We start from the raw sequence: 49,003 nt of genomic DNA on the forward strand, positions 1-49,003 counted from the left end.
CCGCCGCCATGGTAATAGACCAGCGCCGGCAGGACTGTATCGGGCGCCGAAGACTGGGGTCGATACCAGCGAATGCCAATGTCGGCATCTGGCGCCGGCACGGACAAATTCTCGGTATGGGCGACCGGTTCCGGATCGGGCTGCGTGAAAAAGCGCCGTTCTTTATAAAAGGCGCGTGCCTCGGCCGGCGCGAGCGTGTGATAGGAAGGAATGTTGCGGCTGGCGATGACGTCGAGCAGCGCCTTCGCGTCTTTATCAAGCATGGAGTCTCCTCTGCGGAATGGCGAAATCGGTTTTTTGTCGATTACTGTAAACCGATCTCGCATTTTCTGCCGGAGGCGCTGATCGCTTGCCGTCAGCCGGCGGGCGGCGTGTGCGGCGTTGCCAGGAATTTTTCCTGAAAGCCGTCGTGCGGCATGGGTTTGCCGAACAGGTAGCCCTGGCCGGCATGGCAGCCGTTCACCGTCAGGAAGGCAACCTGCTCCCTGGTTTCGACACCTTCCGCCACCACCGTCAGATTCAGAATATGCGCCAGCGAGATCACCGCTTTCACGATCGCGGCATCATCCTGGTCGATAGCGATGTCGTTGACGAAGGAACGGTCGATCTTCAGGGTATCGACAGGAAAACGCTTCAGGTAATTCAGGCTGGAGTAGCCGGTACCGAAGTCGTCGATCGAAATCGACACGCCGAGCTGCTTCAGTTCGATAAGGGTTTTGAGCGACTTGTCGACATCGCGCATGACCATGGTCTCGGTAATTTCCAGTTCGAGATAACACGGCGCGAGGCCGGTGTCGGCGAGCACATTCGCGACGACGCCGACGATATTGCCTTTTGCAAGCTGGCGCGCGGAAAGATTGACCGATATCGGGATCGGCGGCAATCCGGCCCGCTGCCATTCGACGTTCTGCGCACAGGCGGAACGCAGCACCCATTCACCGATGGCAATGATGAGGCCGCTGTCCTCCGCGATCGGGATGAACTCCGCCGGGGAGACCATGCCGCGCACCGGATGACGCCAGCGTATCAACGCTTCGGCGCCGACCAGTCTGCCGTTCGCAAGATTGATTTTCGGTTGATAGTGCAAAAGGAATTCGTTATTGGCGATGGCGGAGCGCAGGCTGTTGAGCAATTCAAAACGCAACGTTGCATGCGAATTCATCTCCGCCGAAAAATACTCGACGGTGTCGCGCCCGAGGTCCTTGGCCTTGTACATCGCCGCATCGGCGTTGCGCAGCAGTGCCTGCGCGTCCGCACCGTCCTGTGGATACAGGCTGACACCGACACTGCACGTCACCTGCATTTCGAATCCGCTGAGAGTCAGCGGTTCGGCAATCGCGGTAACGATGCGCTGAAGGGTTTCGGCCAGTGCATCGTCCTGGTGGAAACCGCTCAGCACGAGTACAAATTCATCGCCGCCGTGACGGGCGACGGTATCGGTGGTGCGTATGCAGGAGGCGAGGCGGCGCCCGATGATTTTCAGCAGTTCATCGCCGGCCTGGTGCCCGAGGCTGTCGTTGACGAACTTGAACTGGTCGAGGTCGATCAGAACAACCGCCGCCTGTTCCCGTTGGCGCATCGCGAGAAGAATCGCCTGCTCCAGGCGATCGACCAGCAGATTGCGATTGGGCAGGCCGGTCAACGCATCGTGTGTCGCCTGGTGGTGAACCCGGTCTTCGTTGATCTTGCGCTCGGTGATGTCGATTACCGTGCCCTCGAAAAACAGGATGCTCTGATCGCTGTTGCGCACGGTCCGGGCATTTTCGGAAATCCAGATTATCTTGCCGCTGCGATGATAAACCTGGGATTCGAAATTCGTCACGCCTTCCTGCTCGTCCATGAGCCGCAGAAATTCCGCCCGGCGCAGTGGATCGACGTAGAGTTGAAGTTCGATATCGCGCAGATGGGCGATCATGTCGGCAGGCCCGTCGTAACCGTACATGTGCGCCAGTGCGGGATTGACGGCGAGATAGCCCTTTTCCGGCGTGGACTGGAAAATGCCTTCGACCGTGTTTTCGAAGATATTGCGAAAGCGCCGCTCGGCTTCATGCAGCGCCTGTTCGGCTTCCTTGCGCTGGGTGATGTCCTGGATGATGCCTTCGATCGCCACAGGTATGCCCATGGCATTGCGGATGCCGATACCGCGTTCCCATACCCATCGGATACCGCCGTCCTGACGGAGGATCCGGTACTCGAGACTGAAGCGGCCGCCGGCACCGAGCGATTCCTGGATGACTGCATGCACATGCGCGCGGTCTTCCGGAAAAGTGATGCTGTCGTACGACACGCGACGGTTATGCAGCAGGTCTTCAACCGCATAGCCTGTGAGTGCCTGGCAACCTTCGCTGAGAAACTCCATGGTCCATGAGTCATCGATCCGGCACCGATAAACGACACCGTCCAGGTTTGCGAGAAGATTCACCAGCATGCCAGTCTCATCTGCTGCTTTGGTCAGCGGCGAAGAAGCGGCATGAACTACCGTTTCCATGTATTGCTCCGATCCAACCGTCATCGCCTGGCGGTGTACCCGACAGTCTGAATGGAACGGCGCTTGGAAGATTTCTATAAAGCAATAACAGTACCACGGTGCAAGCCACGGTATGTGACGAAGACAGGGAAAAGGTTGGAAATTAACGCCAAAGTGGCGTCTGAGACACTCGGCTGCGCCGGGATGAGGCGTTAAGTGGATACAGGCAAGGCTTCGGATTATGGAAAATCCGGCGTCCCGTCATCGGAGTTGAAGTGTTGCCGGTCATATGCCGGCAACAGGTTTTTCGTCAGATGCCTTGAGAGGATTCAATAGCCGCGACGGCCGCGAACCATACGGGAAGCATAGCGAGCCTGGAACTTGCGCCAGACGAATCCTGCAACGGCTAGAAAAATCATTTTCCTCATGATGCGCTCCAGATAGAAGAATGCTTTGAAAGAAGACCGCACCTGCGGTGCAGCGCGGCTGTGAGCCCATCGGACTGCATGGGATGATACTTTTCTGACTAGATGCCTCCCCTTTGGTTCCGGATACCGGGGCTGCCGCCAGTTGCTTCCACGGCAGCCCCGAACCGCTTACTGCTGATTTCCGGATTCCTGATCCCTCGTATAGGGCGAATGGAGATGCACAGGCGTGGGAGAACGCTTGCGCAGCCTGATGTTGAGCATTTCCACCACAACCGAGAATGCCATCGCGCTGTAGACATATCCTTTCGGCACATGGTGACCGAAACCTTCGGCGATCAATACCACGGCGACCACGACCAGGAAGGACAACGCCAGCATTTTGATGGTCGGATGCGCCGACACGAAACGGCCGATCGGACCGGCAAAGAACATCATCATGCCCACCGAGGCGATCACGGCGGCGATCATGACGGCGAGTTCGTCGACCATGCCGACCGCGGTAATGATGGAATCAAGGGAGAAAACCAGGTCGATCAACATGATCTGGATAACCACACCGGTAAAAGTTGCCTTCACCGCACTGGAAGTTTTTCCTTCCGCTCCCTCGAACGACTCGTGAATCTCGCCGACGCTCTTCCACAACAGGAACAGGCCGCCCGCGATCAGCACAAGGTCCCGGCCGGAGAAATCAGACCCGAACGCCGAAATCAGCGGCTCTGTCATGCCGACGATCAGCGACAGAATAAACAGCAACCCGATCCGCATGAACATTGCCATGAATAAGCCTAGCCTGCGCGTGAATTCACGGCGTTCCGGCGGCAATTTGTCGACCAGAATGGAGATGAAAATAATGTTGTCGATGCCGAGCACCAGTTCAAGTGCCGTCAACGTGGCGAACGCCATCCATATCTGCGGGTCAGAAAGCAATTCCATCATGGGATTTTCCTTGTTGTTTGAATGGTCTCGGAACGATGCGCAAGCAAATGTTATTCCGGCCAAAGAAACGGGCGTCACGTTATTAGCCGTGACGCCCGCATTTTGAATATCGGCATATGGCCGATGAAAAAAACCTGCTTGCCGGTGGCAAGCAGGCTGGTCGTCGCTTAGTCGTTGCTGGCAAAACCCAGCAGGTGCAACAAGCTGGTGAACAGGTTGAAGATCGACACGAACAGCGCCAGTGTCGCCATCACGTAGTTGGTCTCACCGCCATGGATGATGTTGCTGGTCTCGTACAGGATCATGCCGGACATCAGCAGCACGAACACCGCCGAAACGGTCAGCGACAGGGCCGGGATGCTGAAGAAAATTGCACCGAGTCCGGCCAGGAACGCCACCAAGATGCCGACCATCAGGAAACCGCCCATGAAGGAAAAATCACGTTTGGTTACCAGTACGTATGCCGACAATCCGAGGAAGATCGCAGCCGTGCCGCCGAATGCGGTCATCACGATCTGTCCGCCGTTAGGCATGTTCAGGTAGTGACTGATGATCGGGCCGAGGGTGTACCCCATGAAACCCGTCAGTGCGAATACCAGTGCAACGCCCAGACCGCGGTCGCGGAATTTGTTGACCAGGAACAGCAGGCCGAAATAACCGACGAGCGTGATAAGAATGCCGGGGTGCGGCAATCTCATCGCGGCCGATATGCCGGCCGTCAGGGCGCTGAATGCCAGCGTCAGCGATAGCAGCATGTAGGTATTGCGCAGCACCCGGTGGGCGGCGCCGTCGATGACGGTGGATGCAGTGCCCGACCGGAGTGCGCCGGTACGAATCTGGGTATAACGATCGTTCATAGCTTTATCCTTTGTGTGAAACAACACCGGCGCCATGCCGGCAAGGTCGTTGCGAATCAGTGTAGAAAGGGGAAAAGTACACCGGTATCTCCAGAAATAAATGCAACTGACATGATAGATATGCCACGTCCATTTAAAAAGCGAAGATAATAGAAATATTCCTTCGCAAAAAACAGATATGAAAACACACAACCTCAATTATCGGCATCTGTATTACTTCTGGATGGTGGCAAAGGAGGGAAGCATCACCCGCGCCGCCGAAAGGCTTGATGTTGCCATCCAGACCATCAGCGCTCAGCTTGCATTGCTGGAACAATCGGTTGGCAAGGCCCTGCTGGCGCCGCAGGGCCGCCGGCTGGTGCTGACCGAAGCCGGCAGGGTAGCGCTGGCATATGCCGATCAAATTTTTCTGCTAGGCGAGCAGATGCAGGAAGTGCTGTCGGACAATGACATCGGGCGCACGATGCGGCTGACGGTCGGGCTGTCCGATTCCTTGCCCAAGGTCATCGCGTCACGCCTTTTGGAAGCGGCCCTTCATCTGCCGCAACGCGTGAAACTGGTCTGCTACGAAGATGACTTCGAATCACTGCTGGGCGATTTATCGGTTCACAAGCTCGATGTAATTCTGACGGACCGCCCCGTTCCGTCCGGCACGACATTGCGTGTATTCAGCCACCTTCTGGGTGAAAGCGAAATCGCATTGTTCGGCGTTCCCAAGCTGGCGGAAAAATACCGCCAGAACTTTCCCGCCAGCCTTCAGGGAGCGCCGGTCCTGCTGCCTACGCGCAATCATGCAATCCGTGGACGCCTCGATCACTGGTTCGAAATCAATGACGTACGGCCGGAAGTCGTCGGCGAATTCGACGATAACGCATTGCTGAATATATTCGGGCGCATCGGCACTGGCCTTTTTCCAGGACCGTCGGCGCTGGCAAAGGAAGTAAAGGAGCAATTCGGCGCGGTGGCGGTTGGTGCGATGAAAGTCAATGAACAGTTCTATGCAATCTCCAATGAACGCAAGATCAAGCATCCCGCCGTGGATGCGATTCTTTCGGAAGTGCACGAGAAAGTGTTCGTGAGATAACCGGAACCCGGCACGGGCCGGCTTGTCAAATTGCAAGCGGTGCAATCCGCCTCACTTTGGAGGATGCCTTGACCCGAAGTGCGTTACTGCTTATCAATCGCAAGAGCCGCAATGGTGCCACGGATGTGGAGGCCGGGCTGGCGTGTATCCAGCAAGCCGGCATTGATATTATCGATGCCGGCCTCGAGAGGCCGGACCAGATCCCGGAAGCCATACGCCGGCATGCCGATCATGTGGACTGCGTCATTGTCGGTGGCGGCGACGGGTCGCTGAACGCGGCGGCGCCCGCCTTGGTGGAAACCGGTTTGCCGCTCGGCATTCTTCCCCTTGGCACGGCCAACGATCTCGCACGCACGCTTGCCATTCCCACCGATATCGAAGCGGCGGCACAGATCATCGTGTCCGGCATCTGGCACCATATCGATGTCGGCAGCGTCAACGGCCATTATTTTTTCAACGTGGCCAATATCGGATTAGGCGTACAGGTAACGCATCAGCTATCGCCTGATCTCAAGCAGCGCTGGGGCGTCATCTGCTATGCGCGAAGTCTTGTAAGCGCGTTCAGGTCATTCAATCCTTTCCATGCCGATATCGTTTGCGATGGCCGCCGCCATCGGGTGCGGTCGATCCAGATCGCCGTCGGCAATGGCCGTTACTATGGCGGCGGCATGGCCGTCGATGACGAGGCCAGTATCGACGACCATCGCTTTTTCCTGTACAGCATCGAACCGCTTGATTTCTGGAACATGCTGCGGCTGGCGCCGGCGGTACGGACCGGGACGTTCAAGGAACATCATCCGGTGCACCTTGAGCAGGGCCGCACCATCGAGATTGTTACCCGCAAACCGATGATCGTCACTGCCGATGGCGAGATCGTCACCCGCACGCCGGCACGCTTCACGATGCATGGCGGTGCCGTGCAGGTATTTGTTCCGCCCGGCTATTTGCATAAATACGAGGAGACCCGTCATGTTGCTGAGAAGCGAACAGCAGCTCGCGCTTAACGACCTTGAAAGCCTATGCATGGAAGCCGCGGACCAGTACACCGCAGTGGCCGGCAAGACCGCGGATGTCTCTTTGTCGGCGTTGTTCGAAGAACTCGGACACCATTACGAACAGTTGGCGAAGGAATTGGCGGTGCATATCCGCGCACTCGGCGACTTGCCGCAGTCCCCTGATCCGGACCGGGAAGCGGTCGATTCGCTCGTCTCCAGCATCAAGGCCTTTTTTTCCAATGACGAGCGCATACCGCTGATCGAAGAACGGCAGGCGGCCGAGCAGGCGATTGCTCAGGCGGCGCATGCGGCATTGCAGCTTGAATTGCCGGCCGCTGCCATCGCCACGGTGCAACGCATCCTGGCGCATGCGGAAAACGCCGGGTCACGACTCGATGCCGTGCGCTGAAGGCCGCGATATCCATCCTCGGCGCAACGCGTGCTAAAGGGAAGCGACGCGGACATTCGCAGTCGCGGCCTTCACCGCGGTGAGATAAAACCACAGGGAAATCACGGACATCGCCAGCAGCACGCCGAGCAGCGAGTTCGGGGACGGATCGAACTGGATCAATGCGGCAACCGCCAGGGGACCGGCAGCTTTCGAGATCAGTGAAGGTCCAGCCATCGCGCCGGCGATCGCACCGTAGTTTTCGCGTCCGAACAAAGCCTGCGGCACGGTGCCGCGCACGATGGTCAAGATACCGTTGCTGAGGCCGTACAGCATGCAGAACAATGCGACCGCCCATGCGTGCTGACCCGACAGCAGCAAGGCAAGCAGCGCTGCGGGCAATGCGGCGAAGGTGAATTTGCCGACGGTTTGCGGCAGCGTGCGTTGGGCAAAGACCATTTCGCCTATCCGGCCGATCACCTGTAGCGGGCCGATCAGCGCCGCCAGGACCACGGCTGTCACGGCCGAATGGCCGAATTGCTGCAGCATTGGAATGAGATGCACCGAGAGGGCGGAAAACACGAAGCTGTTGGCGGAGAACGCAAAGGCGAGTTTCCAGAACACCGGGCTGCGAACCGCCTGGTTGAGCGTGTGGCTATCGGCGGACGGGGCCGGCCGGGACATTGCCGGCTTATGCTTGGGCGGCGTCATCAGCGCATGCAGCGGCGCACAGAGCAGCAACTGGATGGCGCCATAGACCAGCCAGGTATCGCGCCATCCAAGGATGCTGTTGAGCTTGAGCGTCAACGGCCAGAAGACGGTGCTGGCGAGACCGCCCACCAGCGTGACGGCCGAGATTCCCTTGCGCGTCTGCTGCAGCACTTCGCGGTTGATGGTGGCGAATGCCGCTTCGTACAGCACCATTCCCATGCCTGCACCGAGCATCGTCCAGACGATGAAGTAATGCGCCACGCTTTGCGCATGGCTTAGAGCGACGAAGCCGGCCCCACAGAGCAGGGAACCGGATCCCATCACGGCACGTCCGCCGAAGCGGTCGATCAGGATGCCGATCGGCGTCGACAGCAGGCCGCTGACCAGCAAGCTCCAGGAAAACGCGCCGAAGATGATTTCGGCACGCCAGCCGAATTCATGCTGCATATCGGGCGCCAGGATGGCGAATGCGTAGTACAGCATGCCCCAGGACATGATTTGCGTCACAGCGAGAATGCCAAGAATTTTCTTTGATGAACCGGATCTGAACATGCGTGCTTTCGTTCGGCTAGGGCATTCGTAGTGGAAATTATAAGCGTGTTGCTTTATGGAGCCCTGGCGTCTCGACTATGCTCGCATCAACTTCGGCGGCGCACTTCAGTGCATCCGCTAGAGATTCCGGCTTCTCGGGCAGTGATGATTCGGTTGTGCCGCTGCCAGCAAGATTGCCCAGCAGCTTGGCATTTTGTCATTCTCGCTGCCTTTCAATCGGATAACTGTTGCAGCAGCGGTTCGTGTTTTGCGCCAGTGCAAGAATAGTGGCTTGCCGCACGGTAAAATCACTTCAAATCAGGCTAATTTTTTCTTTCAAGCCTGTCTCCTCGAATCGTATTGAGCCCCGGAAGTAAATCTTGCTGCGACGGATCGGCCTATCGATGATAAAACCTGTAGCGTCGCTGCGCCATGGCCTGCATTCGCTTTGGAAACTGCAGCACCGCGAACGCAGACGGCTATGGGTCGAAATGCAGGAAATGCAGGATTTGATGCCGCTGTTGATGAAGCAGCGAGACGGCTATCGCTGGAGCGATGCCGACCGGCGTGAGATCCGCCGGCATCTGCGCAAGCTTGCATCGCTCAGCCCCTATCTCGTCTTATTCGTCTCTCCCGGCGGCTTTCTTGCATTGCCCGTGCTGGCATGGTGGCTGGACCAGCGCCGCCAGAAGCGGCTCGGCAAAAACTCCGATCCGGCGACCACGATAGAATCGTAGATCCGCGGGTCGTGCCGGAATCTATCGGCAAAACCCGCCTCCAAACGATTCATCGCATTTCGCCAAGGAGAATTGATCCATGAAAACCAAAGCAGCGATCGCCTGGAAGGCAGGCGCGCCCCTGACCGTCGAAGAAGTCGATCTGCAGGGCCCGAAGGCCGGCGAAGTCCTGATCGAAGTGAGGGCGACCGGCATCTGCCATACCGATTACTACACGCTGTCGGGCGCGGATCCGGAAGGCATCTTTCCTTCGATTCTCGGCCATGAAGGCGCGGGCGTGGTGGTCGATGTCGGGCCGGACGTCAAATCGCTGCAGAAGGGCGACCATGTCATTCCGCTCTATACGCCGGAATGCCGGCAATGCAAGTTCTGCCTGTCGCAGAAGACCAACCTGTGCCAGGCGATCCGCTCGACCCAGGGCCGCGGCCTGATGCCGGATGCCACCAGCCGTTTCTCGATCGACGGCAAGCCGATTTTCCACTACATGGGCACATCGACCTTCGCGAACCATATCGTGGTGCCGGAAATCGCGGTGGCGAAGATCCGTTCCGATGCCCCTTTCGACAAGGTCTGCTACATCGGCTGCGGCGTGACCACCGGCGTCGGCGCGGTGCTGTTCACGGCGAAGGTGGAGGCGGGAGCCAACGTGGTGGTGTTCGGCCTCGGCGGCATCGGCCTGAACGTGATCCAGGCGGCGAAGATGGTCGGTGCCGACAAGATCATCGGCATCGATATCAATCCGGCGCGTGAAGCGATGGCGCGCAAGTTCGGCATGACGCATTTCATCAATCCGAAGGATGTCGACAACGTCGTCGATGCGATCGTTCAGCTTACCGACGGCGGCGCCGACTACAGCTTCGAATGCATCGGCAATACCACCACCATGCGCCAGGCGCTGGAGTGCTGCCATAAGGGCTGGGGCCAGTCGGTGATCATCGGCGTGGCGGCGGCCGGGCAGGAGATCAGCACGCGGCCGTTCCAGCTGGTGACAGGACGGGTATGGAAAGGCTCCGCCTTCGGCGGCGCGCGCGGCCGCACCGATGTGCCGAAGATCGTCGACTGGTACATGGAAGGCAAGCTCAACATCGACGACCTGATCACCCATACGCTGCCGCTCGACCGCATCAACGAGGGCTTCGACCTGATGAAGAGCGGCGAGTCGATCCGCTCCGTCGTACTGTACTGATCATGCTCGAGATCCTCAGCGAACACGGCTGCTTCGGCGGCGTCCAGGCGTTCTACCGGCATGATTCGGACGAGATCGGTCTCCCGATGCGCTTCTCGGTCTATCATCCGCCGCGCGAACGGCAGCAACTGGTGCCGGTGCTCTTCTACCTTGCCGGACTCACCTGCACCGAAGAGACTTTCATGATCAAGGCCGGCGCGCAACGCTTCGCCGCGCAGCACGGCATGATGCTGGTGGCCCCCGATACCAGTCCGCGCGATACCGGCATTGCCGGCGTGGATGCGGAATGGGATTTCGGCAACGGCGCCGGCTTCTATCTGGATGCAACGCAGCCGCCCTGGGACAAGCGTTTCCGGATGGAGTCCTATATCGTGCGGGAACTGGTGCCTCTGGTCCTCAACGAGTTCAATGCCGACCCGGAAAAAATCGGCATCTTCGGTCATTCGATGGGCGGTCATGGCGCACTGGTGCTGGCATTGCGGCATCCGGACCTGTTCCGTTCCGTATCTGCCTTCGCACCGATCGCCGCACCCAGCCAGTGTCCATGGGGACAGAAGGCGTTGTCGCGCTATCTCGGCGACGACCGGGATCTGTGGTCGTCGCACGATGCCAGTGAGTTGATGAAGCGGCTGCATGCGCCGTTTCCGCAGGGGATTCTTGTCGACCAGGGGATGAGCGACAAGTTTCTGCAGGAGCAATTGCTGCCGCAGGAATTCGAATCGGCCTGCGCCCATGCCAGCCAGCCGCTTACGCTGCGCCGGCATGAGGGATACGACCACGGCTACTATTTCATCGCCTCATTCATCGAAGACCACATTGCCCATCATCGCCGGAACCTCGGCGACTGATGCCTGCACACAAGAAGACTATAAGCGGGACGCGCTGCCGGACGCGCGGCCCGCAAGCAGGGAAATGGTGATGGACCCGACATGGCTGCCCTGGAAGCGGGCGATCTCCAGTTCGTTCTGCGACGGCATGCGCTTGCCGTCGGGCCCGGCGATGGTGCCGGCGCCGTAAGGCGAGCCGCCGGAGATTTCATCCATGCTCGACAGCGCCTGGCAGGAATACGGCACGCCGACGACGATCATGCCGTGATGCAGCAGCGTCGTATGGATCGAGGTGATGGTGGTTTCCTGTCCGCCATGCTGGGTCGCGGTCGAGGTGAAGACGCTGCAAACCTTACCGATCAATGCACCTTTTGCCCACAGGCCGCCGGTGCGGTCGATGAAGTTGCGCATCTGCGCCGCCATGCTGCCGTAGCGGGTCGGCGAGCCGAAGATGATCGCGTCATATTCGGGCAGTTCCTCGACCGTCGCGATCGGCGCCTGCTGGTCGAGCTTCATGCCCGACTGCCTTGCGACATCCTCGGGAACGGTTTCGGGTACGCGTTTGATCACGACGTCCGTGCCTGCGACCGAGCGTGCACCGTCGGCAATCGCATTCGCCATGATCTCCACATGACCGTACGATGAGTAATACAGAACCAGAATCTTTGCCATATTGTCTCCAATAAGAAATGCCTGACGCCGCCGGGTGCGGCATCGCTCCGCCGCATCGAAGCAAACCGCATGCCGCGCTATGTGGGGTACGCAGCATGTTCGTTATGCATATACGGCATAAGTTACTTCCCTGCATTTGATACGATGGCTGCCGCTCCGTTTCTTCAAAACCACTTTGGAATCACCATGGAATTCGTGTTGTCGCCGGAAATACTTGCCGTCCTGTTCGTCGCCGCCACGCTGGCGGGCTTCGTCGATGCCATCGCAGGCGGCGGCGGCCTGATCACCATCCCAGTGCTGTTGCTGGCGCAGGTGCCGCCGCTGCATACGCTGGCGACCAACAAACTTCAGGGCAGTTTCGGCTCGCTGACCGCCACGCTGATGATGTTGCGCAAGGGCCTCATACAGTTCGCCAATGTCCGCTTGCTGTTCGTGTGTTCGCTGATCGGCGCGGCGCTCGGCGCGTTCGCCGTGCAGTTCGTCAGCACGAAAACCCTCGACGTCGTGATTCCGGGGGTGCTGATCGCCATCGCGCTGTATTTCCTGCTGGCGCCCAATGCCGGTGCGCTCGACAGCAAACCCCGGATGACAGACGGCACGTATCGCGGCACGGTGGTGCCGGCCATCGGCTTTTATGACGGCATGTTCGGCCCGGGCACCGGTTCCTTTTTCTCGATGGCCGGTGTGGCATTGCGCGGCCAGAACCTGGTGACCGCCACCGCCAATGCGAAGGCGCTGAACTTCGCCAGCAATCTCGGTTCCCTGCTGGTATTCATTTTCGGCGGCAAGGTGGTGTGGATTGCCGGGGCGGTGATGATTGCCGGCCAGATCGTCGGCGCCTGGGGCGGCTCGCATGCGATGGTGCGCGGCGGCACCAAGCTGATCCGGCCGATGATCGTCACCGTCTGCGTCGTGATGCTGGGGCGCTATCTCTGGCAGAAGGGTTTGCTGCCGTTCTGAGCGGCCGGAGGAATTTCGGGATTCGGGCTATGCTTCGGTAAGCCCCGGCACCTGCTGGCATTGCCCTTGCACGCCGGATGGATGCTTCGAACGCAACCGATCCCATCATGACTTCACGCAAAACCATTCCACTGTCGGTGCTCGACCTGTCACCGATCCAGACCGGCGGCACGCCGGCGGATGCACTGCATCGCACCCTCGATCTCGCCCGCCACGCCGAGCGCTGGCATTACCACCGTTACTGGCTTGCCGAACACCATGGCATGCCCGGCATCGCCAGTGCCGCCACTGCGGTGGCGATCGGTTATGTCGCCGCCGGCACCGAACGCATCCGCGTCGGTTCCGGCGGCATCATGCTGTCCAACCATGCGCCGCTGATCATCGCCGAGCAGTTCGGCACGCTCGAATCGCTGTATCCGGGCCGCATCGATCTCGGGCTGGGCCGCGCGCCCGGCTCGAACCAGGCGGTGATGCGCGCCATGCGCCGGCGGCTGGAAAGCGACGGCGAGGAATTTCCCGAACAATTGGCCGAGCTGCGGGCTTATCTTGCGCCGCGCCAGGAAGGGCGGATGGTGCGGGCGATTCCCGGCGAAGGCCTGGACATTCCCATCTGGCTGCTCGGCTCGAGCGATTTCAGCGCCCGCCTCGCCGCCCGGCTCGGTCTGCCGTTCGCCTTTGCCGGCCAGTTCTCGCCGGCGTACATGCAGACGGCGCTGAGCTTGTATCGGGGAGGCTTCCAGCCGTCGCCGGTACTGGCAAAGCCGTATGCGATGGTGGGCGTCAATGTATTCGCCGCCGATACCGAGGACGAGGCGCATTACCTGTCGACGTCGCAGCAGCAGATGCATCTGAATCTGCAGCGCGGCGTGCCGGGACAGATGCCGCCGCCGGTGCGCAGCATGGAAGGCTTGTGGCTGCCGCACGAGAAGGCGGGCGTGGAGTCGACCCTGCGTGCCTCGGTCATCGGCGATCCATCCATGGTGAAGGAACAGCTGGAAGCCTTTGCTGCATCGACGCAGGCCGATGAACTCATCATCAACAGCATGATCTACGATCATGCCGCCCGCCTGCGTTCCTATGAAATCGTTGCGCAGGCATGGCACGGCTGACGCAGGGAGAGAGGAGGCGGCATGTTCATGGTGTACTGGACTGAAGGCGGTCTTAGCGAGGGCGACGCGCCGGCTTTCAGCCGGTGCTTTCCGTCGGACGATATGTCCGGCGCGCTGCGCTTCATGGAAGAGCTGCGCACCCGTCAGCGCGGCGGTGAGGCGATCAGCTTCATAACCATGTCCTCCGAGAATCCGCAATCGGTCGGCCACCCGGGCGTGGCCGATCCGTCCGCCGACTACGACTGGAAAAAACGCCGGCGATGATGCGGGCCGCGCTCGCGGCGGATGGGATGGACCGGTTCGTTTCCGGAATTGGCTGGTACTATTGGCGGCAACGTTGCCAAGCCCGTCCAATCCAGCAAGGAGCCCTCATGACTCTGCTCATTCTCGGCATTGCGCTTTTCATCGGCATTCACCTGTTACCGACTTTCGTCCCGGCTCGCCACAAGTTGATCGGCCGGATGGGCGAAGGCGGCTACAAGGGCCTGTTTTCCATCGCCTCGGCGGCGGGCCTGGCTCTTATCATCTTCGGAAAGGCCTACGCCGGCTTCGTCCCGGTGTGGACGCCGCCGGCATGGACACGCCATCTTGCGCTCACCCTGATGCCGTTTGCGTTCATCCTTCTGGTCGCGGCCTACCTGCCGTCGAACATCAAGCGCCTGACCGCCCATCCGATGCTGTGGGGCGTGACATTGTGGGCGGCGGCGCATCTTTCCGCCAACGGCGATCTGGCGTCGCTGCTCCTGTTCGGGTCGCTGGGCGCTTATGCCCTGTTCGACATGTGGTCCGCCAACCGGCGCGGCGCGAGTCCGGCATCGAATCGCTATCCAGCCGGCCGCACGATCGCCGTGCTGGCCATCGGGCTGGCAGCCTATGCCGCATTCCTGTTCCTGCATCCCTACCTGTTCGGCGTGCCGGTCATCGTGCCGCGCGGTTAGCAAATTACTCATCGGGGATGGCGACAACGCATTCCCCGTAAAGCATCGATAATTCTGGTTTCGAATTGAAACCAGGACATGGCAATGAGTGATTTTCGCAGTGATACCGTAACGCAACCCACCGCGGCGATGAAGCGGGCAATGATGGACGCGCCGCTCGGCGATGACGTGTTCAATGATGATCCGACCGTGCACCGCCTGCAGGAAATGGCGGCGGGCATGCTCGGTTATGAAGCCGCGTTGTTCGCCCCCAGCGGTACCCAGACCAACCTGATCGCATTGATGACGCATTGCCAGCGCGGCGATGAGGCGATCGTCGGCCAGCAATGGCATACTTACCGGTGGGAAGCCGGCGGCATGGCGGTGCTGGGTTCGATCCAGCCGCAACCGCTCGAACACCAACCCGACGGGACGATCGCGCTGGCCGATATCGAAAACGCCATCAAGCCCGACGACCCGCACTTTGCCCGCACGCGGCTGGTCGTGATTGAAAACACCACGGGCGGCAAGCCGCTGCCGCTGAAGTATATGCGCGATGTCCAGCAGCTTGCGCAGCGCCGCGGCTTGCGTTGTCATATCGACGGCGCCCGCCTGTTCAACGCGGCCGTGGCACTGGCGCATGAGGATGGCGGCGATCCCCTAGCGACGGCGAAGAACATGTGTCATGGCTACGATTCGGTGTCGCTGTGCCTTTCGAAGGGCCTGGGCGCGCCGATCGGCTCGCTGCTGCTCGGCTCGGCATCCTTTATCGGGCAAGCACGCCGGTTGCGCAAGATGCTGGGCGGCGGCATGCGGCAGTCCGGCATGCTGGCGGCGGCGGGCATTCATGCATTGGAGCACCATGTGCACAGGCTGGCCGACGATCATGCGCATGCACGTTTGCTGAGCGAGGGACTGGCGGAAATCATTCCGAATCACCCGGTACTGTCGGGCCGGCTGGCGGTGCATGCGGACAGGACCAACATTGTCTTTACCGATGTCGACGCGGATCTGGGACAGCCATTGCTCGCGCACCTGGCGGCCAACGATGTGAAGGTCACGGCCGGCGACCTGCGGGTGCAGGAGCGCCTGGTCAAGCGGATACGCTGGGTAATGCATCTCGATGTGAGCGGAAAGGACGTGGAAAAGGCGCTGCAGGTGGTGAACGCGTTCCGCTGACCTTCACTGTCCGCAGGCAAGCATTTCCCTTGGGAATCAATGCCGGGCGCGCTGTCGAGCGGCAGCGCGGCACAACGCACAGGCATTGGAAGCTCGCCCATGACAATAGCGTTTCCCTATAAATTCACTTGAATTAATTAATTTGTTCTATCAAATGAGAACAATTATTATTCACTGCATGGATCGACAGCACCGGTCCGGCAATGATAACAAGGAGAAATCAATGGTTACCGCAGCGAAAACAACAAGCCAGATCATCGTGCACATGGGCGTGGCATTTGCCGTCATGTATGCGTTCACCGGTTCGGTTGCATTCGGGGGAATGGCGGCGCTGCTGGAGCCGATCTGCAATGTAGCCATCATGCCGCTGCATGAGAAATTGTGGGAAAGGATTCGTGCCCGCGTCGAGGCGAAGCAGGCATCGCGGACATCGACCCAGCCGCGTATCGGCGGAACCGACGCCGCGCAGCCGGCCTGAAGTCCAGGCCAGCCATTGTCACGGCAAATTACCTGATTACTTCTCCAGCAGCGAACGCAGCATCCATGCCGTTTTTTCATGGACCTGCATCCGTTGTGTCAGCAGGTCGGCGGTCGGCTCGTCGCCGGCCTGGTCCACCACCTTGAAAATCGACCGCGCGGTGCGCACCACCGCTTCCTGATCCTGTACCAGCTGCCGGATCATTTCCTGCGCCGGCGGCACGCCGTCCGGCTCCTTGACGCTGGTCAGGCTGGCGAACTGCGAGTAGGTACCCGGCGCCGGGCTGCCCAGCGCGCGAATCCGCTCGGCGATCAGGTCGACCGCCATGGCCAGTTCGGTGTACTGGGTTTCGAACATCAAGTGCAGGGTCTGGAACATGGGTCCCGTGACGTTCCAGTGAAAGTTATGCGTCTTCAGGTACAGCGTGTAGGTATCCGCCAGCAAGCGCGACAAGCCGTCAACGATGCCGAGCCGGTCCTGCTCGGAAATGCCGATATCTATTTCCATAGTCATTGCCTCCAAAAAATCAAAACGGGTTGAACTGCGAACGTGGATTGAACTGCCCGGATGATGCCGCGAATCGCTCATGCGTCTGGCGCTGCGGACTCATCCCAAAACGCCGCCTCGATCTTGTGCCCTTCCGGGTCGCGAACGAAACAGCCGTAATAAGGAGCGCCGTAATGCGGCCTCGGTCCGGGCGCGCCGTTGTCCTGCGCACCGGCCGCCAAGGCGGCGTCGTAGAAGGCGTGCACCGCTTCCTTTGAACCGGCGATGAAGCCGACATGCGTGCCGTTGCCGACGGATGCCGGGTAGCCATCGATGGGCGTACCTATCCAGAATTCCGGAAAAGCCTTGCCGTAGGCCACCGCGCCGGGATGCTCCATCACGCGCGTGCAACCGAGCGTCGCCATGACCTTGTCGTAAAACGCGACCGCGCGATTGAAATCGTTGACCCCGATGGATACGTGGGAAATGATACTCGGATTTTCATCTGCCATTTTTATGCTCCCGGAGGGAAGATGACGATTCCGCGCGGCAATCAGTCCACGCCAGCAAGGCGCCGCGCGCCGCCAGGAGTTCACGCAGCACTGACCGGTGACACCGGGATTCATCCTTGCAATAGCATCCGATCGCCAGATCGGTCTGATGCGACAGCGCCGCCAGCAGATCAAGCAGTTTTGCTGCATCCGGCTGCCGCATTTCCGCGCGAAACTTCCTGGTAAAGGCCTTCCACTGGCGCTCGTCCTGCATCACCTTCCACTCTTGCAGCAATGCCTGACTCGGCGCCAAGGCGGGCAGCCAGACATCATAATAATTTCTTCTCGCGTATTCGGTCCTGGGCACGCCGCGCGGCGGACGCCGGACCGTGCCCAGGCGCAGTCCCTCGCCGTCAAGACGTTCGGTTCCGAGCCGGATGATTGCAATTGCCATTGCGTCAGCCGCGGGGACGAAAGAGATCACCACACGTTGATATCGGCCTGGCTCGGCATTCTTCCGGACGATGATGCACTGTCCTCCGGCCCGCCGGAGTTGCCGCCGCCGCCATTGCTACCGCCGCTGCTGATGCCGGCCGAGACGTCCGGCACGGGCTCCCGGTTCAGGTTGCCCGTCATGCGGCCGGACTCGTCCACGGTGATCAGCGGCGGCAACACGCCGGCCTGCCGTTCAGGCTGCACGCTTCCCTGCACCACGCCATCCGGTCCGATCACTACCGTTTCACCGTTGCGGTTGATCACCCCGTAACCGGAGGGCACCTGTTCACCCTGCGTGATCTCGTTCAGCCACTCTTCCGCCGGCGTATGCACCATCAACGGCTGCGGCCGGTTCGGGCTTGGGAATTTTGCCTTGGCATCGATCAGCTTCGACTTCATCATGCCGCGGAAAAAATCGCCGACCAGCAGGATCGCATTGTGCCCGCCCTGCCCCCAATAATCGCTGCGCATCGTCACCCGCGAATCGTTGAAGCCGACCCAGGCGCCGGCCACCAGGTCGGGATGCATCAGGATGAACCAGCCGTCGGTATTGTTCTGGGTCGTGCCGGTCTTGCCTGCGAGATCGCCGACGACGCCGAAGTTCGTCTTCACCGCTTGTCCCGTACCCTGCCTGACCACGCCGCGCATCATGTCGATCAACTCGGTGGCGGTTTCCTCCGACATGGCAGGCTTTCCTTCCGGCACGAACTCCGCCAGCACGCGGCCGGACCGGTCAGTGATGCGCCGGATGAACAGCGGCTCATGGTATTGACCCACCTGTGCGATGGTCGAATACGCGGACACCATTTCGAGCAGGGTCACCGGACTGGTGCCGAGCGCCAGGGACGGAACCTTATGGAGATTGCTGCGGTTGACGCCGGAAGCGCGGGCGAGCGCCGCGATGTTGTCCAGCCCGACATCCTGCATCAGCTGCGCGGTGATGGTGTTCTTCGACAGTATCAGGCCTTCGCGGATCGTCATCATGCGTTCGCTCGGACCGGACATGTCGGTCGGACGCCACACGCTGCCATCCGTGGAGCGGATCTCCACCTTGCCGTCGAAGTACATGCGTTCCGGGACCATGCCTGCTTCAAGCGCGGCACCGTACACAAATGGTTTGAAGGTGGACCCCGGCTGACGTGCCGCCTGCGCCACGTGGTCGAATTGGTCGGTCTCGAAATTGCGGCTGCCAACCCATGCCTTGACTTCGCCGCTGCCCGGGTCCATGGCGACGAAGCCGGCTTCCAGCCTGGTCTTGACGGCACGCAGCCTATCCATGAAATCCTTGTTTTCCTTCAGCTTCGCGAGTGCCTCCTTATCTTTCTGGCCGCCCGCGACTGCTTTGCGGTATTCGGCGCTTTCGCGGATGAACGCGTCGAGCAGGTCGGGGCGCTCGACCCAGAAATGGCTGAACGGCTCGACTTTCTGGCGCAATGCGGCATAGGCCTTTGCCGAATGGGACGCAACCCTCGGCGAACTCCGGCCCCACTCCACATCGGCAATCTGTTGCAGCACCTGGGCCTGCCGCTCGACCGCTTCGGTGGCCGCCTGCTGCAGCTGGTCGTCGAGCGTACTGTGAACCATCAGGCCGTCGGCGTAGATGTTGTAGTCATTCTTGTCGGCCCATTCGATCAGCCACTTGCGCACATGAGCGGCAAAGTGCGGCGCCGATCCGAGCGGGTCGGGCTGGCGGTGCAACTGTACGTGCAGCGGCTCATTGCGCAGCGTCTCGAACTCCTCCTGTTCCAGCAAACCCCGTTTCACCATCTGTGCCAGCACGACGTTGCGCCGCTTCTGCGCGCGTTCCGGATTGAGGATCGGGTTGTAGTAGCTGGTGCCCTTGAGCATGCCGATCAGCGTTGCGCTTTCCAGCACATCGAGTTCGGCGGCGGATTTATCGTAATAGGTGCGCGCCGCCATTTCGATGCCAAGCACGCTGTACAGGAACGGGACGGTGTTGAGATAGGTTTCGAGGATTTCATCCTTGGTGTAGGCGCGCTCGATCTTGAGCGCGGTGATGATTTCCTTGAGCTTGCGCTCAATGGTGCGCGAACGGCCGATCTCTTCCGGGAACATATTGCGCACCAATTGCTGGGTGATGGTGGAACCGCCTTGCGCGTCGCCGCCAAGCGTATGAATGACCGCGGAGACGATCCGTTGCGGGTCGATGCCCTGGTGTTCGTAGAAGCGATGGTCTTCCGTTGCGACCAATGCGTCCACGACATGCGGCGACACCTGCGACAGCGCTACCCTTTCCTGATAGCCCTGGCTGAATACCGCCAATTGCGTGCCGTTGGCGGAGTACAGCACGCTGGGCTCCGCGATACGGGCATCGAGCAGGTCTTCGACACTGGGGGTTTTCGGTACGACGGAGGCAATATAAAAACCGATCGCGGTGAGGGCGGCGATCGTCAGCAACAGCATGCCGGTAAAGGTAATTAGGAAATAGCGCTTGAAACGGCGCGGGCGTGCTGCTGGCCGGGGAGGCCGCCCGGTGGGGTTGTGCTTGTCCACAATCGGATCTCTTCTGGTTTTGAGTGGAAATTGGACCCCTGTCCCCGACTTTGGTTTTATTCGCAATACCAGATTGGCTATTGTCTTGTACACGACATGCACGAGACATGACGCAGATTAAGATTCCTTGCGGAAAATGTGTCTTACAGGATTGCCGACTGGACAGTAAAGGAGCCGCTCAGTAAGATGCCCTGTTCGATTACATTTGTTCAGGGGAAATCTATGTATCGGGACCTCATTCCCGACACGATAAGGCGCTTTATCCTGACCAGCATCAACAGCGTGCCATACCTCGAAGCCATGCTGCTGCTGCGTAGCGCGCCTGCCCAATGGTGGGATGGCAAGAAGGTCGCACAGCGTCTATACATGCCCGAGAAGGCAGCCGAGGCAGTGCTCGAAGAGCTGAATGCCGCTGGCGTTCTTGCTGTCGTCGACGACGAGTTCCGGTCCTATCGGTATCAGCCGGCTACCGAAGAGTTGCGGCAGATCATTGACGAACTCGCCGATACCTATGCCAGGCACCTCGTTGAAGTCACCCATCTTATCCATTCGAAAACCAGCAAGAAGGCGCAGCAATTCGCCGATGCATTCAAATTGCGAAAGGATTCCTGACATGGCATCTATCATCTACGGATTGTGCGCATTGACCGCAATGACCTGCACTTGGCTGCTGCTGAGCACCTACAAGAAAACCGGTTACCGGCTGCTGTTCTGGAGCGGCTTGTGTTTCGCCGGCTTGTCCATCAACAACATTCTCCTGATTTTCGACAGGATCGTATTTCCTACCACCGTGGATTTGTCCACCTGGCGGCTGGTGGCCGCGCTGGTGGCGCTGCTGCCGCTGCTGTATGGATTGATTTGGGAAGAGGAATGAGCGTATGAACGATATTCTCCTTGGCGCGATCGCGATGGCCTCCATGGTGGCCGCGCTGTTCTTCCTGCGATTCTGGCGAAGCACGCACGACCGCTTCTTTCTTTTCTTTGCGCTCTCCTTCCTGATCGAAGCCCTGAACCGCGTATTTTTGGTTCCGAATTCGATGTCTTCCGAGGATGTACCGGAATATTATCTGGTACGTCTGCTGTCCTATGCGCTGATCCTGTTTGCGATCTGGGACAAGAACAGGCCCAGCAGGAAATAATTCGTAGCGACCAACACCAGCCGCAGGAGAGCGGCACTGTCATGAGAATGAGGCGCAATGCTGAGTTTTTGGGAACAGGATGCCATGCTTGCCGCCGACCTGATCGTGATCGGCGGCGGCCTGATCGGCTTGCAGACCGCGCTCGAATACCAGGCCCGCCGCCCGAACGACACCATCAAGGTGCTGGAGCGGGGCCTCCTGCCTTCCGGCGCATCGAGCCGCAATGCCGGTTTCGCCTGTTTCGGCAGCATCACCGAAATCATTCACGATATCGATGCCATTGGCCTGGACGCAACGCTGTCCCTTGTGCAACGCCGGCGTGACGGCCTCGTGCGGATGCGGCGGCGGCTCGGCGACGACACGATCGGGTTCGAGCATGCCGGTGGTTTCGAACTCCTGATGGACTCCGGTCTTGCCGCGCTTGAGCGGCTCGATGAAGTTAACCATGCCTTGCATCCCCTGTTCGATGCCGATGTTTTTACGGTAGACGAGGGCGGATTGAAAGCCGGCGGTTTCGGCCCGCGGGCAAAGGCATTGATCCGGAATCCGTTCGAGGGCCAGCTGCACGCCGGCAAGATGATGCGCACCTTGGCGAAACTCGCCGGCGAGCAAGGCATCGAGATCCATACCGGCATCAACGTCGACAATCTGGAGCCGGACCGCGACCTGGTGCGCATTCGTACCCGTTCCGGCATGGTGTTTGAAGCGGGGCGGGTGGCGGTATGCACCAATGCGCTGGCCGCCGATCTGCTGCCGGACAGCGGCATCGTGCCCGGCCGCGGCCAGGTGTTGCTGACGGAAGCAGTGCCCGGACTGCCATGGCGCGGCGCGCATCATGTTGAACAGGGCTTCTATTACTTCCGCAACGTCGGTGACCGGGTATTGCTCGGAGGCGGCCGCCATCTCGACTTCGCCGGCGAGACGACCAGCGAACTCATGCCCACCACGGCAATCCAGTCCGCGCTCGAACAGTTGTTGCACGAAGTCATACTGCCGGGCCGCAATGCTTGCATTACCCATCGTTGGGCAGGCATCATGGGTTTCAGCACAAGCAAGCAACCGATCGTGCGCCGCATTGCGGAGCGGATCGTTCTTGGTTTCGGCTGCAACGGCATGGGCGTGGCGCTGGGCGCGGATATTGCCGCCGAGACCGCCGGGCTGCTGCTGGAATAGCCTGTCCCGAACTGGAAAGCACCATCCTTACCGGCATACCCGAACGATGACTTTCGCCCTATCCTGTTATTACCTTGACGAACCGCTGAACGGCGCCGAGTTGCAGTTTGTCACCCAGACCCTGATCGGGCCGTTCGCCCGCTTCAAGACCGGGGCTGCTTCGCTGATCCAACGCCGGGTACCGGCGGTGCTGCCGGCGCCGGATGTCAATGGCCTGTATGCGGAAGACCGGGAACAGCGGGCGGAGCGAATTCGCAAAAACCTGCGCCATGCCGGTATCAGGAATGATGTCGGCAGACAGGTGGCGTGGGTGATGCCGCATGACAGCGACTGGGACGCGATTTTCCAGTTCGCGATCCGGGAGGAAACCCTGTTCGCGCCGTTCGTGGTGCAGCGCTGGTTCATCGAAAAAGGCAAGCCGGTACGCGGCCCGGCCAGGGTGGTAGATACGCAGTTATTGCTGCAGGGTTTGTGACCGGCGATCCACTTTACTGCTGCCGCTTTTTTTCTTCCTTCTTCACTTTCTTTGCGGCTTTCTTTTCCTTGGCCGTTTTTACCGGTTCCTTCTTGACTGTTTTCTTTGCGTCCTGGCTTTTGCTCATGATGTTGACTCCTTTTAAGTCTGTGACTCCGGCTGCGGTGCGGCGCGGACCCCGTCTGCCGCTACCGATTCCGGCTCCGGTTGTTCGGTCCTTGCGGCCTTCTGCAGTTGCTTTTCCTGCTTTTTCTGCTTCTTGGCGATTTCTTTCTGACGCTTCTCGAACGCGTAATTCGGTTTTGCCATGAGGGCTCCTGGTTAAGTTCGATAAAGGCGGACCGGCAACTGCTCCGGCGCGTGATGTGCGTTGGATGCAACATGTCGCTCACTACTCTGCTTGGAGTGGTGAAATGCTGGACTGTTTCCACATCATGCCACATTGACGCAGCAGGCGAGCCGATATGGCGTGATGCGGCTAATCGGCCGGGGCAAAGAAACGATGTTCCATCTCTTCCAGACCCAGCGTATGCAACACCTCGCGCAGGCGTTCGCTCGGACGATTACGGGGCAGGTTCTTGTAGCTGGCGATGATCAATTCGTTTTTCATCGAATGTTCCCAGCCCACCAGCTCGGTGACGCTGACCTGATAGCCGTGCGCTTCCAGTTGCAGGCAGCGCAACACATTGGTGACCTGGCTGCCGAATTCACGGGTATGCAGCGGATGGCGCCAGATCTCGGTCAAGGCATCACGGCCGATCGCCTTTCCCTTGTTTTTCTTCAGCACAGTCGCCACTTCCGCCTGGCAACAAGGTACCAGCACGATGTATTTCGCTGCCTTGGCGAGGGCGAAGCGGATCGCATCGTCCGTCGCGGTATTGCAGGCGTGCAGGGCAGTCACGATATCGACCTTCGGCGGCAGCAGGTTGGACTCGATCGATTCCGCCACCGACAGGTTGAGGAAGGACATGCCGGGAAACTTCAGCTGCTTCGCCAGTTCCTGCGATTTGCGCACCAGTTCATCACGGGTTTCGATGCCGTAGATATGCGATTGATCGTTCAGCGTCTTGAAGAACAGGTCATACAGGATGAATCCCAGATAGGATTTGCCGGCGCCATGGTCGACCAGACGTATGTCCTTGCCGGCAGCCTGGATATCCTGTAGCAGCGGCTCGATGAACTGATAGAGGTGATACACCTGCTTGAGCTTGCGACGGCTGTCCTGGTTCATCTTGCCGTCGCGCGTCAGGATGTGCAGCGCCTTGAGCAGCTCGATCGACTGGCCTGGTTTGATTTCGGGGTATTCGTTCATGAAAATCGTTTCTTGGTGGCATCGCGCGAGATGGGCCGTGCGGCGATGCGATACGGCGGCCTGTGTGGATTGATTCTATCCCAAGCGCCATGGAAAAAAGCCCCGCATGGCCTGAGCCGGTGCGGGGCGTAAATCCATCCTGTTGCAGGACGGAGGAGACAAGGGGTGACGGGATCTTTAATGGAAAGGGTCCCGCAAGCGGTGATTTGCACGCAATCCGTTCTTCGCCGTCGCGCGTGCGGATGCATCGGCAATATCGTCGAACCACAAGCCGACCGGTTGGCGTACCTGCGGTTTCCGGGTCCGCGCCGGAGCGGTGATGCGCGCCGCGAAGCGGCTTGTCGCCGGACCGATCAGGTAGGCGACCGGAAAAGCGATCGGCCATGCCGTCAGCCAGGTAGTCATCCAGACGCTGAAGAAATCCGCTGTCAGTCCTTCCCATACCAGTTGCATGACGGCGGTCATGATGAGGGTGAGGGCGCCGGTAAACAACAGCGACGGCAGCATCGACGCCAGGCTGCGCGAGCGCCGCAGTCTCTCTATTGCCCGGCTCGCCGTGCTGCGGGAAGCATTGGTGACGGAGGCGTTGGTGGTGATTGAGTGGTTCATGACAATGATGCGTTATCGATTATGCTGTCGCCTCAGCCTTGTGCGGCCAGCTGGCGCAATTCGGCGGCAAGACCGGGCTGGCTCGATTCGACATCCTGCGCGAGGCGATTCACCAGCAGCATGCTGCGCAGCGTACGGCGGGAACGGCGCTCTTCCAGCGACAGGCGAGGATTGACCACCAGCAGCGCGGCGCGCAACAAGCCGAGCATCAGCGGCTTGAAAACCATGAACAGGGCGATCAGCGCGCCGAGACCGATCAGCAGGCGGGCCAGGGGCGCGATTGCGCCGGCGATGAGTTGTACGTTAGGGAGCACGGCTTGTACCGGGAAAGCAATAGTCAGTATAGACATAACAATTTCTCTTGAATGACATTCTCTTTGTGTGTATTGCAGTGTAGAACTACCCCAGTTATTAATCCAATTTCGATTTTCGATATCTACTATAATCTGCATGAATAACTGGCGTGGAAATGCCGGGCGAATTACTGCACATACTGAATGGAAGAGACATGAGTTTTTTGACGCTGGATTTGAACCTGCTTCGCGTGTTCGATGCGGTAATGACGGAACAGAACCTGACGCGCGCCGCCAGCCGGCTCGCGATGACGCAACCGGCGGTATCGAATGCACTGCGCCGGCTGCGGGATGCATTGGGCGACGAATTGCTGATCCGTACCGCCCATGGCGTGAAGCCGACGCCGCGCGCGGAAACCTTATGGCCGGCGGTACGCCGCGCATTGGGTGAACTGGAAGAAGCCATCGCCCCCGACCAGAGCTTCGATCCGTCTCGCGCCCAAAACACCTTCCGCATGGCAATGGCCGATGCGACAGCGGCGCTCTGGCTGCCGTCGCTGGTACGCAAGATCGAAACCGAGGCGCCCGGCATCCTGGTGCGGATGGTGCCGCTGACCACGCGCGAGCCGCGGCCGATGCTGCTGCGCGGGGACATCGATCTGGCTATCGGATTTTTCCCCGGCGTGGTGTCGCAGATCGCCAGCGGCGGCGCATCGGTGTCGCCGATCCGCCATCAGCAGCTGTATTCCGGCCGGTATGTATGCGTGATGCGCAAGAATCATCCTCTGGCGAACGGCGAGCTGACGCTCGACGCCTACTGCGCCGCCAACCATCTGCTGGTGAGCTTTTCGGGCCGCGCGCACGGGCTGGTCGACGAAGCGCTGGCGCAGTTGAACCGCGAGCGCCGCATCCTGCTGACGGTCAACCAGTTCTTCACCGGCGGCAGAGTGGTGGCGAGTTCCGACCTGATCACGACATTGCCGCGCCACCTTATCGCATCGACCGGTATCACCGGCGAACTCATTGCCAAAGAATTGCCTTTCAACCTGCCCAATGTGCACGTCGACATGCTGTGGCACGAACGCGATACGCGCAATCCGGCGCATACCTGGCTGCGCGGACACATGAGCGGCGCGACGCGGGAAGCGTTCGGCAGGGCCGGGCAGCTCCTGTCATCCAAGTCGGGGGCGTAATCGTCGGCCGGTGCGACGCCGGCTGCCACGGAAGGCAGTCGTTGTTTGGTCTGCCGTCATGGGAGCTTGTCACGATACGGTCATGAACCTGTCACGTTGGTGTAACGGTGGATGTCTAGAATCGCCCCCGTTCCATTCCCTCCCAACGTCATAGGAAATCCACCGATGAACAAGCCTACCGATCTGTCCCGCGTCGTGCTCGACGACGATGACATTGGTTCCAACAATTCGCATAACGACCATTTCAGCGCCGTGCTCGATGCGCGCCTGAGCCGCCGCAGCTTGCTGCGCGGCGGCGTAGCTTCCGCGGCAGGCGCGTTGCTCGGCTCGCTGGGCCTGTCGGCATGCGGCGGTAGCGACGATACGGCCACGGCGGCACCGGCGCCGACAACGCCGACTGAAAAACTGCTGGCTTTCCAGGCCGTGCCGAAAAGCCTGGCTGACGTAGTCGCCGTACCCGCCGGCTACACCGCAACGGTCCTGTATGCGCTGGGCGATCCGCTGAACGCCGCCACACCGGCATACAAGAATGACGGCACCGATACCGATTTCGATAACCGCGCCGGCGACCACCATGACGGCATCGAATATTTCGGCTTGTCCGCCACCGGCACGCCCGACCCGAGCAGCTCGGCCCGCGGCCTGCTGGCAATGAATCACGAAGCGCTGACACAGCACTTCCTGCATCCCAACGGCGCCAGCGCCAACCCGCGTCCGGCAGTGCAGAGCGACAAGGAAATCGCGGCGCATGGCGTGTCAGTCGTGGAAGTACGCAAGGGCAGCAACGGCGCCTTTTCGTACGTCAGGGATTCGTCGTTCAACCGCCGCGTGACACCGATGACGCCGATCCAGATGGCCGGCGTCGCACGCGGCAACGGCCTGCTGGTAACCAGGTACTCGACCGCCGGCACCGACACGCGCGGCACGATCAATAACTGCGGCACGGGCACCACGCCCTGGGGCACGCTGGCCACCGGCGAAGAAAACTGGGCCGGCTACTTCAGGCGCGCCGCCGGCGACAATGCGGCACGCAACGACAAGAGCGTCGCTGCGCTCAACCGCTACGGCCGCGCCGAAAATTCGAGCAGCCGCCACGGCTGGGAAACCACCGGCACCGACGACAAATACGCACGCTGGAATATCAGCAAGACCGGCACGTCCGCCGACGGCAGCGACGACTACCGCAACGAGATCAACACCTACGGCTACATCGTGGAGATCGATCCGTACGACAAGAACGCGCCGATCAAGAAGCGCACCAGCCTCGGCCGCTTCTCGCATGAGAGCGCGGCTTTCGGCAAGCTCACGGCAGGTAAGCCGCTGGCGGTCTACATGGGCGACGATTCGCAGGGCGAGTACATGTACAAGTTCGTATCCAATGCGACATGGAACGCCGCCGATGCCAGCGCGCCGAACCGCATCGCCACCGGCGACAAGTACCTCGACCAGGGCAAGCTGTATGTCGCCCGGTTCAATGCCGACGGCAGCGGCCAGTGGATCGAACTGAACATCGCCAATCCGGCGATCGCCGGCTACGCGAACTATCGCTTCGCCGACCAGGCCGATGTCATCATCAACACCCGCCTGGCGGCCGATGCCGTGGGCGCGACCCGCATGGACCGCCCTGAATGGTGCTCCGTGCATCCGACCACCGGCGAGATCTATTACACGCTGACGAACAACAGCAACCGTCGCGTGGAACCGACCGGCAGCCAGTTCGGCCTCGACGCCGCCAACCCGCGCGCCTATACCGACCAGCGGGGTACGTCCACCAGCAGCGGCAATGTCAACGGCCACATCATCCGTATCGCCGAGACCGGCGGCGAAAGCGCCGCGACGACCTTCCGTTGGGATGTCTACCTGTTCGGCGCGGAAGCCGGTGCCGATCCCGCAAAGGTCAACCTGTCGTCGCTCACGAACGACCAGGACTTCTCCAGCCCGGACGGCCTCTGGTTCAGCCCATACACCGGGCTGTGCTGGATCCAGACCGACGACGGCGCCTATACCGATGTCACCAACTGCATGATGCTGGCGGCGATTCCCGGCAAGGTCGGCGACGGCGCGGCAAAGAGCCTGAGCTACACCAGGGCCGACGGCAGCGCGGTAACGGTGAACACCCAGGTCGGCAAGCCGGCAACCGCCGACACGCTCAAGCGCTTCCTCGTCGGCCCGGCCGATTGCGAAATCACCGGCATCACCGAGACGCCGGACGGCAAGGCGATGTTCGTCAACATCCAGCATCCGGGCGAGACCATCACCGCCGCCAACGTCGCCGACCCGACCAAGTATCTGAGCCACTGGCCTGCGAACGCCGGCTATGGCGCAGGCGGCGCGACGACGGCGCGTCCGCGTTCGGCGACCATCGTCATCACCAAGAATGACGGCGGCCGCATCGGCAGCTAAGCAGTAACACCCAGGGGTGGGTCCGAGGCGGGCCGGTGGACGGAAGTCCATCGGCCCGTTTTTCATGGATGGCGGGCCGGTTTCAGGGTGTCCGCCCTACATCGGTTACCTGCATGCCCGGCTTCTGCCCGCTCGGCAGCTTGCGCGTGGCGCTTTCCGTTTCGTCTGGCCTTCGCCGAAGTCCTTGTACATGATCCTGCCGCTGCGCTCGATAACGTAAGCAGCACGGGCGATACTCTACCTGCACGTTCACCAGCGGTGCCGTAATCCCGTTCGCGGCATCATGCGATGAGCCGCCGGGTAAAGAAGGACAGGATCTCGTCGCGGGCGGCGATCGTCGGCTGGCCGGCTTCATCGATCAGGTGCGCGGTGACGACGCTGTGCGGGCTGGCCACCACGTGTTCGAAAAACGGCGCAAGGGTATCGCGGTTGGCGGCGCTGTCGGGAAGCACGCGGCCGATGAAGCGATCGCCGAGCGCCTCGCGGTAGGTGGCGAAGCGCTGTGCCCGGCAAAAGCGGTCGCCCTCGAAGCGGTATGCCATCACGGTCAAATCGTCGCGTTCCAGGCGTTCCCGCACCGCGGCAAGTTCTTCGGGTGCCATCTCGATTCCCGCCGGATCGTCGAGCGGCAACGTGGGTTGCGACAGCACCGGGGCAATCACCGATGCTTCGAGCATCATCGTGAGCGCGAAATTGCCGGTGAAGCACATGCCGATCGCGCCGACGCCCGGGCCGCCGCACTCGCCGTGCGCCAGCCTCGCCAGCGACCGCAGCCACCTGGTGACCGGGCTCGACCCTTTGCCGGCGAAGGCACGGAATTCGGCGCTGATGCAGGCGCGCTGGAAGACGGCCTTGCCTTCGTCCGCACCGGGCACCGCGCCGTCGCGTCCGAACAGCGAGGGCATGTACACGGTGAAGCCGGCGTCGCGCACCCAGCGGGCAAAGCGGGCGACATGCGGACTGATGCCGGGCATCTCGGTCATGACGATCACCGCCGGCCCGGTGCCGCTCACATGCACGATCTTCATCACGCCATCGAGAGTGATCTCCCTGGGATTGAAATCGTCGAGAGGATCGTCCTCATCCATACTCCGCTTCAGCATCGCCACATCTCCTTTCATTGGATCGGCTGCCGCGATGGTGTCGGGCAACCCGTTTGCAATGCCTCCAGTGTGCATTTGGAAGAGCTGGTCTGCCATTGTTGAAAATGACTTGTTTCATGCCAGAATAGACAAATGAAAACCATCCTGATCCTCGCCCTGGACGGCGTCATGGCGTCCAGCCTTGCCATTACCATCGATACCCTGAATGCGGCGCTGGGCTTTCTCGCCGCGGCCGGCAAGCCGCACAGGATCAGGGTCTTGACCGCCGGATACAAGCGACGCATCAGCACCGGCGGCGGGTTTGCATTGCAGGCGGATGTCCTGTTCCGGGACATTCCGGCGTCCGGCATCCAACCGGATTGGGTCGTCATTCCCGGCTGCGGTCTCGTGGACGATGCGGCCATCACGGCCCGCTTCGCACGTAAGGATGTGACCGAGGCGCTGCGGCTATTGCAGGCGGTCGGCGATGGCGGCGCCAGGATCGCCGCCTCCTGTTCATCGGTGTTTCTGCTCGGCGAGGCCGGCATGCTGGATGGCCGTCGCGCAACGACGACCTGGTGGCTCGCGTCCGCGTTCCGTTCGCGCTTTCCGGACGTCGCGCTGGAAGAAACGAAAATGATCGTCAGCGACGGTCCGTACACGACCGCCGGCGCCGCATTTTCACAGTTGGACCTGACGCTGGCGATCGTCGCCGACATCATGGGCGCGGGCATTGCCCGTCTCTGTTCGCGCTACATGCTGATCGACCACCGGGCCTCGCAGGCACGTTACATGATCTCGACTCACATCCGGCACATGGACCCGACGGTGGTTGCGGCCGAGCGATGGATCGACGACCATCTGGCTGCGCCGATCAGCGTCACGGCCCTGTCGTCCGCGCTGGCCGTATCGCCGAAGACGCTGTCCCGGCGCATCGCCGCCGCAACGGGACTGCCGCCGATCAAGTTCATCCAGCGGCGGCGGTTGCTGCATGCATCCCACCTGATCGAAACCACCTCGATGTCGATCGAAGCCGTCGCCGCCAGCGTGGGCTACCAGGACGGCACGGCATTGCGCAAGCTCATCAAGCGGGAATTCGGCGCGACACCCAGCGCACTGCGCTGACTCCGATCATCATTTGGCAAGGACGCACATGCGATTCACCGGAACGGTAAAGACCTGGAACGACGAGCGCGGCTTCGGATTCATCGAACCGGACCAGGGAGGAGAGGACGTGTTCGTCCATATCAAAGCCTGTCGCGCCGGGCTGCGCCCGCAGGCCGGCCAACGCCTTAGTTATGGAATCGGCACCAGCGACGACGGCCGGGAAAGGGCGGTGCGCGTCGCGTCCGCCGGAACGGCGGGCCGGGCGGCGCAGCGCAAGCCTGTGGAGCACTCGCGCTCCGGCACCGGAAGCTATGCGGTGGCTGCGCTCTTTCTGCCGGCGTACATTGCCGCCTCCATCGCCTGGCACATTCCGGCCTGGGTGGACGGCCTGTATGCCGTGGCGAGCGCGGTGACATTCTTCGCCTATGCGGCGGACAAATCCGCCGCCACGTCGGGCGCCTGGCGCACCTCCGAAAGCACGCTGTTGCTGCTGGGGCTTGCGGGCGGATGGCCCGGCGCGATCGTCGCCCAACAGGTGCTGCACCACAAATCAAGCAAGCGATCATTCCGCACCGCGTTCTGGGGTACCGTCGTCATGAACGTGTGCGGCTTGGTGTTTCTGGTGTCGCCCTATGGACCGATGATGACCGGCTTTCTGTGCACCCGAAGCAGGGTGCCGGTGTTGGGGCCTTGCAGCTCATGCGCCGTACTGCCTGCCTCTTTCTCACTTGAACAGGTTGTTGAAGAAGTCGAACTCATCCTCTGTCGTGGCCGGCTCGACAAGGAACGCGAGCTCTTCATCCCTGATGTCCGGCTCAACCATGCCGGACCCGTGCGGCTGCACCAAGTTGGCGGACTGCTCGGACTGAGCGGGCTCCACGCGCGGCCGCACGTTACGAGAGGCGTCCTGTGACCCTGGCACAGGACGCCATACGCCGTACCGGCTGCTTCCTGCTTCAGCGGATGCCGTACTCGGCAAGGCGGTCGCTTCGGCCACGAAGGCGGGTCCACCCAGGCTTGGGGTGTGCGGCGGCGCAAGGTTGGCGGGCTGCTGGGCCCGAGCGGAAACCGGTTGCCGAAGCGTCGGCTGCGCTCTCGCACGGACCTTGCGCGGGAGCGGGGGCATTCTCTTCAATTGCCGCAACTTATTGATGGCGGTACGGGCATGATGGCATCCGCTTGGTTTAGTGGTGTCTGGGGGGGCCTTGAAGCCGTCCACCACGTCTTTCACTAGTTGTGGGTCGTGATGGCCCAACACCTTTTCCAAGCTATCCAGCCCGTGTGGAATCTGCACCCCGGCCAGCTTTTGCTGCTCAAGCCATATGCAGAAGTGCTTTAAGGCCGCAATGTAGACAGAAGCCGTTGTATCTTTCATGCCTCCTCCTACTAAAGCGCGATGAATGGAATGCAGCAGCTGCTCGTCCTGGCGTGAAATGGCGGCAGACGGCAGCGTGATATGCGGTTCCCGGCGCGATAGATTCAAAGCTTCAATGATGGGAATAAGATCAACATACACTGGGCGGCCAGCTGGGCCTGGCTTTCCCATCAGCACCGGCGCCTTACCGCTATTGATGAAATTTTCTTCCAGATAGGAAACTATTTTGCCAAAACCAGGATGGTTGTCGACATAGTCTAGTAGATCCGTTAGGGAATGCACTCCGGAATAAATGGTGTGCTGCGGCAGCCATCTGGCCAGTTCTTCCAGCACATCACAACAATAGGCCTTGGTCAGGGGCGTATTGTCCAGGTTGACATTGGCCTTTTGGCGCAATTCGGCAAGCAGACGCTGATCCACCACATCGATGTGACTCAACCCTGCACCGGATACGGTGGAGGAGCCGGCCGCAGCTGGATGCGGTACACGCTGCTGTAGCGGCTGGTTGGACGGCCCTGCCTCCAGTTGGCGCATGAGCCGGGCCTGCATGCTTGGCATTTCCACCGACCTTTGCTGCACAGCCGACGCCAGGACAACAGACGTTGACCTGTTAGGTTGCAGTGAATCGACGGTGACCGAATCGACGCGGCTTTGCGCTTCCTGCACCGATGGATCGGAATTGAGGATGTAACCGCTTGGTATCAATGAAAAGTTGTTCATGGAAAGGTTTTCTGCCAAAGGATTCGGACAACAGGGGGCACGCTTGCAAGCCTCGTATGTGGCATAAGACCCGTCCATGGTTCCTCAGGCACCGGCTGTTGTTGTGCGCGCAAGCGATACGTCTGCCGGTTCCACGCGCTGCAATACCCTGCACTTAAGGCGGCGCCGCTATCGAACATCCAACGGCAATCTCACCTGCCCAAAACGAAAAGGGCGGTCGCCCGCCCTTTTCGTGGTCATGCATCAAACCTCAAGGCAATACCGGATTCGCCGCCGCCTGCTGGATGATGCGCTCCGCATCCCTCTGCAGCAGGAAGCGCTGCGCCACCAGGCTGTTGGCCGCTTCCGTCACCCTGGTCACGTATCCCGCCTGATTGCCGTACAGGGACTCCAGCGAAGGACGAGTATCGCCCGCCGCGGTGCGTTCCGCTTCCGTGCGGTGGAACGGAATGTACGAGCCGCCCAGATTGGACAGATCGATGATGCCCGGCGTGGCGACATAGTTGAACTCGATGCTCGTGCCGAGCGGCGCCTGCACCTCCACGCCCCGGATGCCGGCACGGGTCAGGCCGGTCGACGGATCGACCTGCGGCACCAGGATGGCGTAGTCCTTGCCGGTATAGAACGGCGGCAGTTGGGTGGCTATGCCGGATTCATCCTGCGGCCGGTATTGCGGGCCGAAGTCGAGCAGCGGATAGCCGTTGTAGCGGGCGAGGTAATTGAATTCCGGGACCGGCGTCTGCGTGCCGTTCACCGCCCAGGTCAGTCCCTTCATGACCGGGAACCGGACGTCTTCCGGGCGCACCAATGTGCCGTCCGCGATCCTCGGCACCTGGCTGGCCGGCGGCTGGGTGTTCTTCGTGACCCAGTCTTCCAGGTTTAGGAACAGCGCCCGGAAGGTGTCGTTGAAGTGGGCCACGGTGCCGCGCGGATAGACATCGCGGGTGGGCGCGTAGCTGATGCTGGCCGTGCCGCCCGGACCGCCGTGCTGGGTGCTGGAGTAGTAGTAGATGCGCGCGTTCTCCGGTTGCGCCAGGTCGCGGAAGCCATAGGCATCGGTGAGCACCGGCGAGCCTTGCAATTGCCAGAACTCGGTGCCGGACAGGCCGAGGAAGAATTTCGGACAGGTATCGGTCGCCGCGCAGCGCGTCATCACGCCGCCTTTCTGGCCGGTGAGGTTGTCGATGTAATCCTTGTCGAGCGCCCTCGGGGCGGTCTGGCCAAACGCGGTATGGTCGGTGCGCAATCCGCCGCCGCCGCCCGGCACAGCGAAGCGGGTGTTGACGTTGGTCTGGCGCGCGGCGACGTGCGCATACATGCCGTCGAAAACCTTGCTGCCGTCCAGCGCCTGGTTGAAGCCCAGATGCAGGAAGGTTTTCATGGCATTGCCGGACTGCGACGTGCCCTGGCCGATGGTGTGCGTGATGCGGCCTGCGACCGGGTTGGCACGGCCGGTGTTGTCGGCGGCCTTGCTCTTGAAGAAAGTGACGGTATCGCGCAGTGCCGCCAGCCCCACGCCCATGACGAGCGGGTCCTTGGCGACGTAGACCACTTCATACAGGTATTTCGGATCGAATCCGCCCCTGAGGCAGATGCGGGTCGGGTCCGGCGTGCCGGGGAAGGCATTGGCTGCGGTGTCGCAGTTGGCGAACTTCCAGTCGGATGGCGGGATGGGTGTGCGCGGATCGGTTTCGTTGGCGCGGCGCGTGAGCGAGAAGCCCGGTTGCGCCGTGTCGAGCGATACGGGCGCGTACGGAATCATGGTGCCGTTGAAGACGCCGCCCGGCAGGCTCATCACCGGCACAGGGGCGCTCGGCACGAGTTCGGCGCGATAGGGACCGGTGATCGATGATCCGTCAGGATTCTTCGCCACGGGCACGGTGGCGGTCAGCCGCGCCGGGCTGCTTTTCGGCACATCGCCCTGCCAGGCCGAGTACAGCACCACATAGCCGCGCTCGAGGTAGACCGCGTCGCTCGGCGATGCAGTCGGGTTGATCATGGTGAGGATGTTGCCGCGGTTCGGCGCGTCGTAGCGCAGTACGCCGTTGGACTTGCTCATGTCCTTCGGCTTGAGCATGGTGAAATCGGCGCTGTATTCGACCATGCCGCGGGCGTTGACCGGCGCCAGCGAGAGGTCCTGGATGATGGCGTTCTTCGGATCCTTCGGGTCGACTTCACCCGTGATCGTGCCGGTCACCTGTTCGTAGGGACCGACCGCGCCGAAGCTGGCGCCGGAGGCGAAGTCCTGGGTCGAGGAAATCGTCAGTGTCTGGATGGGCGCGCCCGTGGCGGGCGAGGTATTCGGATTGGCATTGGCGGTGTCGCCGCCGCCGGAGCCGCAGCCGGCGAGGGCGCTGGCAAACGCTGCTGCCGTCAGGTAGGTAAGACGTGAGTTCACTGTTGTCTCCTGCACGATGTGAATGGATGGTTGGACTGCCGGGTTGGTATTTCTGCGATGAAGCTCTTGCACGTGAACGGCAGAGGACGCACGATCCCCGCCCTCTGCCGTGACCGGCAAAGGGGAATCGACACCGCCTTTCCGCCTGGCCGGCTGGCTTATTCTTTTTCTATGCCGGCTTTCTGGATGATCTCTCCCCACTTCTTCGATTCGGCGCTCTGGAACTTTGCCAGTTCCTCGGGCGAGGTGACGAACACCTCGGTGCCGCTGTTCGCGTAGAAAGCGCTGTTCGCGGTCGGGCTCTTGGCCGCTTTGGTAAGCAGCTCATTGAGGCGGGCGACGATGGCCGGCGGCGTTTTTGCCGGTGCATAGGCGGCGAACCAGTAACCGATGTCATACCCTTTCACGCCGGCCTCTTCGATGGTCGGAATGTCCGCTGCGAGCGGGGAACGGGTCTTGGCGGAATAACCGAGCGCGCGCAGCTTGCCGCTCTTGATGTGCGGCATGCCTGTTGCCGAATCGGTGATCATCATTTGGATCTGTCCACCGAGCAGGTCGGTGATCGCGAAGGTGTTGCTCTTGTAGGGAACGTGGAGCAGTTCCACGCCCGCTAGCTGCTGGAACAGTTCACCCGCGATACGGCTCGACGAGCTGCCGCTGCCGAAGGTGAGCTTGCCCGGATCTTTCTTCGCCAGGGCGATGAACTCCTTCACCGACGTGGCGGGAAATTGCGTATTGACCACCATGAATTGCCCGCCCTTGCCGAGCCCGGTGATCGGCGCGAAATCTTTTACCGGGTCGTAGGGCAGCTTCTTGTACAGGTGCTCCGCCGCCGCATGGGTGGTGTTGGTGGTGATGAACACCGTGTAGCCGTCCGGTGCGCCGCGCGCCGCTTCGCTGGCGCCGATAAAGCCGTTTCCGCCCGGCTTGTTGTCGACGATGACCTGCTGCTTGGTCTCCTGCGTCACGGCCTGGCCAAGCGCGCGGGCAAGCTGGTCGGTGGCGGTACCGGAGGCGAATGGCACGACGAAGCGGATGGGTTTTTCCGGGAATTGGGATTGTGCCGACGCGCCGGCGGCAGCGGTCAGGAATACGGCCGACAGGATCAGGCGGGGCAATTTTTTAATATTCATTGGATGTCTCCTAAGGGTAGGGCGGTAAGAATGGGCAGGCAATATGTGCGATGGTGTGACGGTCAGCGCTGGATGCCAGCGGCCTCAGTGTCCGGAATCTCGATGCTCAGCATCGCTGAACTCAATGTCTTGCCATGCGCATCGAGCGCCAGCGATCGGGTGACGCCGCCGGTCAATGCGTTATGCAGCACGAAGTTCAGCGCGCCGATCTTCGGTAGCGTGTAGCGCCGCACGTCGCCTTGGACGATGTGGGCGAAATGCGCTTTCACGCGCTCGGCGGTCAGGTACTTTTCCAGCAGCGGATAGTCTTTCGGGTCAAAGGCGATGACCGAGATATTGGAAATATTGCCTTTGTCGCCGGCCCGTGAATGGGCGATCTCGCGCAACAGCATGTCAGCTCTCCTCGATATGCACCGATGTATTCACCTTGTCGCGCGGCAGCAGGGTCGACCGCACCGCGACGATGTCCTTCGCCGATTTCGTCGCGCCGCCGCCGCCGGCGGGGCCGCAGGTGTACAGGCTCTCCACCTCGTTGGCGATGCGCTCGGCTTCGCGCAGGTTATTCGTGCGTCCGGCAACACGGATGCGTACCTCATACGGTTCGGCATGCGTGCCGGACAGGCTGTCGCCATGCATGGCGTTCACGCCGAGCAGGTCGTAGCGGAGTTCGCTCGCTTCCACCCCGGTGATCTTCAACCGCTCGGCAACGATGTCGACCGCGAGACGCGCCCGTGCGAGTGCGCCGGGGCCGGCATACGACATCTGCCCCTCGCCGATGAAACTGTCGATATAGCCGATGGATACCTTCAGCGTGTCGGGCCGTGCACGGCCGCTCGCGCCGCTGACGCGCACGCGGTTCATGCCGACTTCCTCGATCTCGACATTGGAAAAGTCGGCGGTCACGTCGGGTGTGAAATAGGCGGCGGGGTCCTGGATCTCGTACAGCATCTGTTCCTTGCAGGTTGCCGCCGTGACCTTGCCGCCGCTTCCTTCCACCTTGGTGATGACGACCGTGCCGTCCTCCGAGACTTCGCCGATCGGAAAACCGAGGCGGGCGAGGCCGGACACATCCTTGACGCCGGGGTCGGCGAAGTAGCCGCCGGTAATCTGCCCCGCGCATTCCAGCAGGTGGCCGATCAGCGTGCCCTGGCCGAGGCGATGCCAGTCGTCCATGGCCCAGCCGAACTCATGGATGAGCGGCGCCAGCACGAGGGAAGGATCGGCGGCGCGGCCGGTGATGACGACATCGGCGCCCTGGGCCAGCGCATCGACCAGCGGCTGGGCGCCGAGGTAGGCGTTGGCGGACAGCAGCCGTTCGCCCAGGCTGGCGACCGGCGCGCCGGTATCGTCGATGTAGTCGCCGCTACGCAGGACATCCAGCACATCGTCGCCGAGAACGGCGGCGATCCTGAGCGGGCGCAGACGCATCTCTTTCGCGATGTCGCGCACCTTCGCGGCGGCGGCGAGGGGATTGGCGGCGCCCATGTTGGTGATGATGCGGATGCCTTTTTCGCTGCACAACCCGAGGACGGCACGCATGCGTTCGGGCAACAGCGGATCGTATCCGGCATCCGGGTTTTTCATCCTCGCGCGCTGGGCAATGGCGATCGTGCGCTCGGCGAGGCATTCGAAGATCAGGTAATCGATGTCGCCTTTTTCGGCCAGCTCGACGGCCGGTTCGATGCGGTCGCCGGAGTAACCCGCGCCCGATCCGATTCTGACTTGTTTCATGCACGCCTCTGAAAACGCGCCGTGTTGATGCGACGCATGTTTGTCTGCCTCTTGCTCTTGCCTGCCGCTTGTATGGCCGTATCCGACTCATCATGCTGCTGCCTATTTATTAAGCAGGCGAATGCATTGTGGCGTGCCCGGATAGTTAAGTAAAATGGATATTTTCGATGGATTGATCTGTTTATCAGATCAATCGACCGAGTGCCGAATCAGCAAGGGAGAACTTGATGAGCGCCAACATTTCCACGCGACTACTGTATGCCTTCATCGCGCTCGACGAACTCAAGCATTTCACCCGCGCGGCCGAACGCTGCCATACCTCGCAATCGGCCTTCAGCGTCATGATCCAGAAACTGGAGTCGGCGGTCGGAACGAAACTGTTCGAGCGCGACACACGCAATGTCACGCTGACGCCGGAAGGCGAGCTGTTCGCCGAAGTGGCCCGCTCGCTTGTGTCGGAAATCGAATCCGCCTTCGACGATATGTCGGATTATGTGGCGCGGCGTCGCGGCCGGGTGGCGGTGGCGGCCCTGCCGTCGCTTGCGGCCAATGGCCTGCCCGCCGTCATCGCTGAATACAAGAAGCTGTATCCCGGCGTCAGCGTAAGCCTGTACGACGCGCTGTCCGATCAGTGCCTGTCCCTGCTGCGGCAGGGCAAGGTCGACCTCGTGCTCACCGCACCCGGCTCCAACTTTAATGAATTCGAATCGAAGACCTTATGCAGCGATCCTTTCTATGTCGTCTGCCGCCGCGATCATCCGCTGGCGAAAAAACGCATCGTGCAGGTCGACAGGCTGGCGGGCTGCGAAATCATCCACCTCGCCAAATCCTCCAGCGTGCGCCAGCATGTGGACAACCTGCTGCGCGATGTGCAGGCGATCCATTCCGGCTTCGAGGTCGAGCACCTGGCGACGGTGGCGGGGCTGGTCAAGCAGGGGCTGGGCATCACGCTGGTGCCGGAACTGACCTTGTTCCAGTTCCGTCAACTGGACCTGGTGGCCATCCCGCTGGAATCGCACGGCCTGATGCGTCCCATCCTCATTGCGAAGCGGAAGGATCAGGGATTGTCGATCGCCGCGCAGGCAATGCTGGAGCTCATCGAGAAGCGCATCGGGCCGAGTGGTGCGCGGCGCAAGTATCAGGTGGTGTGATGGTCTGGTGCTGCGGCGCTGCAAGCCATTGCAGAGCCGCTCCTTCCCTTGCCTTGGGCAAGGGAAGGACGGTACGGCTGCGCAGGGTATTGGTATTCCGCGCAGGCGTACCGGGATCGAGCCCTTATCTTGCCGCCTTCAGATAGGCTTGCGATTGCTGGCGCACGAGGTCGATCAGGTTGCCCTGTGCGATATCCACATCCACCAGGTGCAGGCCCCAGTCGGTCAGCGTCCGGTTGTTTACCGTGAGGTCGCCCGGAATGTCGATGTTCTTTGCCGCATACGCCGGCTGCACGGTAACCGACAGATAGGACGCATTGTCACGTTCGACGCATTCGGCGGTGACGATGTCGGACGTGGCGATGAATTGCGTGTTCATGTTCTGCGTCACCGCGCCCCAGCGGCTGCTTGCCAGCGGCTGTCCCAGCAGATTGCTTTTCGCCGGCAGGTAGGAGCGCAGCGCGGCGCGTCCGCCGGCGAGCGCTGCCGGGTTGGTGCATGCCGCCACGTTGCCGTCGGTCAGGCGGCCGAAGCGGCTGTTGGCCGGCGGCGGCGAGGTATCGCGGAAGGTGACATAGGAGACCACGCAACCTGTTTGCGCGGCCGACCGGCACAAGGGAATCTGGCGGAACTGCCCGCCGGTGTCCTTGCCCTTCGGGACCGGCACGTTGTAGCCGATGAGCAGGGCCGAAATCAATTGCTTCTGCGCCGGCTTGCCTTCGATTTCATTCTTGACCAGGTCGCCGAGCATGCGCGCGCCTTGCGAATGGCCGACCAGCACGACGCCGCGGCCCTTGTTGTCGTTCTTCAGATAGTGATTCCATGCGTCGACCACGTCGCCGTAAGCCATCTTCGGATCGATGCCGCTCGGTTGCCCGCTCATGGCGTTGCGCAGCCCGGCCAGCGTGACCTGGCGGTACATCGGTGCATAGAGACGGCACTCGGAGCCGAAGCGGGCGAACTGCTGCTGCACGGTGCGCTTCTCTTCCGGACCGGCGGTCATGTCGCTGTTGGGTGTCGGGTCGTTGGAGATGGTGGGATACACGTAAAAGCAGTCGATCGCCGCATCCGGATTGGCTTTCCATGCCTCCGCGCCCGACTCCGCGCCGGCCTTCAGCATGGTCGCCGTCAGGTCGGTGACGCACGCATCCGTGCGGCCGGGGCGACAGAGCCAGTTGTCGTCCCTGGCGTAGTCGTTGCGGGCGGCGGCAGATGCGGCGGGCACCGGCGCCGCGGCGGACGAGGCGGGTGACGAAGTCCGGGTTGTCGTGCAGGCGGCGGACAATGATGCCGCCGCTGCGATCAGGCAGAACGTTTGCAGCGGGCGAATACGATATTGATACATGCAGTCTCCTTGAATTATTTGTGAATGCGGTCGTCATCTTACCTTCTTGCATCAACAATTGTTCGACCCCGCGGCAGAGGATGATGGTTCGGTCATAGGCACACGTCCTTCGATGCCATTCAATCGTTTCCGCCGCCGACATTCAACAGATGCGGACAGCACGGAATGCCGGACCTCAATGGCTTAGAATCGAGGTGCACAAACGTTTGCCGTCCGTTAGAGGGCGGCACGGACATAATAATGAGGGGACGAGAAATGACAGGAAACGCCGCAGACCTTGCCGACGCCAACATCCTTCAAAGCATACGGGAACATGCACGCTGGCAGCAGCCGTGCGAACTGGCCGATGGCGGGGGCATCATCCTGATGGCTGGCCAGACCGATTTTCCCGGCGCATACAAAAACTGCGTCGCACGCACGGACCCCAGGGTGCCGGCTGCGGAGGTCATCCAGCGTGCAAAGGATTTCTTCGGCAGGCGCGGGCGCGGCTTCACGGTATTTTCGCGTGGCAGCCGGGACAGCGACCTGGAAGAAGCGCTGAAAGCCGAAGGCTACACGCAGCGTTCCGATTCCCCCTGCATGCTGGTGACGAGCCCGGTGGCGATGCCCGACGTGCCGGCGGGAATCCGCATCGAGCCCTTCGGCGAATTGCGGCATGTGCAGGATGCGGCGGGCATCAATGCGCAAGCGTATGAAGCGCTCGGACTGCCCGCTGCGGAAACACGGAAGTATTTTTTCGCCCCCGCGCAGCTTCTTTCACCCGCTGTCTTCGGATGCGTCGCCTATCGCGACGAACAGCCGCTTGCCACCGCGCTAGCCATCAAAAGCACCGATGCCGCCGGAATCTACTGGGTGGGAACGGCCAACGCCGCGCAACGCATGGGACTGGCGACCTTATGCACGGCGTTCGTGACGAACCGCTCGTTGTCCGACGGCGCATCGATCGTCACCTTGCAGGCCAGTCCTTTCGGCGCGCCGGTGTACGAGCGGCTGGGTTATCACGAGTATGACCGGCTCAAGTTCTATCGCCATCTCGGCAAGCCGGGGAACTGATCTCTCTTGGATTAGCCCGCCCTTTGAATCATCCAGTTCACTTCCGAAGGACGGCCCTCGATGGCAAGTGATGCCGTCGCCGCCGGCGTGCGGGCGATCACCCGCCCGCCCCGCAGCACCAGCAGCCGGGTAGCACGAAGGCGAATGGCCTCGACCGGATCGCGCGCCTGCAGCACGACGAGGTCCGCCTTGCAGCCCACGTCGAGGCCGTAACCATCGAGCCCGAGGATGCGCGCCGGTGTGACGGTGACCGCATCGAAGCAGGCGCGGATACCGTCCTGCCCGGTCATCTGCGCCACATGCATGCCCATGTGGGCGACTTCAAGCATGTCGGCGCTGCCCATCGGATACCAGGGATCGAGCACGCAGTCGTGACCGAATGCGACGGCCACGCCGGCTTCCAGCAGTTCCGGCACACGCGTCATGCCGCGCCGTTTCGGATAGGTGTCATGCCTGCCTTGCAGGGTGATGTTGATGAGCGGGTTGGCGATTGCAGCCACGCCTGCTTCGCGGATGAGCGGCAGCAGCTTGGACACATAGTAGTTGTCCATCGAGTGCATCGACGTCAGGTGCGAGCCGGCCACACGCCCCGCCATGCCGAGGCGCTGCGTGTGATACGCAAGAGTTTCGATGTGGCGCGACAGCGGATCGTCCGATTCGTCGCAATGCATGTCGATCCGCAGTCCGCGTTCCGCCGCGAGTTCGCACAAGATGCGCACCGACTCGGCGCCATCGGCCATCGTGCGTTCGAAGTGCGGAATGCCGCCAACCACATCGACACCCTTGTCGAGCGCGCGCTTGAGGTTGTCCAGCGCACCGGGCGAACGCAGCACGCCGTCCTGAGGGAAGGCCACCAGCTGCAGGTCGAGATACGGCTTGACCCTTTCACGCACGTGCAGAAGCGCGTCCACGGCAAGCAGGCGCGGGTCGCACACATCGACATGCGAGCGGATCGCCAGCAACCCCTTGGCGACGGCCCAGTCGCAATAGGCCAATGCACGCTCGACCAGCGCCTCCTGCATCAGCAAGGGCTTGAGTTCGCCCCATAGCGTGATGCCTTCCAGCAGCGTGCCGGACTTGTTGACGCGGGGGAGGCCATAGGACAGGGTGGAGTCCATGTGGAAGTGCGCATCGACGAAGGGCGGGGACACCAGCATGCCGGCGGCATCGATGGTGTCGGCGGCGGAGGCTTGCAGCGCGGGCTGCAATGCGGCGATGCGGCCGTTGTGGATGCCGATGTCGATGGCGGTCCGGCCGTCGGGAAGGGTGCAGTTGCGGAGGAGGAGGTCTAGCATGGGGTGGATGGGGATAATTGCCTTGGGGTGATTGGATGTTGGATAGGGTCGAATTTTAATAAAAATGATAAATTCGGAGGCTTACGTAATTTCGTCGCCGAACGGTTCCCTCCTCCTTGCAGGGGGAGGGTTAGGGTGGGGTAGTGAGGTCGAGCTATCGCATGCAGTCACCCAACCTTCACACCCCTACGCGGGCCGCCCCATCCCAACCAAGAGGATTGCCCTTACGGGCAATCCGCTGCGCAGGCGGACAGCATGCTGTGCGAATTCCCTGCTACGCCCACCTAGAAGGGGGAAGGAGTATGCCAAGGTAACGCTCAAAGGTCGTTATAAAGTTGAAGGAGCAGCCCACGCTCTTCCATAACACCCCCTACTTCGTCCCAAACATCCTATCCCCCGCATCCCCCAGCCCCGGCACGATATACCCGTGATCATTCAAATACTCATCCACCGCCGCTGTCGTCACCGGCACATCCGGATGCGCATCCTGCAATGCCGCCAAACCCTCCGGCGCCGCCAGCAAACACACATACTTCATCGACACCGCGCCGTTTTCCTTCAGCCGGTTCAGCGCCGCGATTGCCGAATTGCCGGTGGCGAGCATCGGGTCGACCACGATCACCAGCCGCTCGCCGATGTCGTCCGGCACCTTGAAATAGTATTCGACCGGCTCCAGCGTTTCCGGATCGCGGTACAGGCCGATATAGCCCACGCGTGCCGATGGCAGCACGTCGAGCATGCCGTCCAGCATGCCGTTCCCGGCACGCATGATGGACACCATGCATAGCTTCTTGCCACTGATGGCGGGCGACTGGATGGTCGCCAGCGGCGTCTTGATGGTGATCAGCTCGGTCGGCAGGTCGCGCGTGACTTCATACGCCAGCATCTGGCTGATCTCGCGCAGCAGGCGGCGGAAGTTGTCGGTCGCCGTGTCCTCGCTGCGCATGAGCGTCAGCTTGTGCTGGATCAGCGGGTGGTTGATGAGATGCAGATTGGTTGTCATGGCCTCTCCCGAAAAATTCAAAATACCGTGCCGTCACTGAGGATGTTCACTGGCGGCGTGCCGCCCGGCCGTCGTTCGGCGGCGATCCGGCGGCCCGCGGCCCAGGTGCCGCCTTCCAGCACGCGCGCCAGCGGAAATGCTTCGGCGCTGACACCCAGGCGTTCACGCACGGCGTCGGCGATCCGGTCGAGTCCGATGACGGTGAGCGCGCGCCATTCCACCACGTCGGGCCGGTCCACCGTCAGACGATCATTGAAGAAGGCCGGATCGCGCGGCTGTATGAGGCCCAGGTCGAGCAGCAGGCCGCCGTTGCGGTATTCCGGCAGTCCGGTCAACTCGTCGAGCCCGACGACCTCATAGCCGGCTTCTTCCAGCGGCTCCAGCATCGAGTAGGTGAGCCATTGCGTCAGTTTGTGAAACGGCAGCAGTCCGCCGCCCACGTCCGGGTGGCCCCAGCAGTCGCCGAGCGATACGCCGTCGAGCACGATGCGACCGGGCCAGACCGGGCCGAGCGCGATCAGCAGGGTTTCGAGAATGAATGCGGCATTGATGGTCTTGCCGTGCGCATGATCGGCCAGATAGTCGAACAGGTTTCCAAGTCGCCGTGCCTTACCGAAGACAGCCGGCGTGGCCTCGACCACCTCGCCGAGGCGGCGCAGCATCTGCACGCGCCCGGGCAGCCCCACCAGCGGATTGCCGTCGTCAACCTGAAAAGCGGCCGCAACGGACTCTTCGGTGAGCGCGGCCAACGCCGATGCATCGGTCCGCAGGGACTGGGTGCGGTCCGCCGACAGGACGCCGGCAGCGAACAACGCAAGGCTGGCGATGCCGAGACCTTCGGAACGTGCCAGCCGCATGTTGTTGGCATGGTCGAGATACCACCAGTCCGGGCCGGCACCGGCATCCAGCAGCACGCTGGGAATGACGAGATCGATTCGGGTACGCGCGCGTTCACTGCCGCGCAGGCCCGCATGGGCAGCGAGTTGCCGCCAGCGATCCACGCCGCCGGTTTCGAAATGCCGCCAGCGGCTGTGATAGGGCACCGCCAGGTCCGGATAGCGCGATTGAATCGTGTCGGCCACATACTCGGCAACCTGCATCAGCCGTTCCGGATGCCAGGTGAAATGCGCTGCGCCGCCTTGCTCGGCTTTCGCCATGATCTGCGCGCATTGCCGGCGCACCGCCTGTGCATTGAGGAGCGCCGCCGCCGGATGGTTCCTTGGCACCGGCGTATGCCAGCCTGCACCGGCATGGCTTGGCGTCGTCATTCGGTCAGGCTCCTGCCTTTGGCGACCAGCAGCTCCTCGCTCGGCACCGCGCCCTCGGTGGAGAAGTAACCGGCGGCCACCTTGGCATCCATCTCTACCCGCGCATCGGCAGGAATGAGTTCATCCGGAATCGGCACCCGCTCGACCACTTCAATGCCCTGCGCGGTCAGGGCGCCGTGCTTGAGGTTGCTCATCGACGCCCAGCGGTCGATGCGCTTGATGCCGAGCCAGTGGAACACATCCGGCATCAGTTCCTGGAAGCGCATGTCCTGCACGCCGGCGACGCATTCGGTGCGCTCGAAATACGTCGCCGCGCGGTCGCCGCCGACCTGTCGCTTGCGGGCGTTGTAGACGAGGAACTTGGTGACTTCGCCCAATGCGCGTCCTTCCTTGCGGTTGTAGATGACCAGGCCGACGCCGCCCTGCTGCGCCATCTCGATGCACACCTCGATGCCGTGCGCCAGATAGGGACGGCAGGTGCAGATGTCGGAGCCGAATACGTCGGAACCATTGCATTCGTCGTGCACCCGGCAGGCAACCCGCGTGGTGTCCTTGCCGAGCAGGCGCATGTCGCCGAAGCAGTACAGCGTCATGCCGCCGATGGGCGGCAGGAATACTTTGAGGTCAGAGCGCGTGACCAGTTCCGGAAACATGCCGCCGGTCTGTTCGAACAGGCTGCGCCGCAATGCGCTTTCCTTGATGCCGAAACGTTTTGCCAGGCCCGGCAGGTACCACACCGGATCGATCGCCGCCTTGGTCACGCGCACGTCGCCGTTGGCGAACAGGACGCGGTCATCAGGTTTCAGGCGGCCGGCGGCAATCGCATCCTTGAGTTCGGGCATGTTGATGTGGGCCTTGGTGATGGCAATCGTCGGACGGATATCCATGCCGGCGGCGATCTGTTCGGCAAAGGCGCTGCCGATCATGTGGCCGTACGGATCTAGCGACACGATTCTGTCGGGATCGGCCCATTGCGAATGCGGGCCGATGTCTTCGGCGGGCGCGGTGTTGGTGAGGTCGGGGCGGTGTTCGCGGTGCAGCGATCCGGCGGCCACTGCCAGTGCGCGGTACACCGCGTAGGCACCGGAATGCGTGCCGATGACATTGCGCTGCTGCGGGTTGGTAAGGCTGGCAATGATCGGACCGCGCTCTTCGGGACTGGGTGCGCCCCACCGGATGTCGGTGGCGGCGTTCTTTTTGCGTCCCTGGGAATGCGACGTCAACATGATGTGATCAGCCATGATTGCTCCCGATGCGAATGATCCTGACCTGCTGGCCAGTGTATTGATTATTTGCACTTTCGATGGCATTCGTAAAGCTGGATTTGCAGCAAACATGGAAAACTGTCAAACCGTCATGGACAACTGTTGCACTTCTCCGGATAGAGATTTGCACAATGATAAAGATGCCCGATCGCGATATCGCCATGCAGAAATTCGTTTCACTTCATACCCTTACTCCTTTTGATAATTATCAGACTTCGCTTCGAATCATGATCTAGTTTGATAAGGTCGTGTCGCGCTCCCCGCGAGGCACTGCGCACAATTAAATGCAAGGAGACAGGAATGACGCATGCGTTGAACGCTTTCGCTGTCGACCATGCATGGACACATGTCCTGACAAGACGGTCCGGACGTCATCTCCCTTCACTCCTTCACGTCAATCCATTTGCTTTTCCGACAGGCTGCATCCACGCCGCGCTGACGTGCCGCTTCACCTGCCTTGCCACCCGCCTTCGCAAGCCGGCGCCGGTTGCCTATCGCCAAGCAAATCCACCTTCATAACCTGGGTCAACAACGAAGTCACTCCTTAAGGAGACATCATGAAAACGATTCTTGCATGGCTAGCGGCAGTACTCGCAATGGTGGTCGGTTTGCAACCGGCCTGGGCAGACAACGACGGAGGAAACCAGAATCCCGGTGCGCACGGTGCGACCGAATTCAAGGTCGATCACAAATGGCCGAAGCCATTGCCGAACAGATGGGAATTCGGGCAGGTGGCAGGTGTGGCCGTCGATCGTCATGACAATATCTGGATCGTCCAGCGTCCGGGCTCGCTGACTGTCGACGAGGCCGGCGCCGCGCAGACGCCGCCGCGCTCGGAATGCTGTTTCCCCGCGCCATCGGTGATGAAATTCGACCGCGAAGGCAACCTGTTGCTTGCCTGGGGCGGCACCGCCGATCCGGGTTTTCTGACCGATCGCTGCACGCCGGCGAAAGGCTGCGAATGGCCGACCAACGAGCACGGCATTTTCGTGGATCACAATGACAATGTCTGGATCGCGGGGAATGGTGCGGTCAACCATCAGGTGCTCAAGTTCAGCAGCGACGGCACCTTCCTGCTCCAGGTCGGCAAGGCCGGCCAGACCGGCGGCAGCAATGCCACCACGGGCGGATTGGGCGGCACACCGCTGCTCGGCCAGCCGGCCGATGTCGAAGTGGACCCGACGAACAACGAGGCCTACATCGCCGACGGCTACCAGAACAAGCGCGTGGTGGTGGTCGATGGCAATACCGGTAAATATATCCGTCACTGGGGCGCCTACGGCAGCACGCCCGACGATGCCAATCCGGGTCCGTACGTCGCCGGACAGGCACCGGCACGCCAGTTCCGCAACCCTGTCCATTGCGTCAGGATCACCAACGACAATCTGGTCTATGTATGCGACCGGGTGAACAACCGCATCCAGGTATTCCAGAAGAACGGTACCTTCGTGAAGGAGTTCTTCGTCGCCCGGGATACGCTCGGCAATGGTTCCACCTGGGATGTGGACGTGTCGCCCGACCGCCAGCAAAGCAAGCTGTACAACCCCGATGGCGAAAATAACAAGGTATGGATACTCGACCGGTTCGCCGGCACGGTTGTCAGCACCTTCGGACGGCACGGACGTTATGCGGGCCAGTTCCATTGGGTGCATAACCTGGCGGTCGATTCGCGGGGGAATATCTATACCGCTGAGGTCGATACCGGCAAGCGGACGCAGAAGTTTGTGCCGGTAACTGGTAATCGTCGGCCGTAGTGATTGTGATGATGAACAGGAGGGGAAAGCGGGATGTTTTCGCTTTCCCCTTGATGTCTGGCTTCTTATCCTTGTCATTCCCAAGTAGGGTTTTACAAGGGAGAATCCAGAGCGACGGAGATTCTCTGGTAATACATCAGCCTGTCATTCCCGCGCAGGCGGGAATCCAGGGTTACGGAGTGTCTTCGGTAATGCGATGCCGTCGGTTCTTCGAAGAGACTTGCCGGGACTGGCCCCGGCGGGCCACCAACTTTTTTGCTTCGCCAAGAAAGTTGGTG

The 49,003-nt window shown here is 61.2% G+C and carries 48 protein-coding genes and 1 pseudogene; 25 read left to right on the forward strand and 24 right to left on the reverse strand.

Going from position 1 to position 49,003, the window contains the following annotated elements; translation table 11 throughout:
* The 4 genes and pseudogenes from VGU61_RS09120 to VGU61_RS09135 all read right to left on the reverse strand — a co-directional run.
* A pseudogene (locus VGU61_RS09120) lies at positions 1 to 263 on the reverse strand (alpha/beta hydrolase); the annotation flags it as partial.
* Positions 264 to 355: 92 nt separating this feature from the next.
* On the reverse strand, positions 356 to 2,488 hold the full coding sequence (locus tag VGU61_RS09125; RefSeq protein WP_326858802.1) for a putative bifunctional diguanylate cyclase/phosphodiesterase: 2,133 nt from the start codon (positions 2,486 to 2,488) through the stop codon (positions 356 to 358).
* A 575-nt stretch (positions 2,489 to 3,063) separates the two neighbouring features.
* A complete protein-coding gene (locus tag VGU61_RS09130; protein WP_326858803.1) occupies positions 3,064 to 3,831 on the reverse strand; it encodes a TerC family protein in 768 nt (255 codons plus the stop codon).
* A 167-nt stretch (positions 3,832 to 3,998) separates the two neighbouring features.
* Complete coding sequence (locus VGU61_RS09135; protein WP_326858804.1) at positions 3,999 to 4,688, reverse strand: Bax inhibitor-1/YccA family protein; 690 nt, start codon at positions 4,686 to 4,688, stop codon at positions 3,999 to 4,001.
* Between the two features lie 178 nt (positions 4,689 to 4,866).
* On the opposite strand from VGU61_RS09135, the gene nhaR reads away from it, so the two are divergent.
* The 3 genes from nhaR (at position 4,867) to VGU61_RS09150 (ending at position 7,176) form a co-directional block, all read left to right on the forward strand.
* A complete protein-coding gene (nhaR, locus tag VGU61_RS09140) occupies positions 4,867 to 5,772 on the forward strand; it encodes a transcriptional activator NhaR (protein WP_326858805.1) in 906 nt (301 codons plus the stop codon).
* A 68-nt stretch (positions 5,773 to 5,840) separates the two neighbouring features.
* Entirely contained in the window at positions 5,841 to 6,776 is a 936-nt protein-coding gene (locus VGU61_RS09145; RefSeq protein WP_326858806.1) for a lipid kinase, read from the forward strand.
* Positions 6,742 to 7,176, forward strand: coding sequence for a DUF2383 domain-containing protein (locus VGU61_RS09150; protein ID WP_326858807.1), 435 nt, complete (start codon positions 6,742 to 6,744; stop codon positions 7,174 to 7,176). Before VGU61_RS09145 ends, VGU61_RS09150 begins: the two co-directional genes overlap by 35 nt.
* Before the next feature lie 33 nt (positions 7,177 to 7,209).
* Here the strand turns inward: VGU61_RS09150 and VGU61_RS09155 are convergent, their stop codons facing one another.
* Positions 7,210 to 8,418 (reverse strand): MFS transporter, encoded by a 1,209-nt coding sequence (locus VGU61_RS09155; protein WP_326858808.1) that lies wholly within the window; start codon positions 8,416 to 8,418, stop codon positions 7,210 to 7,212.
* Between the two features lie 383 nt (positions 8,419 to 8,801).
* Between VGU61_RS09155 and VGU61_RS09160 the strand changes: the two genes are divergently transcribed.
* The 3 genes from VGU61_RS09160 to fghA all read left to right on the forward strand — a co-directional run bounded on the left by VGU61_RS09160 (position 8,802) and on the right by fghA (position 11,168).
* The gene (locus VGU61_RS09160; protein WP_326858809.1) at positions 8,802 to 9,134 is read left to right on the forward strand and encodes a hypothetical protein; all 333 of its coding nucleotides are present in this window, start codon (positions 8,802 to 8,804) and stop codon (positions 9,132 to 9,134) included.
* A 79-nt stretch (positions 9,135 to 9,213) separates the two neighbouring features.
* Positions 9,214 to 10,320: an S-(hydroxymethyl)glutathione dehydrogenase/class III alcohol dehydrogenase gene (locus tag VGU61_RS09165; RefSeq protein ID WP_326858810.1), complete on the forward strand. Its 1,107-nt coding sequence runs from the start codon at positions 9,214 to 9,216 to the stop codon at positions 10,318 to 10,320.
* A 2-nt stretch (positions 10,321 to 10,322) separates the two neighbouring features.
* On the forward strand, positions 10,323 to 11,168 hold the full coding sequence (gene fghA, locus VGU61_RS09170; RefSeq protein WP_326858811.1) for an S-formylglutathione hydrolase: 846 nt from the start codon (positions 10,323 to 10,325) through the stop codon (positions 11,166 to 11,168).
* Between the two features lie 18 nt (positions 11,169 to 11,186).
* On the opposite strand, the gene wrbA is transcribed toward fghA, so the two are convergent.
* Positions 11,187 to 11,819, reverse strand: coding sequence for an NAD(P)H:quinone oxidoreductase (gene wrbA / locus VGU61_RS09175; protein ID WP_326858812.1), 633 nt, complete (start codon positions 11,817 to 11,819; stop codon positions 11,187 to 11,189).
* A gap of 186 nt (positions 11,820 to 12,005) precedes the next feature.
* On the opposite strand from wrbA, the gene VGU61_RS09180 reads away from it, so the two are divergent.
* The 6 genes from VGU61_RS09180 (at position 12,006) to VGU61_RS09205 (ending at position 16,462) form a co-directional block, all read left to right on the forward strand.
* A complete protein-coding gene (locus VGU61_RS09180) occupies positions 12,006 to 12,779 on the forward strand; it encodes a TSUP family transporter (RefSeq protein ID WP_326858813.1) in 774 nt (257 codons plus the stop codon).
* 107 nt (positions 12,780 to 12,886) lie between these two features.
* Positions 12,887 to 13,888 (forward strand): LLM class flavin-dependent oxidoreductase, encoded by a 1,002-nt coding sequence (locus VGU61_RS09185; RefSeq protein ID WP_326858814.1) that lies wholly within the window; start codon positions 12,887 to 12,889, stop codon positions 13,886 to 13,888.
* A 21-nt stretch (positions 13,889 to 13,909) separates the two neighbouring features.
* Positions 13,910 to 14,152: a hypothetical protein gene (locus tag VGU61_RS09190; protein WP_326858815.1), complete on the forward strand. Its 243-nt coding sequence runs from the start codon at positions 13,910 to 13,912 to the stop codon at positions 14,150 to 14,152.
* A 107-nt stretch (positions 14,153 to 14,259) separates the two neighbouring features.
* On the forward strand, positions 14,260 to 14,826 hold the full coding sequence (locus tag VGU61_RS09195) for an NnrU family protein (protein WP_326858816.1): 567 nt from the start codon (positions 14,260 to 14,262) through the stop codon (positions 14,824 to 14,826).
* A gap of 84 nt (positions 14,827 to 14,910) precedes the next feature.
* Positions 14,911 to 15,984 (forward strand): low-specificity L-threonine aldolase, encoded by a 1,074-nt coding sequence (gene ltaE, locus VGU61_RS09200; protein ID WP_326858817.1) that lies wholly within the window; start codon positions 14,911 to 14,913, stop codon positions 15,982 to 15,984.
* A 223-nt stretch (positions 15,985 to 16,207) separates the two neighbouring features.
* Positions 16,208 to 16,462, forward strand: a complete 255-nt coding sequence (locus VGU61_RS09205) for a DUF2061 domain-containing protein (protein WP_326858818.1) — start codon at positions 16,208 to 16,210, stop codon at positions 16,460 to 16,462.
* Positions 16,463 to 16,498: 36 nt separating this feature from the next.
* Here the strand turns inward: VGU61_RS09205 and VGU61_RS09210 are convergent, their stop codons facing one another.
* The 4 genes from VGU61_RS09210 to VGU61_RS09225 form a co-directional block, all read right to left on the reverse strand.
* Complete coding sequence (locus VGU61_RS09210) at positions 16,499 to 16,969, reverse strand: Dps family protein (RefSeq protein WP_326858849.1); 471 nt, start codon at positions 16,967 to 16,969, stop codon at positions 16,499 to 16,501.
* Positions 16,970 to 17,046: 77 nt separating this feature from the next.
* Entirely contained in the window at positions 17,047 to 17,460 is a 414-nt protein-coding gene (locus VGU61_RS09215; protein WP_326858819.1) for a VOC family protein, read from the reverse strand.
* Positions 17,450 to 17,893, reverse strand: a complete 444-nt coding sequence (locus VGU61_RS09220) for a DUF488 domain-containing protein (protein WP_326858820.1) — start codon at positions 17,891 to 17,893, stop codon at positions 17,450 to 17,452. The genes VGU61_RS09215 and VGU61_RS09220 overlap by 11 nt, the downstream gene beginning before the upstream one ends.
* 26 nt (positions 17,894 to 17,919) lie before the next feature.
* The gene (locus VGU61_RS09225; RefSeq protein WP_326858821.1) at positions 17,920 to 20,448 is read right to left on the reverse strand and encodes a PBP1A family penicillin-binding protein; all 2,529 of its coding nucleotides are present in this window, start codon (positions 20,446 to 20,448) and stop codon (positions 17,920 to 17,922) included.
* Between the two features lie 222 nt (positions 20,449 to 20,670).
* Here VGU61_RS09225 and VGU61_RS09230 point away from each other — a divergent pair, with 222 nt between their 5' ends.
* Genes VGU61_RS09230 through VGU61_RS09250 form a run of 5 tightly spaced genes read left to right on the forward strand, consistent with a single transcriptional unit; the run spans position 20,671 to position 23,235 of the window.
* Positions 20,671 to 21,060 (forward strand): hypothetical protein, encoded by a 390-nt coding sequence (locus tag VGU61_RS09230; RefSeq protein ID WP_326858822.1) that lies wholly within the window; start codon positions 20,671 to 20,673, stop codon positions 21,058 to 21,060.
* 1 nt (position 21,061) lies between these two features.
* A complete protein-coding gene (locus VGU61_RS09235; RefSeq protein WP_326858823.1) occupies positions 21,062 to 21,322 on the forward strand; it encodes a DUF5985 family protein in 261 nt (86 codons plus the stop codon).
* Between the two features lie 4 nt (positions 21,323 to 21,326).
* A complete protein-coding gene (locus VGU61_RS09240; RefSeq protein WP_326858824.1) occupies positions 21,327 to 21,587 on the forward strand; it encodes a DUF5985 family protein in 261 nt (86 codons plus the stop codon).
* Positions 21,588 to 21,644: 57 nt separating this feature from the next.
* Positions 21,645 to 22,760 (forward strand): FAD-dependent oxidoreductase, encoded by a 1,116-nt coding sequence (locus tag VGU61_RS09245; RefSeq protein ID WP_326858825.1) that lies wholly within the window; start codon positions 21,645 to 21,647, stop codon positions 22,758 to 22,760.
* 46 nt (positions 22,761 to 22,806) lie between these two features.
* Positions 22,807 to 23,235, forward strand: coding sequence for a hypothetical protein (locus VGU61_RS09250; protein WP_326858826.1), 429 nt, complete (start codon positions 22,807 to 22,809; stop codon positions 23,233 to 23,235).
* 141 nt (positions 23,236 to 23,376) lie between these two features.
* Here the strand turns inward: VGU61_RS09250 and VGU61_RS09255 are convergent, their stop codons facing one another.
* The 4 genes from VGU61_RS09255 to VGU61_RS09270 all read right to left on the reverse strand — a co-directional run bounded on the left by VGU61_RS09255 (position 23,377) and on the right by VGU61_RS09270 (position 25,506).
* Positions 23,377 to 23,544: a hypothetical protein gene (locus VGU61_RS09255; RefSeq protein ID WP_326858827.1), complete on the reverse strand. Its 168-nt coding sequence runs from the start codon at positions 23,542 to 23,544 to the stop codon at positions 23,377 to 23,379.
* A 169-nt stretch (positions 23,545 to 23,713) separates the two neighbouring features.
* On the reverse strand, positions 23,714 to 24,547 hold the full coding sequence (locus VGU61_RS09260; protein ID WP_326858828.1) for an SAM-dependent methyltransferase: 834 nt from the start codon (positions 24,545 to 24,547) through the stop codon (positions 23,714 to 23,716).
* A 177-nt stretch (positions 24,548 to 24,724) separates the two neighbouring features.
* Entirely contained in the window at positions 24,725 to 25,156 is a 432-nt protein-coding gene (locus tag VGU61_RS09265) for a DUF2798 domain-containing protein (protein WP_326858829.1), read from the reverse strand.
* Between the two features lie 32 nt (positions 25,157 to 25,188).
* Positions 25,189 to 25,506: a hypothetical protein gene (locus VGU61_RS09270; protein ID WP_326858830.1), complete on the reverse strand. Its 318-nt coding sequence runs from the start codon at positions 25,504 to 25,506 to the stop codon at positions 25,189 to 25,191.
* A gap of 158 nt (positions 25,507 to 25,664) precedes the next feature.
* Here VGU61_RS09270 and VGU61_RS09275 point away from each other — a divergent pair, with 158 nt between their 5' ends.
* Complete coding sequence (locus tag VGU61_RS09275) at positions 25,665 to 26,642, forward strand: LysR family transcriptional regulator (protein WP_326858831.1); 978 nt, start codon at positions 25,665 to 25,667, stop codon at positions 26,640 to 26,642.
* Positions 26,643 to 26,807: 165 nt separating this feature from the next.
* Positions 26,808 to 29,045 (forward strand): PhoX family phosphatase, encoded by a 2,238-nt coding sequence (locus VGU61_RS09280; protein ID WP_326858832.1) that lies wholly within the window; start codon positions 26,808 to 26,810, stop codon positions 29,043 to 29,045.
* Positions 29,046 to 29,326: 281 nt separating this feature from the next.
* Here the strand turns inward: VGU61_RS09280 and VGU61_RS09285 are convergent, their stop codons facing one another.
* Positions 29,327 to 30,148, reverse strand: a complete 822-nt coding sequence (locus VGU61_RS09285; RefSeq protein ID WP_326858833.1) for a dienelactone hydrolase family protein — start codon at positions 30,146 to 30,148, stop codon at positions 29,327 to 29,329.
* A gap of 132 nt (positions 30,149 to 30,280) precedes the next feature.
* Here VGU61_RS09285 and VGU61_RS09290 point away from each other — a divergent pair, with 132 nt between their 5' ends.
* Positions 30,281 to 31,252, forward strand: coding sequence for a GlxA family transcriptional regulator (locus tag VGU61_RS09290; RefSeq protein ID WP_326858834.1), 972 nt, complete (start codon positions 30,281 to 30,283; stop codon positions 31,250 to 31,252).
* Between the two features lie 28 nt (positions 31,253 to 31,280).
* Positions 31,281 to 32,147 (forward strand): cold shock and DUF1294 domain-containing protein, encoded by an 867-nt coding sequence (locus VGU61_RS09295; RefSeq protein WP_326858835.1) that lies wholly within the window; start codon positions 31,281 to 31,283, stop codon positions 32,145 to 32,147.
* 1,432 nt (positions 32,148 to 33,579) lie between these two features.
* Here the strand turns inward: VGU61_RS09295 and VGU61_RS09300 are convergent.
* The 4 genes from VGU61_RS09300 to VGU61_RS09315 form a co-directional block, all read right to left on the reverse strand.
* Positions 33,580 to 35,727 (reverse strand): alpha/beta hydrolase domain-containing protein, encoded by a 2,148-nt coding sequence (locus tag VGU61_RS09300; RefSeq protein ID WP_326858836.1) that lies wholly within the window; start codon positions 35,725 to 35,727, stop codon positions 33,580 to 33,582.
* Between the two features lie 158 nt (positions 35,728 to 35,885).
* Positions 35,886 to 36,860: a tripartite tricarboxylate transporter substrate binding protein gene (locus tag VGU61_RS09305; RefSeq protein WP_326858837.1), complete on the reverse strand. Its 975-nt coding sequence runs from the start codon at positions 36,858 to 36,860 to the stop codon at positions 35,886 to 35,888.
* 62 nt (positions 36,861 to 36,922) lie between these two features.
* Positions 36,923 to 37,252 carry an AtuA-related protein gene (locus VGU61_RS09310; RefSeq protein WP_326858838.1) on the reverse strand — a complete coding sequence of 110 codons (330 nt, stop codon included), beginning with the start codon at positions 37,250 to 37,252 and terminating at the stop codon, positions 36,923 to 36,925.
* 1 nt (position 37,253) lies between these two features.
* Positions 37,254 to 38,591, reverse strand: coding sequence for an acyclic terpene utilization AtuA family protein (locus VGU61_RS09315; RefSeq protein ID WP_326858839.1), 1,338 nt, complete (start codon positions 38,589 to 38,591; stop codon positions 37,254 to 37,256).
* A gap of 227 nt (positions 38,592 to 38,818) precedes the next feature.
* Between VGU61_RS09315 and VGU61_RS09320 the strand changes: the two genes are divergently transcribed.
* Complete coding sequence (locus VGU61_RS09320; protein ID WP_326858840.1) at positions 38,819 to 39,742, forward strand: LysR family transcriptional regulator; 924 nt, start codon at positions 38,819 to 38,821, stop codon at positions 39,740 to 39,742.
* A gap of 124 nt (positions 39,743 to 39,866) precedes the next feature.
* Here VGU61_RS09320 and VGU61_RS09325 read toward each other — a convergent pair whose 3' ends face one another.
* Positions 39,867 to 41,087 carry a DUF3089 domain-containing protein gene (locus tag VGU61_RS09325; RefSeq protein ID WP_326858841.1) on the reverse strand — a complete coding sequence of 407 codons (1,221 nt, stop codon included), beginning with the start codon at positions 41,085 to 41,087 and terminating at the stop codon, positions 39,867 to 39,869.
* A 255-nt stretch (positions 41,088 to 41,342) separates the two neighbouring features.
* Between VGU61_RS09325 and VGU61_RS09330 the strand changes: the two genes are divergently transcribed.
* Positions 41,343 to 42,140, forward strand: coding sequence for a GNAT family N-acetyltransferase (locus VGU61_RS09330; protein ID WP_326858842.1), 798 nt, complete (start codon positions 41,343 to 41,345; stop codon positions 42,138 to 42,140).
* A gap of 11 nt (positions 42,141 to 42,151) precedes the next feature.
* On the opposite strand, the gene VGU61_RS09335 is transcribed toward VGU61_RS09330, so the two are convergent.
* The 4 genes from VGU61_RS09335 to VGU61_RS09350 form a co-directional block, all read right to left on the reverse strand.
* Complete coding sequence (locus tag VGU61_RS09335) at positions 42,152 to 43,435, reverse strand: amidohydrolase family protein (RefSeq protein ID WP_326858843.1); 1,284 nt, start codon at positions 43,433 to 43,435, stop codon at positions 42,152 to 42,154.
* A gap of 370 nt (positions 43,436 to 43,805) precedes the next feature.
* A complete protein-coding gene (upp, locus tag VGU61_RS09340; RefSeq protein ID WP_326858844.1) occupies positions 43,806 to 44,438 on the reverse strand; it encodes a uracil phosphoribosyltransferase in 633 nt (210 codons plus the stop codon).
* A gap of 17 nt (positions 44,439 to 44,455) precedes the next feature.
* On the reverse strand, positions 44,456 to 45,706 hold the full coding sequence (locus VGU61_RS09345; RefSeq protein WP_326858845.1) for a URC4/urg3 family protein: 1,251 nt from the start codon (positions 45,704 to 45,706) through the stop codon (positions 44,456 to 44,458).
* Positions 45,703 to 46,947, reverse strand: coding sequence for a GTP cyclohydrolase II (locus VGU61_RS09350; protein WP_326858846.1), 1,245 nt, complete (start codon positions 46,945 to 46,947; stop codon positions 45,703 to 45,705). Before VGU61_RS09350 ends, VGU61_RS09345 begins: the two co-directional genes overlap by 4 nt.
* Between VGU61_RS09350 and VGU61_RS09355 the strand changes: the two genes are divergently transcribed.
* Together VGU61_RS09355 and VGU61_RS09360 are read left to right on the forward strand one after the other, a co-directional pair.
* Positions 46,946 to 47,173 (forward strand): hypothetical protein, encoded by a 228-nt coding sequence (locus tag VGU61_RS09355; RefSeq protein ID WP_326858847.1) that lies wholly within the window; start codon positions 46,946 to 46,948, stop codon positions 47,171 to 47,173. The genes VGU61_RS09350 and VGU61_RS09355 overlap by 2 nt on opposite strands.
* A gap of 355 nt (positions 47,174 to 47,528) precedes the next feature.
* Positions 47,529 to 48,725 carry a hypothetical protein gene (locus VGU61_RS09360; protein WP_326858848.1) on the forward strand — a complete coding sequence of 399 codons (1,197 nt, stop codon included), beginning with the start codon at positions 47,529 to 47,531 and terminating at the stop codon, positions 48,723 to 48,725.
* Positions 48,726 to 49,003: the final 278 nt, after the last annotated feature.

Source organism: Noviherbaspirillum sp. (assembly GCF_035944575.1).
Classification (GTDB): Bacteria; Pseudomonadota; Gammaproteobacteria; order Burkholderiales; family Burkholderiaceae_D; genus Noviherbaspirillum.

What these genes read in the sequence shown, in the direction of transcription:
- VGU61_RS09125 (WP_326858802.1), bottom strand. Translation starts at nt 2,488, where the DNA reads ATGGAAACGGTAGTTCATGCCGCTTCTTCGCCGCTGACCAAAGCAGCA.
- VGU61_RS09130 (WP_326858803.1), bottom strand. Translation starts at nt 3,831, where the DNA reads ATGATGGAATTGCTTTCTGACCCGCAGATATGGATGGCGTTCGCCACG.
- VGU61_RS09135 (WP_326858804.1), bottom strand. Translation starts at nt 4,688, where the DNA reads ATGAACGATCGTTATACCCAGATTCGTACCGGCGCACTCCGGTCGGGC.
- nhaR (WP_326858805.1), top strand. Translation starts at nt 4,867, where the DNA reads ATGAAAACACACAACCTCAATTATCGGCATCTGTATTACTTCTGGATG.
- VGU61_RS09150 (WP_326858807.1), top strand. Translation starts at nt 6,742, where the DNA reads ATGTTGCTGAGAAGCGAACAGCAGCTCGCGCTTAACGACCTTGAAAGC.
- VGU61_RS09155 (WP_326858808.1), bottom strand. Translation starts at nt 8,418, where the DNA reads ATGTTCAGATCCGGTTCATCAAAGAAAATTCTTGGCATTCTCGCTGTG.
- VGU61_RS09160 (WP_326858809.1), top strand. Translation starts at nt 8,802, where the DNA reads ATGATAAAACCTGTAGCGTCGCTGCGCCATGGCCTGCATTCGCTTTGG.
- VGU61_RS09165 (WP_326858810.1), top strand. Translation starts at nt 9,214, where the DNA reads ATGAAAACCAAAGCAGCGATCGCCTGGAAGGCAGGCGCGCCCCTGACC.
- fghA (WP_326858811.1), top strand. Translation starts at nt 10,323, where the DNA reads ATGCTCGAGATCCTCAGCGAACACGGCTGCTTCGGCGGCGTCCAGGCG.
- wrbA (WP_326858812.1), bottom strand. Translation starts at nt 11,819, where the DNA reads ATGGCAAAGATTCTGGTTCTGTATTACTCATCGTACGGTCATGTGGAG.
- VGU61_RS09180 (WP_326858813.1), top strand. Translation starts at nt 12,006, where the DNA reads ATGGAATTCGTGTTGTCGCCGGAAATACTTGCCGTCCTGTTCGTCGCC.
- VGU61_RS09185 (WP_326858814.1), top strand. Translation starts at nt 12,887, where the DNA reads ATGACTTCACGCAAAACCATTCCACTGTCGGTGCTCGACCTGTCACCG.
- VGU61_RS09190 (WP_326858815.1), top strand. Translation starts at nt 13,910, where the DNA reads ATGTTCATGGTGTACTGGACTGAAGGCGGTCTTAGCGAGGGCGACGCG.
- VGU61_RS09195 (WP_326858816.1), top strand. Translation starts at nt 14,260, where the DNA reads ATGACTCTGCTCATTCTCGGCATTGCGCTTTTCATCGGCATTCACCTG.
- ltaE (WP_326858817.1), top strand. Translation starts at nt 14,911, where the DNA reads ATGAGTGATTTTCGCAGTGATACCGTAACGCAACCCACCGCGGCGATG.
- VGU61_RS09205 (WP_326858818.1), top strand. Translation starts at nt 16,208, where the DNA reads ATGGTTACCGCAGCGAAAACAACAAGCCAGATCATCGTGCACATGGGC.
- VGU61_RS09210 (WP_326858849.1), bottom strand. Translation starts at nt 16,969, where the DNA reads ATGGAAATAGATATCGGCATTTCCGAGCAGGACCGGCTCGGCATCGTT.
- VGU61_RS09215 (WP_326858819.1), bottom strand. Translation starts at nt 17,460, where the DNA reads ATGGCAGATGAAAATCCGAGTATCATTTCCCACGTATCCATCGGGGTC.
- VGU61_RS09220 (WP_326858820.1), bottom strand. Translation starts at nt 17,893, where the DNA reads ATGGCAATTGCAATCATCCGGCTCGGAACCGAACGTCTTGACGGCGAG.
- VGU61_RS09230 (WP_326858822.1), top strand. Translation starts at nt 20,671, where the DNA reads ATGTATCGGGACCTCATTCCCGACACGATAAGGCGCTTTATCCTGACC.
- VGU61_RS09235 (WP_326858823.1), top strand. Translation starts at nt 21,062, where the DNA reads ATGGCATCTATCATCTACGGATTGTGCGCATTGACCGCAATGACCTGC.
- VGU61_RS09240 (WP_326858824.1), top strand. Translation starts at nt 21,327, where the DNA reads ATGAACGATATTCTCCTTGGCGCGATCGCGATGGCCTCCATGGTGGCC.
- VGU61_RS09245 (WP_326858825.1), top strand. Translation starts at nt 21,645, where the DNA reads ATGCTGAGTTTTTGGGAACAGGATGCCATGCTTGCCGCCGACCTGATC.
- VGU61_RS09250 (WP_326858826.1), top strand. Translation starts at nt 22,807, where the DNA reads ATGACTTTCGCCCTATCCTGTTATTACCTTGACGAACCGCTGAACGGC.
- VGU61_RS09255 (WP_326858827.1), bottom strand. Translation starts at nt 23,544, where the DNA reads ATGGCAAAACCGAATTACGCGTTCGAGAAGCGTCAGAAAGAAATCGCC.
- VGU61_RS09260 (WP_326858828.1), bottom strand. Translation starts at nt 24,547, where the DNA reads ATGAACGAATACCCCGAAATCAAACCAGGCCAGTCGATCGAGCTGCTC.
- VGU61_RS09265 (WP_326858829.1), bottom strand. Translation starts at nt 25,156, where the DNA reads ATGAACCACTCAATCACCACCAACGCCTCCGTCACCAATGCTTCCCGC.
- VGU61_RS09270 (WP_326858830.1), bottom strand. Translation starts at nt 25,506, where the DNA reads ATGTCTATACTGACTATTGCTTTCCCGGTACAAGCCGTGCTCCCTAAC.
- VGU61_RS09275 (WP_326858831.1), top strand. Translation starts at nt 25,665, where the DNA reads ATGAGTTTTTTGACGCTGGATTTGAACCTGCTTCGCGTGTTCGATGCG.
- VGU61_RS09280 (WP_326858832.1), top strand. Translation starts at nt 26,808, where the DNA reads ATGAACAAGCCTACCGATCTGTCCCGCGTCGTGCTCGACGACGATGAC.
- VGU61_RS09285 (WP_326858833.1), bottom strand. Translation starts at nt 30,148, where the DNA reads ATGCTGAAGCGGAGTATGGATGAGGACGATCCTCTCGACGATTTCAAT.
- VGU61_RS09290 (WP_326858834.1), top strand. Translation starts at nt 30,281, where the DNA reads ATGAAAACCATCCTGATCCTCGCCCTGGACGGCGTCATGGCGTCCAGC.
- VGU61_RS09295 (WP_326858835.1), top strand. Translation starts at nt 31,281, where the DNA reads ATGCGATTCACCGGAACGGTAAAGACCTGGAACGACGAGCGCGGCTTC.
- VGU61_RS09305 (WP_326858837.1), bottom strand. Translation starts at nt 36,860, where the DNA reads ATGAATATTAAAAAATTGCCCCGCCTGATCCTGTCGGCCGTATTCCTG.
- VGU61_RS09310 (WP_326858838.1), bottom strand. Translation starts at nt 37,252, where the DNA reads ATGCTGTTGCGCGAGATCGCCCATTCACGGGCCGGCGACAAAGGCAAT.
- VGU61_RS09315 (WP_326858839.1), bottom strand. Translation starts at nt 38,591, where the DNA reads ATGAAACAAGTCAGAATCGGATCGGGCGCGGGTTACTCCGGCGACCGC.
- VGU61_RS09320 (WP_326858840.1), top strand. Translation starts at nt 38,819, where the DNA reads ATGAGCGCCAACATTTCCACGCGACTACTGTATGCCTTCATCGCGCTC.
- VGU61_RS09325 (WP_326858841.1), bottom strand. Translation starts at nt 41,087, where the DNA reads ATGTATCAATATCGTATTCGCCCGCTGCAAACGTTCTGCCTGATCGCA.
- VGU61_RS09330 (WP_326858842.1), top strand. Translation starts at nt 41,343, where the DNA reads ATGACAGGAAACGCCGCAGACCTTGCCGACGCCAACATCCTTCAAAGC.
- VGU61_RS09335 (WP_326858843.1), bottom strand. Translation starts at nt 43,435, where the DNA reads ATGCTAGACCTCCTCCTCCGCAACTGCACCCTTCCCGACGGCCGGACC.
- upp (WP_326858844.1), bottom strand. Translation starts at nt 44,438, where the DNA reads ATGACAACCAATCTGCATCTCATCAACCACCCGCTGATCCAGCACAAG.
- VGU61_RS09345 (WP_326858845.1), bottom strand. Translation starts at nt 45,706, where the DNA reads ATGACGACGCCAAGCCATGCCGGTGCAGGCTGGCATACGCCGGTGCCA.
- VGU61_RS09355 (WP_326858847.1), top strand. Translation starts at nt 46,946, where the DNA reads ATGATTGCTCCCGATGCGAATGATCCTGACCTGCTGGCCAGTGTATTG.
- VGU61_RS09350 (WP_326858846.1), bottom strand. Translation starts at nt 46,947, where the DNA reads ATGGCTGATCACATCATGTTGACGTCGCATTCCCAGGGACGCAAAAAG.
- VGU61_RS09360 (WP_326858848.1), top strand. Translation starts at nt 47,529, where the DNA reads ATGAAAACGATTCTTGCATGGCTAGCGGCAGTACTCGCAATGGTGGTC.